Below are 48,421 nucleotides of genomic sequence, written 5' to 3'. Positions count from 1 at the left end.
GCGCTTCGGCCCGCCGTTTGTACTCGCGCACCGTGTTTTTGGACACGCCCAGGCGGGCGGCGGTGGCCTTGATAGAACCCAGCTGGTGCAGGGTCTGGAGAATGCGTCTGATCTGGTCCATGCGCTTGATTGTAGCCACGACGGGAGCGGTTGGTGATCGCTCAAGGTGGCAAAGCGCGCGGCTATCCGCCAGGGGGTCAGACCTCCGGAATGTTTTCCACATTCTGGGGGGTCAAAGCTCCGGAATCAGGGGGTCAAAGGTTTTCGGAATAGGGGGGTCAGACCGATCGGAATATCCACTCGTCGGAGTAAACGATCTTGTATTTAGTGTCGGCAATGAGGGAGCGGGTAGCGGTCTTGAGCCAAAGATCCGGCTTCAGGTTGAAGGCTTTCTCTTCGTCCAGGTAGGTATCGCTTCTCTGGGCTTTGGCGGTGACGCTCTCTAGCTCCAGGTCGATGAATCCGAAGATGAAGTCTTCGAAGACGTACTCCATCGGGAGCAAAAAGGCGAACAGCTTCAGGTCATTTTTGTAGTCAAAGGAGATACAATTGGTCAAGAACAACTGACAGTAATCCCGCACCGTCTCAAATTGCCCGAACATGGGGTTAAAGGAGATTTTTGCACACTGTTCTGCCGTGGCCCGCTCGTCGGAAACCTCGTCCAGCATGAAGAGCAGTTCCCGTAGGTTCTTCTTGTTGTCCTGACTCGTGGTAACGGTAAACAGCAGCGTTGTGACGTACTTGATGATGCGGTTGAACTCATTGTCAAACACAAAGGCATCGTAGGTGCAGTTGAGCTTGTGCCAGCGGCCCCTGCTGATGTTCTCGTTGATGTACTCGTTCATATTCAGCCGCCCCTTAATAAACGACAGCTCACTGTTCACCTCCTCATATTGCTGGTAGATGGATGAGTTAAGCAACTCCCGCGTGTACTTTGAAAACAGGTAGATCAACACCTCAAAGAAGTCGCTCTTCGCACTGCCCAGGGCCGCCTGGTAGTTCGGAAACTTGATCTTGCGGCAATAGCTTAACCACCACAGGATATGGTTTTGAATCTGGTTGACTTCAGTAATGGAGTAATCCTTCTCCGAGTCAAAAAATATTTTTGGCAATAGGTTGATCTTACTCCCCCCGTAGTGAATGACGCCAACGTATTTGTTGGCCTTTACTTGATTAGATTCATGGATGAACTGAAGAAACCTTTGGGATTCTATCTTGCCATTGTTCAGTTCTTGGTAAAAGGAATTCCGTTCCCGACTATTCCAGATTTCGTCCAAGAATCCCTCCAGGCCCTTGAACGATTCCTGAATATCAACCTTGTTCTGATATTCAAAGAGGTTAGTCATTCTTGCCGGATATTTTCAGCGGCCAGGAATTCTCTTCGATGCGCAAACCAGCAGATTGCAGGATTCCCCGTACCTCCTTCTCATCGTTCATATAGTATTCCAGCAGAAGAGGAATTACTTTCTTATTCATCCGCCTCACGAGATCCCTGTTCTCGCCCATGAAATAGGAATGCCCGATCTGGAAATCGTGACCTTTAGATTTGACGATCTGTTTGTTGAGCTCTTCCAGGATCCCGACATCGTATATCTCCCGGCCCGGGATATCATACTGGGGATACATCGCCTCAAATTCAAACCGCCTCCGCAGTGCAATATCAAGTAGCGCAATGGACTTATCGGCCGTATTCATCGTGCCGATAATGTACAGATTGGATGGCACCACAAAGGTATCGCCGGAGGGAAGCTTGGCTTCCATCGGTATGTCACCGTGTGACCGCTTGTCCGGTTCGATAAGCGTGATCAGTTCACCAAAGACCCGGGAAATGTTGGCGCGATTAATCTCATCGATGATGATGACATAGTTTTTCCGCTTAACAATGTCCTTTCTGCCAGTCTGGTCTTTGCCAATTTTAAGCAGTTTATCTAGGAGCGGGGCGTAGTATGACGACAGCCCCTGAATATCCAATACCGATTCTGCATCGTACATCTTTCCCAAGGTCGCAATGCTTAAGGTATGCGCGGTATTACCGTTGCTTTTCCTGAATTCTATTGATTTCGTCGTAATAGCTGTAATAAAGTAAGATACTTTTTTCATCTTCACCTTGACCTCCTCGACTTCTCCTTCTACCAGGGGGTTGACAAACTCATTGAATGCTTCTTGAAAGGTCTTCTTGGGAGTCTGTGGTTGCTCGGAAGCCTTAATATTCTTCAGGGCCCTATCTGCGATCTCCTTAAACACACCATCTTTTCGCTGGAAGGTCAGCTCCTTTTCGTTCTCTGTATCCGGTCGAAGTCCCTGAATGAAGTCCTCGTAACTGTAGTTCTGATGAAATGTGATGAACTCGATCTGGCTATGAAGATTCTCGTTGAACAGCCTAAGCGCCTCGGAGTATTCGCTAATTTTTCTACCCGCAACGATCTCCGCGGCCCGTAGAATGGTATGGTAAGTTTTACCGGTGCCAGGCGGACCGTACAGGATGGTATTCAACGGGAAATCCATGCGCTCGTCACTTTCAACAACTTTAGACTCCATTCCAAAAACATAGCTTTCAAAGTCTGCATTATCGTACTTCTTAAAGCCTGACTTATTGGTTCTGTCCAGCTCATCGCGCATACCGGCAATAACCGAGATAAATTGCCCCTCGTCCAGGCTGAAATCCTGGAAATATGTATAGAATGGTTGTGGTGGCTTCCCATCAAAGGGTTGGCTGTGATCCCATAATTTCTCTTTTGATATAACTCCGAAAACTCCCCGGGGGTCATTGAGATAAAGATTGAAACAGTATCGCTGCCCAATGATAAAGTTTAGCCTTCTGCGTTTAATGCTAAAGACTACCCGGTCATCGGAGGGTTGAAGTTCTAACTCGTCTATGAATCTCCGCAAATAGTCCATGTAAGTCTCTAGGTCGGCAGAGACAAAGCGCTCCTTCAGCTGGAAGAAAGTACTGTCGTTGCTAATCAGCTCCACAATGGCTTCATATTCCGCCTCTGTGGCACTAAAATTAGTGCCCTGATTTCCAACCTTAAGATTCTGTAGCTCTTCATGTGCGACAATGTCCTTCTTCAATACAGGATCATTGACCAGATTATGGGTGATCCGGATATCCACTTTCAACTTACTCTTATCTTGTTGCTTCCACAGGTGATCATCTCCAGAAGGCTCTTTATGGTAGGGTACTGATGACACCTCAGCCAGGGCGTAGCATCCCGCATTCTCTCCGGTGATCCACAATATCGCTTTGTCGCCTGGACTGATTTTATCCTTATGGGCGCTAACCGTCCAGTTCGTCACAAGGTCATCGCGGAGGGCGGATTCAAAATCAAACACATTGGGGTTGCCTTGGAAGATCCAGTGATTGACCTGCTTGCCGTTCTGCGTCCACTTCCAGGCTTCGTAGGAAAGCTGGTAGAACGGCATGTCTACGTGCTCCTTGACTTGATTTATAATCTCCCGGTATTCGCTGTACGTTTTAAAATTTGGATTTATCCCTAGCACCTGTTTAAGGTAGGGCTTTGAGGGTCCATCAATGGGCAGGTTTTTCTCCGGATTAATGTAGAAAAGTGCCTCGGTAAGCTTCGTTCTGCCCGCCCCCCTTATTTTGAGTACATCGGCAAAGTCCGCATCAGTTAACTGATCATTTAATTCCTTCCGGAAAAAGTCCCAAAGTCGGCCTACTTCATTGTTATTCCGCATGTATTTATACGGGAACAACCAAACTTTTTGCGGCTGAGCAGAAGGGAGTCCGCTTTCACCCATCGGCATTTCTATGCCCAGCTTTCCCGCAATCTGTTGGAGTTTTTCAAGCCGTTTCTTGAACCCATATTTATAAATGTAGCAAAAGAAGGTAAAGGGGTCAATTTCTTCTAACTCGATAGTGTGATCACCATCAGCGGCCTTATCGTTAAACGGACTGATGCCCACAGATTTCAATAAATTTATCAGCTCCTGCTGCGAATCTTCTTTTGTTCTAAGGTACTCAACGATTTCTTTGTGGGTCAATACCCAGGAGTAATTGGGGTCGGTCATTAATATGAATTTTATCGTTGATAGTAAGTATTTCAGGGTGTTTACCCTACATTCCAGCACAATGCCCCTGCAAAATTCTCACGATTGTATAGAATTGCATAGGTTTTCGAATCTATTGAGCAGACTGTTCGCCGCTAGGTTGCAAGTATACCTAGTTTCTTTGATTGAATTATTTTGGATGGATAAAGTATACATTTTGTCAGTAGAAGATGGTAGGGACCTATGCATAAGGATGTTGGTTCATGGTTGACCTAAGTACGCAGAACTCGCTTGTCCTGTGCACGCTCAAAGGTTCCTTGCGAATGAACCAGGGGCTATTAATCCAAATGCCGTTATGCCAAACGGAAGCTCATTCTCCAAAGATCAATCCAGGTGACTTATTATATCAGGCGGACATGCAGAGCTAGGATCAACACTTATGTTGCTCTGTGCCGGTTATTACTAGAAAACCCAATTATCGCTTAGCAACCTGGTGCACTACAATTGCAGCAGGTGACGGCATAGGCCGTTTCATGGTCGGACTGGGCAACTATACACTAAAGATACAGAAGGGACAATCTGCATACAAAGCGACCCCAAAACTAGTCCTCATCGGTATCCTGGATATAGCGTGAAATGCTTAGGTTAATGGAGTTGGCGCGGTGTTCGCCGCATTATTTATTATTTCCCTCAAAGCCTCAACATCGCTTGGGTTTTCCGTACGATGAATCATTCGATGACAGTTGGAGCAAAGAACGGAAAAGTCCAATTTTGGATCCAGCAAGACCTTTTCACCCTCTAAATCACTTATTGGAATTAAATGATGAGCTTCTATAAAGTCTGTACCAAGCTCACCATATTTCTCTAAGAAGTCAAAATGACAGGCTTCACATTTGTACCCTTTCACTTTTTTGACTTGCTGAATTAACTTTTGATTCCTTTCAATTCTATAATGGAGCCTCAGATTGCCAGCGTCCTCTGTAAATTTATCCTCCTCTTGATCTGTAGATGTTGGATCGTTATATACTAGGAAATCATACATCTCGATCATCTCAAGCAAATCGATTTTTAGTTCATTTAACGATATTTTGGCGTTTGCATCATAAAATTTTGAGCATATATTGCCATGTTCATAATTCTTTACCGTAGAAGTTTCTCCAAACAATTGTATTTCTGCCGTAGTAAATCCATCAGGTAACTTACCCAGTTGTTGTCTAAAGTCTTGAGCACGCCATCTTAATATGTCGCTAGCATTTAAATTATGGTATGCCATCACATTCGTCACCCCCTGGTTTAAGGATAGATAAAACCCGGACATATCTCTTCTGAATAAGAATACAGGGTAATAACCTTTTTGTGGCGTTTCAGTTATTACCCTATCTAGAATTGCTATCCATGGGCAATGAGTCCAGTTCCCTTTTCCGGATGAGCCTTTGACTATATACCTGTCATTGTAGTCTATCAGCTCATGCAACGCGCTAGGATAGACTGACCGAAATTTCTTTGCTAGCCAGTGCCCTGAAAATCCTTGATTTGCAGACAGCTCATAATTATATAAAATTTCTTCAAAAAAAGGAAGTGTGGCCATGAAATAGCGTAATTACAGGATTAAATGTATCACATACTAGAGTCTAGTCTGGTGGATCGGGGTCGAGTGTAACCTAGTCATGTATGTCGGTTTCGTTCTTATTGCCGGCGAACATTTGTACACACATATTGCGCGTACACAAGCAATAGCGGCGAAGTTACTGCTAGCTTTATACCACCAGCCCACCAATATTACGCAATTTTCGTTTTATCTCCTCATAAAATCGATTTGAAGATAAAATTCTGAGGCTCGTCTACAATCCCCGAATACCAAGCTTACTGGCCCACAATATGAGATAGCTTATCAATCAATAATACGTTCAAACATACATACTGAAAGTGGCCAGTGGTATTTTACCATAGCCTATAGCCCATTTTTCCCCCTTAAAGCCCCAACGCGTCAAGTCGACCCTCATTCCCCGGCGGTTCCACGCCACCAATCCCCGGCACCAGCGCCCCGCCGCCCAAAGTGCAATATTGGATAGGAAGGAGGTACTACTAAGGCAATAACGCCGCTGGATAACTATCCCTAAACCCCTTGCGCAACCCCCAAACCTCCCCCTACCTTAAGGATCAAGGCAGTGGCCAAGAACGTATCTACTACTTCAAACACGGGCCCACAGCAGAAGACGACACCCAAAGCAGCAAGAAATGCAGGATCCGGTACACCCGAATAGAAACAAGGTCAATAATGGTACCCGAAGGCTCTTCCGCGGAAGAGCGTATACGGCCGCACTCTGCCTCCTCCTGGTCAACATCCTAACCTGCCAGCGCCCAGAACCCCTGAAAGGCGACATCCTCATCACCAACGTAAACGTAATTGACGTAGAAAGGGGAGGGGTAGTACCCTCCCAGCAGGTATTACTCCGGGGAGACACCATCCACGCCATCCTGGACGCTGATCAGGACCGGCCGCTGGAGGCCACCACCGTCATCGAAGGGGAGGGGAAGTACCTCATGCCTGGCCTGTGGGACATGCACGTGCACAACACCGGTGACGAGCTGATGCGGACGGCCTTCTTGCCGCTCTACATCGCCCACGGAATCACCGGGATACGGGAGATGTCGGGCATGCCGGAAGATTTTCTGATGAAGGACAGCGTCGACCAGGAGCTCCTCGTGGGGCCCACCATCGTCATGGGCAGCCCCCTGGTGGACGGACTGAGCACCTGGAACGTGGGCGACCACCACCTGACCATCCCCGACGAAGCGGCCGCCCGCGCCATCGTCGACACCATTAAGGCACAGGGCTACGACTTCGTCAAGACCTACTCCTTCCTCTCCCGCGACAATTATCTCGCGATAATGCAGCGCGCCCGCGAGCTGGACATCGAAGTCAACGGCCACATCCCCAATGAGGTGAGCGCCTTCGAAGCGATCGAGGCCGGCCACCGCACGGTGGAGCACATGATCGGCCTGGAGCTGTCCGCCGCCAGTAACGAAGCCGAACTGCGGGAGCGATTGCAGGAAAAGATACGGGCCATCCAACCCGACTCCCCCGCAGACGTAAGCCGGGAAACCTTCCTGGCCATCGAATACGAACCCGTCCCCCACGTGGATCCCGCGAAGGAGGATTCCCTCTTTGCCCTAGTGGCCGACCGCGATACCTGGGTGGTCCCGACCCTGGTCATCCAGAAGATAATTTCTTATCCGGAGGACGAGCGGTTCTGGGACGACGACTTCCAACGGTATATCGACATCCACAACCGGGATACCTTGCTGGAGCGCGACTATCAAGCGCGCGGCCGCCTGAAGCCCACCATCGACTACCGGATGCACTCCCTCAAGCGACTGCACGACCGGGGCGGCAAGATCCTGGCCGGCTCCGACATGAATGGAGGCATACCGCTCCACGTGGAACTTCAGCTGATGGTCGAAAGCGGCCTCACCCCCGCCGCGGCCCTCAGGACCGCTACGCTCAATCCCGCTGAATATCTCGGCCGTACGGCGGAAACGGGGACGGTGGAAGCTGGAAAGCGGGCCAACCTGGTCCTGCTGGAGGAGAATCCACTGGATGACATCCGGAATACCCTCACCATCGCGGCGGTGATCAACCGGGGCCGGGTATACGACCGCGCACAACTGGATGCGCTGAAATCCCGCGCGGTGGCGGTTCTCGACCGGGTGGAAGCTCAGGTGCGTGCCGAAAATGGAGAGTAGATAGGGTAGGGGCTCATTGGAAAAACTCAAGGACGCCTTTTCCCCTCAGGAACCGACCGGCTCCGGACTGTCATCGTCCTCCCCGTCGTTGTTCTCCTCTTCCTCATTGGCGCCGTCGTTCTGCTTGCCGATGACGGAGAAGCCGCCGTCGGATTCCAGGATAACGAGATCGATGTCGCTCAGGTCGCGGTGGCCGTGGGAGCGGGCGACGGCCAAGAGCTCGCGTTTGGTGAGGCGGGCGTCGTGGATGGCCTGGATGAGCATCTCGCCGTGACGCACCAGGAGGACGGGTTCGGAGCGGACCAGTTTAGCGAACCAACGGGAGCGGACGGACAGGAAGGCCAGGGCATACTGCAGAAAGCACAGCAGGGCGATGGCCAGCATGCCTTCGGCCAGGGCCACGTCTTCCGAGAGCAGCATGGAAGCAAAGGTGGAGCCGAAGGCCACGGAGATGGCCAGGTCGAAGGCGTTGAGTTTGGAGAGGGTGCGGTTGCCGGAGATGCGCAGGGAGAAGACGATGAAGATGTACCCCAGCGTCCCCACGATGAGGGTGCGCAGCAGACCGGTCCAGTCCTGGTAGAACATCTCGGAGAAATCCATGGCTAGCGGTTGCTTTGTTGGGCATAACGCCGGTGGGAAATCGATGTTCCCCCCGAAACCGCGCGGCTCCCGTGGCCGTTCTCAGCCTATGGATACGGCCCGCCCCCCTTTACCCTACAACGACCTTTTGGCGCAGCAGCGTTCCCGGGCACCCGCGCTCGCCCGCAGCAGCGTGGACGAACGGAAGGAGAGGCTGGAAAGGATAGCCACCTACCTCGGGAACGACGACCACCGGCAGCGGCTCGTCCGGGCCCTTTCCAGCGACCTCGGCAAGCCGGCGGTGGAGAGCCTCCTCAGCGAGGTCGGTGCCGTACACGGCCACATCAAGTACATCACCCAGCACCTCCAGCGGTGGATGGAGCCCCGCCGCGTGGCTACCCCCCTGAGCATGGTGGGCACGGTAAACTACATCTACTACGAGCCCAAGGGCTGCGTGCTGATCCTTTCGCCCTGGAACTACCCCTTCAACCTCGCCGTGGTACCCCTGCTCTACGCCATGGCGGCGGGCTGCCCGGTGGTGCTGAAGCCTTCGGAGGCCAGTCCGGCCACCACGGACTACCTGAAACGCATGGTGGAGGAACTCTACGACCCCCACGAGGTGACGGTGGTGGAGGGGGAGGCCGATACCGCCGCCGCCCTGACGCGGCTGCCCTTCGACCACATCTTTTTCACCGGCAGTCCGGCCGTGGGCAAGAAAGTGATGGCTGCCGCCGCGGAAAACCTGAGCAGCGTGACCCTGGAGCTCGGCGGCAAATCGCCCTGCGTGGTGGCCCCGGACGTGGACATCCAGAAGTCGGCCCGCAACGTGGCCTGGGGCAAGTTCTTCAACGCCGGACAGACCTGCACGGCCCCCGACTACCTGCTCGTCCACGAAAGCATCGCCGCCGACTACCTAAGGGCACTCACCGAAGCCCTGCACGACTACTACGGCCCCGACCCCCGGGCCTCGGACAGTCTGGCCCGCATCGTGAACCGCAGGCAGCACGACCACCTGAGCGGTCTGCTCGCCGAAGCCCTCACCGACGGCGCTACCACCGCGGCGGGCGGGCAGCACGACGCGGCCGACCGCTACTTTGCCCCCACCATCCTCACCCGGGTGACCCCGGCCATGCGCATCATGCGGGAGGAGATCTTCGGTCCCATCCTTCCCGTTCTCACCTACCGCACCCCGGAGGAGGCCCTGGCGGTGATCCACGGATTGCCGAAGCCGCTGGCCTTTTACCTCCAGGCGAACGACCGCAATTTTATCCGCCGCTTCCTCGCCGAGACCAGCGCCGGGGGCACCATGGTGAATGAATTCTTCCTTTCCCAGGGGAATCCTGCATTACCCTTCGGCGGGGTGAACAACAGTGGCATCGGGAAGAGTTTTGGGTATCATGGCTGGGTTGGTTTTTGCAACGAGCGCTCGGTACTGGAGCGGAAGTTCTTCGACCTCTCCGTAGTCTACCCGCCCTACACCGACCGGGTCCGCCGGCTCGTCGAAAGGCTGCACCGGTGGCTGTGAGTCTGCCGGGCGTCAGATAGTCTGCCCGAAAATTACACCGGCCGTTGCGCCGGGATTACCTTTGTACTATGGATTTCATCTTCACCATCGCCTTGATCTATTTCGCCTACCGCGGTTACCAGTGGTATTCCCGCATGCAGCAGCAGGTCGGCCGCGGGCCCAAGCCCCACGACAAGATCGACATCACCCCCGACGAGGAGCGCGACGATTATATTGATTACGAGGAGGTGAAGTAGGGGGGAGTGGTTTTTTGCTGCTGATTCGGACTTCGGATTTTTGTGGGTTTTCTGCTTGCTTGGCTCTCGGACTTTGGGCTGGGTGAGATTCATCTGCGCCTCAATCTGCGCCCCGATCAGCGGAATCTGCGGTGAGTTTTTAGCGCCTTTGGCGCTTTGGGGGTGAACCGCGGATTCCGCGGATTAAGGCGCAGATTGTGGCGCGGATTTTTTTGCTCGCGCTGCTCGCGGATTATCGCCCCTTCAGTCCCGAGGTAAACCTGTCGCTCGGCCCGCAGGGCCTCGACCTGACATACGAGCGAAGCGAGCTGCCACGCAAATGGTATATTGTAAATGGCCCCTTGTAAATGGTAAATCCCACCCACCGCGATACTCAGAGCCTTACCAGTAGCGGTATCCCTCGGCCCGCAGGGCCTCGACCTGAAGTACGTACCTTTGCAAAAAGCTACCGGCTTTCACAATCCCTACCCATGCCCGCCACTCCCAAGCAACAGTTTCCCGGTCGACCGGGCGATTGGGTCCTATACAAGGACAACCAGCTCATCGCCTTTAACAAGCCCGCCGGACTGGCCGTAGTGCCCGACAAAAAGGGGAGTCCGAACCTGCTGCAGATAGGAGCGGCCTATGCCCACCACGATCTGTACCCTATTCACCGTCTCGATCGGCCGGTATCCGGGGTGGTGCTGTTCGGGAAGAAGGCCAGTGCTCAGGCGAAGGTGTCGGAACAGTTTCAGGAGCGTACCATCAGCAAGACCTACCTGGCCATCGTGGGCGAGCGTCCGAAGGAGGACGAGGCTACCCTGGTCCACTTCATCCGGGAGGCGAAGGGCAACAGCTCCGAGGTTGTCGACTCCTCCGACAAGACCGCCAAGCGGGCCGAACTCAGCTACCGCTACCTGGGCAGTTCCGACCGCTACCACCTTCTCGAGATCCAGCTCCTCACGGGCCGCAAGCACCAGATTCGGGCCCAATTGGGGGCAATCGGCAGTCCGCTGCGGGGCGACGAGAAGTACGGCTTCAAGCGCGGCAATACCGACAAGACCATCGACCTGCACGCCTTCACCCTCGCTTTCGACCATCCCATCAGCGGTTCCCGGGTCGAATTGCAGGCGCCCCTGCCCGATGAGCCCGTGTGGCAGGCCTTCTCCGAAATTATCGCTCAACTACCCGCCGGGGCCTAGCGCGGCCGGCAGCTTCCCGATCTATGTCAGCAGACGTCATTTTTTCCTACTTCCCCGACCTCACCGAGCGGCAACGCGAGCAGTTTGCCGCCCTGGACGGCCTCTACCGCGACTGGAACGCCAAGATCAACGTCATCAGCCGCAAGGACATCGACAATCTGTACGTCCACCACGTGTTGCATTCCCTCGCCATCGCCAAAGTCGTCCAGTTTCGCGCCGGCGCGCGGGTGCTGGATCTGGGTACCGGCGGTGGTTTTCCGGGTATCCCGTTGGCTATCCTGTTTCCGGATGCTGATTTCCACCTTATTGACGGTACCGCCAAGAAAATTCGGGTCTGCCAGGAAGTCATCGCCGCCCTGGGCCTGAAAAATTGCCGGGCCGAACAGAAACGGGCCGAAGAACTCAAGCGCCCGTCCTACGATTTCGTCGTCACCCGCGCCGTAGCCAAGATCGACCAGCTGGCCGCCTGGAGCCTGCGCCTCATCGCCGACAAACAACGCCACGGCCTGCCCAACGGCATCCTGGCTCTGAAGGGTCGCGGCCTCAAACAGGAACTCTCCGCCCTCCCCAAAGGTGCCTACGTCGAGGAATATCCCATCGATAAGTGGTTTTCCGAAGACTTCTTCGCCGAAAAGGAGGTCATGTACCTGCAGTACTGACCCCAATCTTCCAATCACATTACGGGCCCGGCCCTGAAAGGGACGCAGACGAACAGCAATGTCTGAAGCACAAAGCGCGAAGGGCATTGCGAAAAATGAACACCCCTCGGCCTAAAAGGCCTCGACCTTACATATACCCCAGTGCCATCACCAGGAAGGTGAGCATGAAGGGCATGGATACCCAGAACCACTGATTCATGAAGATCAGCATCAGGAGGAAGATGACCAGGGAGATCAGGAAGTAGATCCAGTAGTTCTTACGACTGGTGTGGGGCTGGTCGGTGGCGGAAACGGCCTTTTGGGAGGTCATGGGGTACAAATTTGTGGCGCAAAGGTAGCGCAAACCAAAAAAAGAAAGGGCGGCTACGGACAATATCCGTAACCGCCCGATCGGCGTATTGGTTTTTTGGGGTGGATCACCCCAGCGTAGGGCGGGGGCCTACTTTTTCACCGAGATCTTGCCGCAGGCCACGGGCAGACTGGGGATAAATTCACCGTCGAAGTTGCCGCCGTGGAGAACGATCACGCGCTTTTGCAGCTGACCGAGGTCGCCGGTATATTCAAAGGTGTTGGTGTAATCGATATTACCGTCGGCATCGGCTACGGGGAAGGGGGTCAGGGCCAGGAGGATGCCTCCGTAGAAGGGCACGCCTTCGGCCACTGAGATCATGCCGTCATCGTTGGTGTCGGCGGCGGGGGGCGGACATACGCTGGCGCGGGGGCTATCCGTGTGGCCGTGGATGTGCTGGGCGTGGGCGACGTTAGGGACCATACCCGAAGCCTCGATGTGGACGGTGAGCATACCATCCTCTAGGGTAAGGATAGCCTGGCCCATAACACCGGAATTGTTCAGGCTCATCAGATCGGCAACGTAGCGGTCCTTGGTTTTGTGGGCCTTGGCCAGATCGTTGGTTTTGAACGATTGGGACTCGGGTTCCGAAATCGTGTATTCTTCCTTTTCGCAGGCGGTAAAGGCCAGTAAAAGGGCTAGGAGGGGGAGAAGTAGGAAGTTCTTGTGCATGGGATAGCGTTAGAAAGTTTGGAAACAGTCAGCTGGAACTCCCGGGGGAATCAGCCAACTTTACCTTTACCTACGTGACAGGTACCCCTATTGGTTCGGACCACGGCGGTATTATTGCGCATAAAGTGCCTATAATCCAATAAATATTCCGCGCAATTCGTCTTTTCCGGCAAAAATGCCGAAAATGAGTCCGGGGTATTTTGGCCTACTTCACCTCCGCCGCCGCGGCCGCGTCCAGAAACCAGTGCAGGTTGCCCGTGACGGGACGGATGTGAGCGGCCGGGAACCGATCACCCTCCTTTGTGCGGTTCAGTATCTGCGCTACCCGCTCCGTTTTGGAGTCTCCCGTAACCAGGAAAACCACCTCGTCGGAGGCGTTGATGACGGGTCCGGTAAGCGTGACGCGGAGCTGGCCGCTTTCGGGGTGTTTGGCAACGGCGCAGATGCGCTCGTCGGTCAGCAGGTCCATGCTGTCGGGGAAGATGGAGGCAGTGTGGCCGTCGCCGCCCATACCGAGCATATTGATGTCGAAGATGGGTAAACCATCCGAGTTCTGCGGGAGCAGTTCGGATATCGTGGCCGCGTAGGCTTCGGCGGCTTCCTCGGCGGGCAGGTCCGTTGGTACGGGGTGGATCTGCTCCTCGATCACCGGTACGTGATCGAACAGCAGGCTTTTGACTTCGCCGTAGTTGCTTTCCGGATCGTCGTAGGGTACCATGCGATCGTCGCCCCAGAAGAAGTGCAGCCGCGACCAGTCGATCTTTTCCCCGTACTCCTTCGCCAGCAGCTTGAAGAGCAGTTTGGGAGTCGATCCGCCCGAGAGGGCCCAGTACACGGGACCTTCGGGCTGTTGCTGCAGCTTTTTCACCAGGTGGTCGGCGAAGGCGCGGGCTACCGCGGGTCCGTCGTCGAATACGTGGAGGTGGGGGCGGGGGGTCGTATTATCCATTCTTGATCAGGTCTAGGAGGTCATCAGCGCTCAGGCTGCCGCTTTGTTCGGTGCCGGCCAGCAGGCTATCGGCCAGGTCGCGCTTCTCGGCGTGTAATTTGACGATTTTCTCCTCGATGGTGTTCTCGGAGACGAAGCGGTATACGGTAACCGGCCGCTGCTGCCCGATCCGGTGGGCACGGTCGCTGGCCTGGTCCTCCACGGCGGGGTTCCACCAGGGATCCAGGTGCAGCACGTAATCTGCCGCCGTGAGGGTAAGTCCGGTCCCCCCCGCTTTGAGGCTGATGAGGAAAATGTCGCCCTCCCCGCGCTGGAAGGCCTGCACCGCCTCATCGCGCTTGGGTCCGGGGGTACTGCCGTCCAGGTACTGGTAGGGTACATTATTTTCGATGGCCCAGGCCTCCACGATTTTGAGGTGGCGTACGAACTGACTGAAGATCAGCGCCTTGTGACCATTCTCCCGCAGTTCCTGCACGGTTTCGGCGAGCAGTTCCAGTTTGCTGCTGGAGATGTCCACATCGGGATTGACCAATCGTGGATGGCAGGCCGCCTGCCGCAACTTCATCAGCTCGGCCAGTATCTGGAAGCGGCGGTTCGGTCCATCGCTCTCGTCGATACTTTCCAGGGCGTGCTGCCGCAGGGCCTCGTAGAAGGCGCGTTCGGGCGGTGATAGCTCTACGGTGAGGGTAACTTCCGTTTTCGGCGGCAGTTCTTCCAGGACTTCTTCCTTGCGACGCCGCAGGATAAAGGGCTGTATCAATCGACGCAGCTGCTGTCGCCGCTCGTTATCGTTGTTCCGGGTGATCGGTACGGTATACTTCTCGTTGAAGCGCTGGAAAGGCCCCAGCAGCCCCGGATTCAGGAAGGTGAACAGGTTCCAGAGCTCACCGAGGTGATTCTCTATGGGCGTACCCGTGGTGGCTACCCGGAAGTCGCCTTGAAGTTGCATGGCGATCTGGCTGCGCTTGGTCCCACGGTTCTTGATGGCCTGTGCCTCGTCGAGCACGATGGTACCGAATCGCTTGTTGGCCAGGGCCTCGCCCTCGAAGGGCAGCAGTCCGTAGCTGACCACCAGCAGATCGTAGTGGCCCACGTTGTCGATGATCTCCTGCCGGTCGCTGCCCACGAGCAGGATCGGGTTCAGGGTGGGGGCGAAACGGGCCGCTTCCCGCATCCAGTTGCGCGTCACGGAGGCGGGAGCGATCACGAGGGCCGGGCCTTCCTCGGCACGGGCCTGCATCATGGCCAGGGCCTGAATGGTCTTACCCAGACCCATATCGTCCGCCAGACACGCGCCCACGCCCCAGTCGGCCAGGCGCATCAGCCAGCGGAAGCCGTCCAGCTGGTATGGCCGCAGCTCCGCCCGGAAGGTGGAAGGCACGCGGGCCATGGTATGGTTCACGCTCTGAATGCGCTGCAGGCTCTCCCGCCAGGCAATATCCGCCTCGAAGGAGCCCAGCTGATCGGCGACATCGTCGAGTATGCCGGTGGCGAGGGGGTGCAGCTGCATGCCTTCGCCTTTTTGGTTCATGAGGCCCTCCATCTCCCGCAGCTTTCGCCGCAGTTGCTCGGTGAGGGCCACGTACTGCCCCTCACTGAGTTGGATGAAGTTGCTCTGCTCGTTCTGGCTCACCTTGTCGATGAGTTCGCGGAAGCTGATGACCTGGTTGTCGTCCACGGACAGGGATCCTTCCACGTCAAACCAGCCGGCGCTTTCCTTTACCCCGATGGAGAGGTCTCCGAAGTCCACGCTGCCGATCAGTTTGATCCGTTCGCCGCGGGGATGCTCTAGGATGATGCGGTCTAGTGCTCGCAGGGGTTGCAGCTCCAGCAGGATGTTCAGGCAGTCCTCTACTTCGTCTACCTGCCATTCGTAGTCGCGGTGGACCAGTTTCTGCAGGGTAGGGCAGTCGAGGATCACGCCTTCGGCCCGCTCGATCTCCCGGCTCAGGTCGCGCTCGGCGAGGCGGCGGTGGCCATCGATGTCGCTGATCACCTTGTTGCGGCCGCGGCCCGGCTTGAAGTACTGGTCCTCCTCGATCAGCGGGCGAACGAAGAATTCCACTTTAAAGGTTTCCCCAATGGGCAACAGGTGGACGTAGGTGCGCGAGTCCGCCTTGGTTTCGTCGAGATCGTCGATCACCCCGGTAAGGGTATTCTGAACCTCAGTAAACTTACTCAGATTACGTGCCACCTCGAGCAGGCGGTGGCGGGCCCGCTTGGGGATCTCCAGGCCGTCGCCGATTTGCCGGTGGATGAGGTTGTGGCCGTCGTTGACCTCAATCACCTGGTAGCGCGTCGGGGTTTCCTTCACGACTTGTACGCCGGTGCCCGTGAAATCCTGGGCAAAGCGGAGGTGGAGGCGGTTGCTCGTCTCTTCGATGAGCAGCTGTGGGTTGCGGCGCACCAATTCCACGCCGATGGCCGAGTTCTTGCTGAGGTACAGATTTGGGTGGCCGACCAGGGCCAGCAGCGCCTCCTCGTAGTTGATGGTGTAGCTGCCGTTGGGGTGGTAGCGGCTGTAATCTTCCTCGATCGCCTTGGCGACGGAGACGTCCTGGGGCGTCATTCCCTCCACATCGCCCTGTTTGACCCTTTTCAGGGCCACTTTACGGCCTTTCGACCAGTTTCCGCCCTTGCTGAGCGTCTGTTCGCGGGGTTCCAGTTCCCGCTTTTCAAAATCGACGAACCAGACGAAGCGACTGGTTTTCTTGTTTCGCTTATCCTGGAGTCGGTCCGGGGTACCCATACCCACCAGCACTTCCAGGGCGCGTTCCCAGGGTTCGATGCGCGGCATGGCGTCGGCCAGGGAGTAGATGCGCAGCTGGTCGCTCAATTGCTGGGCCCGGCTGGCGTAGGCTTCCCGGGCCTCGGTGTCCGGATGACGCAGGGAGAGGACGCGGGTAATTTCCATCTCCACCCATTGGTAGCCACTGTCCTGGGCGCGTTCGCGGAAGGATTCGAGTTGCTGCAGGTAGGCCGGGGTGGGCGATTCCGTGCTGCTGTCGGTCCAGAGCCGGAACAGGGCGTGAAAGGTACGGGCGAAGGCATTGGCTTCCATTCGCTCCAGTCCTTGCTGGGCTACTACCTGGGCCTCTTCGTCGTTGCGTAGGTAAGCGTGCAAGGCTTTGAACACGAGGTAGGTGCCGCCGAGGCGCAGGTTCTGTACGGGGTCCAGGTTCTCCAGGTGGTGGCCGATGATCTCGGCACTCTTCACCCCCCCGTTGCGGAGCAGGGAGAGCAGGTAGAGGTAGCCGGCAAGGTGGGCCGGATACTTGTTTTCGTATTCGCGGCGGTAGCCCTTGCGAACTTCCTCAATGAGGTCCTGGGCGATCTCGTCCTCATCGCGGAGGACGTGGTAGATCAGGTGGTTGGCGCTGCTGCGCCACTCCGAAGTCTCCAGGTCGGCCCACAGTTGCAGGCGGCTCCAGGCGCCCTGCAGGACGAAGGCTTCCGCCAGTAGTTCGCGCAGGGGACCGGACTCGGGCTCGCGGATTTTTTCGTGCTGCTCCAGGAATTCAATGAGTGAATCCAGGGGCTCCATGGCGACCAGGGCACGACGGAAAGCGTTGCGCAGGTTGATCTCCTGCCAGGCGGGCAGTAAGTTCTCTACCCAGCGGGGGTCGAACTCGGCGAAAAGCGGATCGATGAAGATGCCGGTGCGGGCCTGATCGGGGTAGAAGTTCTCCGTTTCCCGTTGCAGGCGGTCGAAGCCGGCTTCGTTCTGCAGGTAGAAGGCGATCCTGATCTCCCGCATGAGGGCGTGCGGACTGCTGGGCTGCCAGTACGTTTTGTAGGGCAGTTCACGGCGAATCTCGTTGACCAGTACGCTGAAGTCGGGCCGGCGACTGGCTTGGCGCATAATGGCTTCGCTATACTTCGGGTTGATTCGCCATCCGTGGTCGCTTTGCTTGATCAGGATTTGCTGTTCGTGCAGGCGGTGGACAATCTGTTCGGTATCGGCGTGGGTAAATCGGGACTCACCGGGGGGCGGGGCCATACCGATCTTGTTCAACAGGCGAGACAGGTCGAGCACGGAGCGTTCCTCGTACACTATGCTCATTGCCGTTGCTACGTCGCGGTCGGTGGCACTAAGATTTTTCCAGGCGGCGCGGAGGGCTCCGTTCATTCAGGTTTCGATCAGGGTTAACTTGTTTTAAAGGCTCAAGCGCATTTGTTAGTTGTACGAGGGACCATCTTTTTGGTTTTCTTTCCCATTTGATCTTCTACTTTCGGGAGCTTGATGCTTTGCGGGAATGGGTGAATTTCCCATTGTCGGCCCGGCGAAGCCCGTCAGGTTATTACCTGAGTACCTCACTTCTACTCCTCCTATACCAATAGCGTCTGAACCGGGTCCTCTGCCCGGCAGGTAGAGCACTTGTTTCGCGGCGTTACAAAGGGTCTGGCCCACGCGGCGCGTGGGTGGTCCGGCTGGCTGCGCGCTTGCTAGTGGGGGCGATATTACCGGAACCTCCACCTGCCGGGTAGAGTAACTGTTTGCAGGGTTGGCCCACGCGGCGCGTGGGCTGTCCGGCTTGCCGCGCGTACCCTAGTGACGGCGACATGATCGGATCCTCCACCCGCAGGGTGGAGTAACTGTTTTTATAGGGTCATAATGACTTTGGCCGATGCGTCGCGTGGGCTGGCCGGCTGGCCGCGCGTACCCAAGTGACGGCGACACGGCCGGATCCTCCACCCGCCGGGTGGAATAAGTGCTTGCGGGATTGTAACGGGATTGGCCCACGCGGCGCGTGGGTGGTCCGGCTGACTGCGTGCTTCCCAGTGGGGGCGATATTACCGGATCCTCCACCCGCCGGGTGGAGTAGTAAGTGTTTCGGGTAGTTGTATTGCCATTGGCCCACGCGGCGCGTGGGTTGTCCGGCTGGCCGCGCGTACCCAAGTGACGGCGACATGACCGGAACCTCCACCCGCCGGGTGGAGTAACTATTTACAGCGTTGTAGCAGGGTTGGCCCACGCGGCGCGTGGGTGGTCCGGCTGGCCGCGCGTACCCAAGTGAGGGCGACACGGCCGGTACCTCCACCCGCCGGGTGGAGTAAGTGCTTGCGGGATTGTAACGGGGTTGGCCCACGCGGCGCGTGGGCTGTCCGGCTGACTGCGTGCTTCCGAGTGAGGACGGCCGGAACCTCCACCCGCCGGGTGGAGTAAATGTTTCGGGTAGTTGTACTGCCATTGGCCCACGCGGCGCGTGGGCTGTCCGGCTGGTCGTACGTACCCGAGTGACGGCGACATAACCGGTACCTCCACCCGCTGGGTGGAGTATCTGTTTTATGAGGTTGTAATGACTTAGGCCCACGCGGCGCGTGGGCTGTCCGGCTGGCTGTGTGCTTCCGAGTGAGGACCGCCGGAAACCCCACCCACCAGATAGAATCCGTGTTTCGGTAAGCTGTACGGTCACCGGCACGCAAGGCGTGTCAGTTGTTCGTCACGGATCGTGGCTCCACTTGAGGCGACAGGCACGGGACCCGCGGCCGCGCCTACGAAACCGTGCGGGCGGCCTGCTTCTTTTTTCCCAGGTACTCGACCATGTCGCTGATGAGTTCCCGCAGTTTGGGTTCAACTTCCTGTACCGTGCTGATGACATCATCGACAGTGGTCGGCTGGATGTCGGCGATGGGGAAGCATTTGTTGCTGACCACGGAGGCTACGAAGACGGGCAGGTCGGAGTGGCGCGCTACCAGCACTTCCGGAACGGTAGACATGCCGATCACGTCGGCACCGATGATGTTGGCCATGCGGTATTCGGCCGGAGTTTCCAGATTGGGGCCTGCCAAGGCCAGATACACCCCTTCGTGGGCGGTCAAACCCCGCTTTTCGGCCATTTTCATGGCGGTAGCGTTCAGTTCGCGGTTGTAGGTGTGCACCATGTCGGGGAAACGGGGCCCCAGGCGGTCGTCATTGTGCCCGCGAAGGGGATTGTCGGGCTGCATATTGATGTGGTCCTTGATGAAGACCACGTCGCCGGCGCAGATGTCCGGGTTGACGCTGCCGGAAGCGTTGGAGATCAGCAGGTGCTCGATGCCCAGCGCCTTCAAGACGCGCACGGGGAAGGTGAGCTGCTGCATGCTGTAACCTTCGTAATAGTGCAAACGGCCGGCCATGGCCACGACGGGCACGCCCCGCAACTTACCGAGCACGAGTTTACCCCGGTGGCTCGCAACGGTGGATACCGAGAAAAAGGGGAGCAGGCCGTAGACGAACTCCTGTTCTACCTCGATCTCTTCTACCAGGGTGCTGAGTCCGGTACCCAAAATGATCCCGACGCGCGGTACGGTTCGGGCTCTTTGTTTGATGAAGGCAACACACTCCTGAATTTGTTGGTAAAGCGTCATGGATACGGGACTAATAAACTTTGGTAGCAAGGCTGTCGGGGAAGTAGGTTCCCCATTTCTTATTGTAGGTGTGGATCCGGCGGGTGGGCCCGGCCTGGTCGACGAGCGGGTAACCGGCCAACGCCCACGCATAGATACTACCGTACAGGTTATAGACCCGCCGGAAGCCGCGGCTGCGCAACTCCTCGGCCATGCGCTCACTACGGTAGCCAACGGTGCAGTAGACCACCAGGGGGCGGTCGGGATCCACGCCTGATAGCAATTCGTAGCGGGCATCGTCGTAGCCCAGGTTGCGGGCACCCGGAAGGTGGCTCACGCCATATTCGACGGGTTCGCGGGCATCGAGCAGGAGCGGATCGTCCAGTTGCCGTACTTCGGCAGGACTGAGGCTAAGCGAATCGGCCGTAACCATGCGTGACAGGCGGTCGTCGAGGGGGCCGTAGCCCGTCCGGAGTCGGGGAGGGATTTCCTGGCTGCTCAGGCGGCAGGCGTAGACGCAGCAGACGGCCAGGGCGAGAAGCGTGAAGTTGAGGAAGCGCATTGCTGCTTAAACACGTCTTACACCCCGGACGTTTCGTCGACCTTCAGTTGGTGTGGCCCCTTTCCAACTCGATCGGCCAGGTACTGCCGGTCTTCGCAGAAGTGCAGGAGGTGGTCCTGAATGAACCGGGTCACGTCTTCCGCGATCGCGTCCGGATAGAGCAGGTGGACGTTCGGCCCCGCATCCAGGGTAAAGTGGACGGGGTGCTGGGTTTCCCGCCGATACTGCTGTAATATATTGATTACGTGCAGGGTATTCGGTTCTATGAGGGTGTAGTAAGGCTGGCTGCTCATCATAAGTGCATGGAGGGTAAGTGCCTCACTTTCAAGCACTTGCCCGAACTTTTCCGTATCTCCACGCCGCAAAATGTCCAGCATTTCACGCGTACGCTGGTTGGCCTGTGCGTAGCGGGCGGGTGCGTAGGGGTTCTGCTCCATCAGGCCGTGACCGGCTCGGCTGCTGACCGACTTTTCGGACCGGGAAACCAGCAGGATATCGTCATGGTACGACTGAAAGACCGGATGGATTCGATCGGCAATTCCCACAGCGTACTCCTCACTACTCTCCGGTAAACCGGATACCGTGCCCCACACCGCCGCTGGCCCGTACACCGAACGACAGGCACTGCCCGAGCCCAGTCGGGCCAGGTAACTGGCCTTGCGAAAGAAGGCGTCCGCATTTGGCAGGGGCTCGAAAAGTGCTTCTTCCAGGCTGACCAGGCACAGCGCCAGGGCGCTCATGCCCGACGCCGAACTCGCGATCCCCGCGGAGTGGGGAAAACTGTTCGTGGTATCGATTCGCAGCGACAGTTGCCGCAGGAAAGGGTAGATCGGCAGCAGACCTTCCAGGAACCGCCGGGTACGCTCGGTAAACCCTTCATTCACCTTACCGTGAAAGTAAAGCGTAACATCTACCCCCGCGCCGGTTTCCCGGCGCGGGCGGTAGTGCAGGGTAGTATCGGTAGCGGCCGCGTCCAGCGTCAGACTGACCGAAGCATTCTGGGGCAGTTGGTTTCCGTGCTTGCCCCAGTATTTCACCAGGGCGATGTTGGAAGGGCTGCGCCAGCGCAGGGCACCGGGCGTTACCTCGTCGCTGACGACGGTGAGGGCGGGATTCGTGTAAGTCATACTCGTGCGTAGGCCCGACTAGCGGCGCGTACCGGTTTCCTGTTGCTCGGCCCGGCGGTTGCGCTGCATGGGGTTCTCGCCATTGCCGCGTTCGCGGCTCTGGTAGAGGTCAAAGCGGTTGACGGCGGGCTTGGACGGGTAGTAGTTGTTGCTGGTGTCGGTATCGGCGGTTTCCAGGAAGGGATCGAGTACGATGGCCGTTACTTCCTGCTCGAAGGGGAACACCTTGCTCACCTCCTCGGTACCCATGCGCCAGATCTCGGCGGGGATGCGCTGGACCTCTTTCGTACCGTCGGCGAAGGTGAATTCCAGGATGATCGGCATCACCAATCCGCCGATATTCTTGAAGGTCAGTTCGTAGTAGTACTTGTTGGCTTGCAGTACACTGCGCTCGGCTTCGGTCAGTCCTTCCAGGTAGTGGTGGTACTCATCTTTATCCAGCACGGTAGCCTCCAGGGGATCGTACTCGGTGTAGAAATCGCGCAGGGTGGTGTCGATCTCGTCGTAAGTCTGGGCGATTTCCTGTTCGTTGCGGATACTGCTGATGTTGCGGGGTGCCTGCTCCTCCATTTGACGTTGCCGGGCATTTTCCGCTACGGGGTCCATGCTGTTGATCCGGAATTCCTTCACGTTGGCCAGGGCGATGTCGACATTGTCGGTGGTGAAGAACCAGCCGCGCCAGAACCAGTCGAGGTCAACGGCCGAGGCATCTTCCATAGTCCGGAAAAGGTCGGCGGGGGCGGGGTGCTTGAATTTCCAACGGTTGGCGTAAGTCTTGAAGGCATAGTCGAAGACTTCCCGGCCCATGATCGTCTCCCGGAGAATGTTGAGGGCGGTAGCCGGCTTACCGTAGGCGTTATTGCCGAATTGCCAGATGGATTCCGAGTTGGTCATGATGGGGGAGATGTAACGCTTATCGCCCTTCATGTAATCGACGATCTTGTTGGCGGGTCCGCGGCGGCTGGGGTAGTCGCGCTCCCACTGCTGCTCGGCGAGGTACTGCAGGAAGGTATTGAGCCCTTCGTCCATCCAGGTCCACTGCCGCTCGTCGCTGTTCACGATCATGGGGAAGTAGTTGTGGCCTACCTCGTGGATGATCACGCCGATCATGCCGTACTTCGTACGGTCGCTGTAGGTGCCGTCGGCTTCGGTACGACCGAAGTTGAAGCAGATCATGGGGTATTCCATACCGATGTCGGCCGCGTTGATCGACCAGGCAACGGGGTAGGGGTAGTTGAAGGTGTAATGGGTGTACCATTTCAGGGTGTGCGCTACGGCCTTGGTGGAGAAGCGCTCCCAGAGGGGATTGCCTTCCTTGGGGTACATAGACATAGCCATCACCACGCTACCATCTTCCTGCTCGACGCCCATGGCGTCCCAGATAAACTTCCGGGAGGAGGCGAAGGCGAAGTCACGTACGTTCTCCGCTTTGAAGTGCCAGGTCTTCTCCTGGGTCACTTTGGTCTTTTCCCGCTCGATGGCTTCCTCCTGGGAGGCGATGATGACGGGTTGCTCGCGGGCCTTGCGGGCCTCTTCCAACCGCTGCCGTTGCTGGCGGGTCAGTACTTCGTTGTCGTTCTGCAGGGTACCGGTGGCCGCCACCAGGTGGTCGGCGGGTACGGTGATCTTGACGTCGTAGTCGCCAAAGGTGAGGGTAAACTCTCCGCGGCCGAGAAACTGTTTGTTCTGCCAGCCCACGTTGTCGCTGTACAGGGCCATGCGGGGGTAGAATTGGGCGATGGTGTAGAGAAAGTTGTCGTCCTCTTCAAAGTACTCGGAACCGGACCGGCCGCCGCCGTCGCGCATACGGTCGTTGATGTTGTACCAGTACTTGATCTGGAGCACGGTGCTTTCGCCGGGCTTCAGCGTCTGGGGCAGTTCGACGCGCATCATCGTTTTCTGGATGTAGTACGCCATATCCTTGCCGTTTCCGTCGCGTACCCAGTCGATCTTGAAACCTCCGTCAAAGGTGGGCTCCAGGCGGGAGAGCTGGCTCAGCGACATCCGCTCACCCATTTCACTGGTCGAGGTGCTGTAGGTATCCGAATCCAAAGCCCGCACGTTCTGGTCGAGCTGAACCCATAGGTAGTTTAGGGGATCGGGGGAGTTATTGTGGTAGGTGATTTTCTCAGTACCGTATACCCGTTGGTTCTCATCGTCCAGCCGGATATCCATCACGTAATCGGCCTTCTGCTGCCAGTACATATGTCCGGGGGCACCGGCCGCGTTCCGGTATACATTCGGCGTCGGCAGTTCGTTTTCCAGTTGCTTGAAAGGGTTTTCACCCGGAACCTGAGCCGCCATGGCCGCAGAGACCAGCATGAGGATACTCCAGATAATTCGTGTTTTCATTTGGCTGAGTTTTGATTTTGCTAAGGTATTAATATACCCTGGCAATACTTGCTTCAACAACCACTAAGGACAGGCTTATGGCAGAGCAGGTGCAAAATTAGTCCGTAAATGCGATAAATGTCGGCCCGGAAATTGATGTTCCACGTGGAACATTCAGTCTGGACAAAGGCAATTGTTCCACGTGGAACATTGCATTTACCCCTTTTCTACGCTCCGGGTCAGCAGCCATTCTTTAAACGTAGCAAACCGGGCCGGCATCTGTTGCGCTACTTTCTGCCGATTGGCCAGTTCGGCCAGGCGCTCTGGTACCTCAATCTCATCCTGCAGTATTCGGCGCATATCGGGTAGAAACTTGCTGGGGTGGGCGGTTTCCAGAATCACGCCGCGTGTATCGGGGTGTCCTTTTTGCCATTCCTTAAGGGCCAGGTACCCGACGGCCCCGTGTGGGTCGATAGTGTAGCCGTACTCTTCCTTGACCGTACGTACCGCCGTCTCAGTAGCCGCATCGTCGAAGGCGTAACCGGAGACGTGGCGGGCCAATTCCGCGTGTACGGCTGGCATGGGCTGACCCTTCCCCCAGATTTGTCCGAAGAGGTTAGCCATCCGGGCAAAGTTGCTCGGGGCACCTACATCCATGGCATTGGAAAGGGTAGGTACGGAGGGTGCCGTACGGTATTCCCCGCTGGCGAGGTAGCGCGGCACCACGTCGTTGGCGTTGGTGGCGGCGATAAAGTGGTGTACCGGTAGTCCAAGCCGCTGTGCGATAAGTCCGGCGGTGAGGTTACCAAAGTTGCCGCTGGGTACGCAGAATACCATCGGTACTCCCTCCCCGCCAGATTGGAGCAGTTGCTTATAGGCTTCGAAGTAGTAGAAGGTCTGGGGTATCAGCCGGGATATGTTGATGCTGTTTGCGGAGCTGAGCCGGAGCTTGGATCGCAGTTCACCGTCCAGGAATGCATGCTTCACCATAGCTTGGCAGTCGTCGAAACTGCCATCGATCTCGAGGGCGTGGATATTTTTTCCGAGCGTGGTCAGTTGCTTCTCCTGCAGGTCGCTGACCTTCCCGCTGGGGTAGAGAATGACTACCTGGATACCGGGCGTATCGAAGAATCCCGCGGCTACGGCACCTCCCGTATCACCGGAGGTAGCTACCAGGATGATCAGGTCGCCCTGGCTTTCGTCATTGAAGTGCTGCATCAGCCGCGACATGAACCGCGCCCCGAAATCCTTGAACGCCAACGAAGGGCCGTGAAAGAGCTCAAGGACATACGTCCGCTCGTCAAGCCGAATCACCGGGGCGGGGAAATTGACGGTTTCCGCCACGATCCGGCGGAGGTCATTTTCCGGAATGGTATCCCCGAGCAGTTGTCGACTGATACGATAACCAATCTCGGCAAAGCTCAAGTTGGACAACTCAGCAAAGAAGGCGTCCGGCAGGGGATCGATCCGCTCTGGCATATACAGGCCATTATCGGCGGGGAGGCCACGGAAGATTGCCTCCTGGAGGTCGACGCGGTGGTCGGGATCGTTGGTACTGTAGAATTTCATAGGGATGGGATGCTTGGACCCGGAAAAGTTGGGTTACTCCGTCACCGAGAGTACCTCAACGCCGCGGAGGTTGATGGGCGAAACGTACAGTTGGCTTTCGACTCCATGTTTGGTGAAGGCCGCTTGCATCCCCTGACCAACGGCCTGGGCCAGGTAACCGCTGTCGCAGAGCGCGAACATACTCGGTCCGGCACCACTAATGCTGCAACCCAAGGCACCACGATCGAGCGCCGCCGCCTTGACGTCGTCAAATCCGGTAATCAGTTGCTTACGCTGCGGTTCTACCATGTGGTCGTGCAGGGAGCGACCAAGCAGGGAAATGTCATTGGTGTATAGGGCGGTGATGAAGCTCGCCAAACTGCCCATCTGCCGAATGGCCACGACCAAAGGCACCTGGTCGCTCAGTACGGCCCGGGCGTCACGGGTAAGGATTTCAATTTCGGGATGCACCACTGCAACGTGTAATCCATTCGGTACTGGCAGGTGGTGTACGTCCAGGGAGTCGTTGGACCGGATAAGGGTAATTCCTCCTACCAGGCAGGGGGCAACGTTGTCGGCGTGAAAACTTCCGTCGGCCACCTCTTCACCCTGAACGGTAAAGTAGAGTAAGGCCTCGCGCGTAAGGGGGGAACCGAGCAGTTCGTTTACGGCTACCGCCGCGCCAGCCGCACTGGCGGCGGAGGACCCCAGACCTGAACCAAAGGGCATTTTCTTGTGAATTTCCAGTTCTACCCCGGTTTCCGGTACGCCCAGATGGTGCAGGAGTCGCTTCGCAGCTACCCCGGCAGTGTTCTTTTCAACCTCCAGGGGCAATTGCTTATCGCCGGTCCCGGTAATGGCCGTAATGCGAACGCCGGAAAAGGAGGGATTCAAGCGGGCCACGATCTCATCGCCGGGCCGATTGATGGCAAATCCAAGGATATCAAAGCCTACGGCCACGTTCGCTACCGTCGCCGGTGCAAATACTCTTACTTCTCGCATACTACTAACTTAGGGAAGATCCGATCTGGATGATTTCGGCAAAGACGCCGGCGGCCGTAACTTCGGCTCCCGCACCGGGTCCGCGGACCACAAGGGGGCGTACCCGGTACCGATCGGTGGTGAAGACGATCATGTTGTCACTGCCGCTCAGGGTGTAAAATGGATTGTCGGGGCCGACGGCTTGTACGCCTACGGTTGCTTGATCACTGTCCAGGGTGGCAATCATGCGTAATACCTTGCCCTCCCGGCTGGCCGATTCGTACAATTCGTTGAAGTAGGCAGCCTGGTCTTCGATCACGTTGAAGAAATCCTCCACCGAAGCCGCGGCCATGGCCTCTTCCGGTAAAAATCCATTAACGTGTACGTCCTCAGCGTTGAGCGGCACACCGGTTTCCCGGGCCAGGATGAGAATCTTGCGGGCTACGTCCTTACCAGATAGATCAATCCGGGGATCGGGTTCCGTAAAGCCTTTTTCCCGGGCTTCACGGACGATATCGCTGAAGGGTAGGATTCCATCCAGGGTGTTAAAAATATAGCTAAGGGAGCCGCTGAGCACTCCCTCGATCTTGGTGATGCGGTCGCCGCTGTCAATGAGATCACGCAGGGTGGAGATGACGGGCAGGCCCGCGCCCACGTTCGTTTCGTAGCGGAATTGCACGCCCCGTTTATCAGCAATATTTTTCAGCCGCTGGTACTGCAGGTATCCAGATGAGGTGGCAATCTTGTTCGGGGTAGAGATACTGATGCTCTCGTCGAGGATGGTCTCGTAGAAGGATGCAATCTTGCTGTCGGCGGTATTGTCGACAAAGATGCTGTTGCTCAGGTTGAGGTCGCGCATCCGGCCAACGAATACCGCTAAATCGATGGGAATGGAGGACTGAACCAGCGACTCCTTCCACCGACTGAGATCAATTCCGGACGGAGCGAAAATCATCTTCTTGGAGTTGGCCAGCCCAACCACTTTCAATTCCATCCCGCGCCGCTCGCGCAGGTAGTCGTTCTGTTGGTCGATCTGCTTGAGCAGGGTACCTCCGATCAGTCCGACGCCGACGATAAAGAGGTGCAGGGTCTTGTAGTCGGAAAGGAAGAAGGTCTCGTGCAGGGCATTAAGTGCCTTGGTCTCGTCTTCACGGCTGATCACCACCGATACGTTGAGCTCACTCGAACCCTGGGCGATCGCCACTGCATTGATGCCGTTCTTGCCCAGTGCCCGGAACAGACGTCCGGCAATGCCGGGCTGATACCGCATATTTTCGCCGATGATGGCCACGACGCTCAGGTCGCGCTCCACCTTCACGGCGTTGACGACACCGCGCGCGATCTCGAAAGCGAAGGCCGCTTCCACCGCCTCCCGGGCCCGCTCCGCGTCTGACGGTTGTACCGCGAAACTGATGGCGTGCTCACTCGATCCCTGGGTGATGAGGATGACGTTGATATTAGCTGCCGCCAGTGATCCGAAGATGCGGCCCGCAATGCCCGGGACCCCAAACATACCCGTACCCGATACAGTACAGAGCGCCACGTTGTTGATGGAGCTGATGCCCCGTACAGCTTCGCCGTCGGGGTCGCTTTCCTCGCTAACTTTCGTCCCGGGGAAATCCGGCTGAAAGGTATTCTTGATGTACAGCGGGATGCGATTTTGCAGGGCAGGCATCAGGGTCGGCGGATAGATCACCTTGGCCCCAAAGTGCGACATCTCCATCGCCTCGGCGTAGGTCATTTTCGGGATGGTGAATGCCTTTTCCACCCGTCGCGGATCGGCCGTCAGGACGCCGCTCACGTCGGTCCATATCTCGATCGCCTGCGCCTTCAGACCGGCCGCCAAGAGCGAGGCCGTGTAATCCGATCCGCCCCGCCCCAGGGTGGTGGTGAGCCCTCCTTTGGCGGAGGCAATAAATCCCGTAACTACCTGAACCTTAGGGTGTTCCCGGTAGTGCTCCTTGATCTTGGCGTAGGTTTTTTCGAAGGCTACCTTGGCGTTTCCGAAGGTCTTGTCCGTCTTGATAATGCGGCGGGCATCGAGGAATTCGGCGGGCACCCCGGCCTGTTGCAGGACCTGGGAAATGATGTAGGAAGAGGACCGCTCCCCGAAACTCAGGACGTAATCCATGGTGCGGGGCGAGGCCTCGCGGACAAGGAAGATTCCGTAGAGCAAATTCTTCAGCACTTCGTGGCTGCGGCGCATTTGGTGGGCCGTTTCCTGCTGCAGTTTTTCGTTGGTCAGCAACTCACCGATGGCCAGTTGGTGGCGATCCGCAAACTCCTGGAACAGCTGCCCGTAGCGGTCGTCGCCGCGGGCGGCGAGTTCGCTCATTTCGATCAGGTTGTCCGTGACTCCTCCGAAGGCGGAGAAGACGACCGTGAAGTGGTCGCCGGCGGCGTAGTAATCCTTGAGGATCTCGACGATCCCCCGGATACGGTCCGGCTGGGCAACGGAAGAGCCACCAAATTTTAGAACTTTCATCTGCGGTATACCTGATTCAACCCCAAAGATGCCTCAATTGAGCCGTATCCGGGTGCTGCTACCGCAACATTGAAGGGCCGTTTTACGACGGACGGGGAGCGGGTATCAGCCCAGGAGGGTGGGGGGTCGGAGGGAAAGCGCCCACTGCTCCAGTTCACGCATGGCTGCAGTCTCGGATTCCGATTTATCGCCCTGTCCGCAGAGGTGGAGAATGCCGTGTACCATCACGCGGTGCAGTTCGTCGACGTAGGGCTCCCCGAATTCCCGCGCGTTATCCGCTATACGGTCCGTGGAAATAAACAGGTCGCCGGAGACTTCCGGAAAGTCCGAATAGGGAAAGGTAATGATGTCCGTCAGGGTATCGTGCTGCAGGTATTCCAGGTTCATCTGGTGCAGGTAATCAAAAGATGTAGTTGACCTCGCCTAACTTCCCCCCACGGGCGTCCACTACCGCGCGGATCCAATCGGTCACGGCGTCAAGCGAAGCTGTCGGCAGTTGCCCACCCTCTTCGTGGAAAGCGATGGAGGCGGAAGCGTTCAGAGCCGAAACTGCATTTCCACCGTGGAACCGCCGTCGATGTACCGCATGCGGTCGCACAACTGCGTCATCAGGAAGACCCCGCGGCCGCCGCACTCACAGATGCGTTCGGGGCAGGTAGGGTCGGGCAGGCTGCGGTAATTGAAGCCGTGGCCCTGATCCGACACGCGGATCGAGAGTCTGATCCGGTCCATGCAGATGCTCACCGTTTTGGAACGATCCTGCTTGTTGCCGTGAATGATGGCGTTGTTGACGGCCTCGGTCAGACTGATGAGGAGGTTGTCGTGCTTTTCCTGGTCAAGTTTAAACCGGTTGGCAATTTGGTGAACCAATTGCTCAACCTGATTTATGTTACTGGGATCGGAAGCGAGTGTGAGCATGTACGAGGTTGTTCAGAGATCTTTCAATAGGGGGATAGGTGCAGCCTGCAGTAAAATAACATCATGGACACGGGAAATAGTTCATAACGGTCTGGTAGACAGGGAACGAAAATATTCGTCTACCAATCCCTGGTAATAGGGTTTTAACTCCGGCGTCACCCGTTTGAACTGCTCCACTTCCGCGCGCCGCTGCCGGATATACTCTTCCAGACTGGGGGGTAATTCCCGGCGTTGTTGCTCGGCCGTCTCTGACTTACGTTTTTCATCCATCTTCTGTTCACGCTCCGCCCGTTCGTGTTCGAGCATTCGCGTGAGGATATCCTGTTGACGCATGAGTGACTCGTTGGTCAACCGTTTGTTGACCATATCTTCTTCGGCGGCGTTCATTTGCTCGATCAGTTTTTCGAGTTCGCCATCCTTACCCTGGCCATTCTGCTGCCGTTCGCGCTGTTTTTCCTCGAGGGCACGCCGCAGGGCCGCTTGCCGGGCTGCCATTTCGGCGAATTCCTTGCTGCTGCCGCCCTGCCCTTTCTCCAGTCCCTCCTTCATTTCCCGGAGCTGTTCACCTACTTCTTTCTGTCCCTCGCTGCCGGGATTTTCACTCGGCATTCCGCTTTTTTGTCCCTGCTGCCCGTCGCGGGGGTTCTGGCACTGTTGCTGCCCCTGCATCTGCCCGGCCATTTGCTGCTGCATCTGTTCCATGCTTTCACTCAGCATCAGGGCCAGGTCGTTCAGCCCCGTCATGGCGCGTTGCTGCAGGTTGGCGGCCTGGGGGGTGCGGCGTTCTTCGAGTTCGTCAACCGTTCCGCTCAGGTCGCCGCGGATCTCGGTAACTTTCTCCGTGATGAAGGATTCGATCTGGAAGTTCCGCTTGGCCAGCGCCTGTAAGGAGTCGCGGACGAGTTCAAAGTCGTTGTTGATCTGGAACTGCTGTTGCACCAGCTCCACGTAGCGGGGCGTATTGACGGTGGTCACGTTCAGCTGGTCCATCGTCTCTTCCTGGTCGAAGCTCAGATCAACGAGGTTCTCCAGCAGCTGCCGGATGGCGGCCATGTCTTCCCGGTTGCTCTCCATTTGCATGCTCTCCATGGATTCCTGCATTTGCTGGGCCATCTGCTTCATCTTCTTGGCCGCGTCCTGCTGCTTTTGCGCGCCTTTCTGCTGCTGCTGGGGCTGGTTTTGCTGGGGTTGCTGTTCGGATTGGGGTTGCTGCCCCTCCTGCTTTTCCTGTTCCTGGCTTTGTTGCTGCTCTTGCTGCTCCTGCAGTTGCTGCTCGGCCTCCTGCATGTCCTGCTTCACGGCTTCCTGCTGCTCCTGTTCCGTGTCCAGTTGCATGGGCCGCTGCAGCTCTTCATTCTTCTGCTCGGCCTGTTCCAGTTTCTCCTGGAGTTTCTCGAATTCCTCCCGCAGTTGTTCCTGTTCTTTTTTCAGTTCTTCCGGCGACTTCTCCCCCTCCAGGTTCTCCTGCGCGAGTTCTTCCTGTTCTTTGGCCAGTTCCTCCAGTTGCTCGATGGCGTCCTGCATTTCCTTTTCGACCTCCAGTTGTTTGAAGAGTTCCAGCATCCGGTCGAGTTCGGCCTCCGTTTCCTCGTCGGAGAGTTCGATGTCTTCCATCCGCTCCAGGGTTTCGTCCTTGTTCAGTTCCTCCATCAGGCGCTGGATTTCCTGCATGAGTTCCTGCAGTTCCTCGGAGACGGACTTCTCGAACATCTCCTGCAACTTTTCCTCTTTCTGGCGGATCTGCTCGTTCTCCTGGGGCTGGTTTTCCAGGTTTTCCTCAAAGGCCTGGCGGGCCTCCTCGATCTGTTCCTGCACCTGCTGCTGCCGCTCCGCGAGCTTTTCTACTTCCTTGCGGAGCTTCCAGTCGACCTCTTTTTCCTGTAGCATCTTCTCGCGCACCTTCTTGGTCTCTTCCTGGAGCTCACGCGTAGCTTCCAGGGCCTGCTGCAATTGATCCTTGATCTTGTTGTCGTTGGCTTCGGCCCGGGCGTCCATCTCTTCGCGGGTGGGCACCCGGTAGCTCATCACGGCGGTCTTGGCGCTCTTTCTTCCGTTCACGCCGTCGTTGTCGAATACCTCGAAGTAGTAGGTCAATTCGTCACCCGCTTCGAGGGGGACGTCGGTGCGCAGGTCCAATACGTGGTCGTAGCGCAGCTGCCGCGCGGTGGGGGCGTTATTTACCGGCATCCGGGCCTCCCGGGCTTCTCCCTGGGCGGGCTGTATGCGGTAGACGAAATCGAGTTGAGTGAGTCCGTAGTCGTCCGAGGCCTCCCCCACGAAGAACAGCAGCTGCTCGTCGGTAGTGTCCTGGAACGATTCCACGCTGATGCGGGGGTACTGATCGGGAATGACGGCCAGCGAATAGGTGATGGAATCGGCCATGGGGAGGTAATCGTTGCCGATGTACAGGCTGTAGCGGTCGCTACGCATGGCCCGCTTCTCAAAGCTATAAAGGTCGCGGCCGTCGCGCCGCAGCTGCCCGGTCGTGTCTTCGGAGGCGAAGCGCAGGGCGATAGTTTCCGTGTTTTCCGTATCGAAGGACCATTTCAGGCGGGTGCCCGCGGGTACCGTAAGGTCACCGATATTGGTCGTCACCTCGTCCTGCCGCCCGAGGTAGGCCGGGTAATCAAGGGCCACGGAAAACGCCGCGATGGTTGGTTTCGGCATCACCGTGAGCAGGTACTCCGGAGTGGCCACCGCGCCGGCGGAAATGCGGAAGGGCGTGTCTTCCTGGACGTTGTTGAAGGCGTAGCTGAAGGTGTTTCCGTCTTCGCGGTTGAGGCGGTAACGGTAGCCGTCCACTTCGATGAAGGCTTCGGCGGGCACGACTTCGCCCTCGGCGCGCACCGTCAGGGGGTAGCTGCCGTACTGGATGACCTGCGGGTGTGTTTCCGCCAGTACGAACCGGAAGGGCGCCGGGCGGTCAAAATTTTCGGAATTGCGAATGAGCCGACTGGTGCTGTCGCGGATGAGGCTGGGCGCGGCGACCAAAAGGAACAACAACAGCAGCAGGGGCGGGAGCGCGTACTTGAGGTAGCGGCTGTTCTGGGTGAGGTCGATGGCCGACCGGAAAGGAAGGGGGGAGATTTCCGACGATTTCTGGTCAATGGAGGCCAGCAACAAGGCATCCTGGCCTTTGTCGGCCTGTTGCCGAAGCTGCAAAACGTTGAGCAGTTTGTCCTGCACGTTCCTAAAATGGGCCCCGATAATCAGTGCCGCACGCTCGTGCGAGATGGTCGGGCCCAGGCGAAAATAGCGGGCCAGGGGGGCCGCCACCCAGGAAATGAGGGCCACACCACTGATGATCAGAAACCCGTACCAGAGAGCTTTACGGGTAGCTCCACTGAAGTAAAATTGTGATTCCAGGAGACTTATGGCCAAAAAAAGCAACAAAATCAGCCCCGTACAGTACAAAATGCCGCGGATTGCACTATTTATATAGTACTTACGGATAAATTCATCCAATTTGGTGATCAGCAGTTCATAATTGTTTGTCGGGACCATAGTAGCGTAGACTTACGGGTAGCCAAGGCAGGTGGACGAAACTTAGTTTGGCTTTCCCCAAAGTACAACGTACGAAACGGTAAAAGTATTTATGCCCCCCCAGGCTAGGCAATAAATGTGTGAAAACATATACCTTTGCTTAAGCGCGGGCCCTAACCGGTCAAACTTTGATGCTGACCTGCCGTTTTGTCTTCTGACTTATCTGACCTGCCGGTTAGCAAAAGGCTATAATCAGGGACTCCGAGATGAATGTTTTGCCTTAAATCCCGATTTATGCAGCCCCTCACTCCACCGCAAATAATGGCTCTAGCCAACAAGGTGGTGAGCCATGGAGAATCAGATTTACTTTGCCTTAATCAGGAAGGACGGGTTCGCTATGCGAACAAGAAAGCCTGCACGACCCTGGGGTACTCCTACGAGGACATGGTAGGCAAATCGGCCGGTGACTACACCCCGGACTGGACCCCGGCCTCCTGGAAGGCCCACTTCCAACGCACCATCCAGAACGGTGACGACCACATCTACAGCCACCACCAGAATAACTCCGGAATCAGCTATCCGGTAGAATTACTCAGCGTACCCTACATCGTTAACGAGACCAACGAACAGCTGATCTGTTCCCTGGTCCGTTCCGTTGAACAGAGCGAGCGCTACATCCGGATGATGGGCAACGTGGAGAGCTCATTCTGCATCGGCAGTTTCGACCTCGACGTAGTTAACCAAAGCATGATCGCGAGCCACAACCTCAAAGCGATCATGGGCACCAAGGAAGAGGACGAGTTGCAGCCCCGCAACATCGTTGACCGGCTGCGCAAGGAAGACGTGACCCGCTGGATGGCCCACCTGGAAAACCTGATGAAGGGATTTTACCGGGTGGATGAGAACTTCTTCATCCGCATCGCCGCCGAACGCGAGGTTCTCATGCGCGTGGTGATGTGGTCCAGGCTGGAGCATGGTACAGTGACCGGCATCACCGGCCACTACGAGATCATCGAGGAGTCCGGTAAGGAAAGTATGATCAGCCTCGACGAAAGCCAGCGGCGGCACATCATCCGCGCCCTGCGCTATACCAACGGTCGCGTGACGGGCCCCAACGGCGCCGGACGGCTGCTGAAAATCAACGGCAAGACCCTGTTCGCCCGGATGAAGAAGCTCAACATCCACCGGGAAGACTACACGCAGCGCTAACCACCCAGCCCGGCGTTTAAACGCCGGCCCCGGCACCCGCGCGCCGCGCCCCTACAACAACGATAGCAGAAAAGCGCCCGTCTGGTACACCAGAAAGAGCAGCACGCCGGCGCCTATCAGATTTTGCCACCAGCTGTTCACCTGATCGCCCAGCAGGGATCGGCGGTTGGCCAGCAAGAGGATGACGAGGGCGATGAAGGGCAACAGCAAGCCGTTTATGATCTGGGCCAGCAGGATGACGCCCACGATATCCAGTTTCAGGAGTGCCACCAGCAGCCCCACCCCGAGTACCAGTGCCCAGGTAAGGCGGAAGGCCCGACCGTCGTTCTGCCAGGCGGCATCTCCGCTCAGCAGGCCGCGCCCCGCCATGGCCGCGGCGAAGGGGGCCGTGGTAGCCGAACTGAATCCGGCCGCAAACAGGCCTAGCGCCAGTACCAGACGGCCGTATTCCCCGAGGGTGAGCTGCAAACCGTCCGCGAGGTCACCGAAGGAATGGAAGGCCACCGCCGTGGAGCCGACGATCACGATGGAGGCGGTGATGAGCCAGCCAATGCCGAAAGACAGGAGGAGCCCCCGGCGCATTTCGGGAAGCTCCCCGTCGTGACCGAGGCCGGCGGCCAAAAAGAAATTGTAGGGAACGATCGTGGTGCCCAACAGTCCGAGCAGGACCGTAGCATTGATGGGGGCGTAAACGCGGTCAGTACCGGCCGGCCCCCATAGAATGAGGGCCGCGGCGACTACGAAAAGAATGCCCATGAGGGCCACCACCGCCGCCATCACCTTCCCGATGCGGTCGGCGCTGCCCGTCCACATAAGCGCCACGATCGCCGCAGCGAAAGGCAGCAGCCACCAGCGGCTGAAGGGAAAGAGCAACTGAAGTCCGCCAAGAGCCCCCAGCAGGTTACCGGCCTGGTAGGCCATGCAGCCGAACGCTACGCCGGCGAAGAGCAGGGGGGGCAGCCAACGGGCGGTGCGGGTGAGGTGTACCCCGAGCGGCTGCCGGCTCACGATGGTGACCCGCGCGGCCATCTCCATGAAGACGTATCCCGCCACGGCCGCCAGCAGGACGAACGGCAGATAGGCCATTCCTCCGTCCGTGCCGGCGCGGGTGGCGGTGGCCACCGTCCCGGGACCGATGAAGGCCGCCGCGATCAGGGTCCAAACGACGGCGCGGCCCCAGGAGGATGGTTTGATGGTCAGTTGACTTTAGTAAGCCACAGTTTACGGAGTTCGTGGCGGATTTGCCGTTCCTGGCTCAGGTCAATGTAGCTGTGCAGGGGGTATTCGCATTCGCCACAGCGGTGGTAGATGGCGAAGTCGCCGCAACCGTTGATGTAAATGCGGTAATCGCCATCGGCGGGATCCTCGTTGCGGCAGCGATTACAGCGCGCCATCTTGCGGGCGTAGTGCCAGAGAAAATCATGATGGTCACGCAGGTGGAGGGCCAGCTCGCGCTGGGTGATCCGGATCTCAGTCGTCCGGGTCAGGGGTCGGGTAGAATACATTACGGGGTAAAATAATTTGGGCACCAAAGGGTACGCACGTCAATAACATTATCCACCCACAATAACGCGATAAAAACAGGAGTAATTATCCTGAAACCCAAAATAAAATTGGGCGATTTATTTTTTAGCGGAGTCCCGACAAGCAAGGGTGACCCGGCAACCCCGACGGCAAAATGTGTTGTAAGGGTATGATCCTGTTACTGCACACGCTGATCGAGGCCGTCGTTGCCTTTCTCTTTCTGTTCTATCCCGAGGCCGGGGACCTGGTGCCCGGTTTCGGCACTTCCGAAGGGCCGAGTTTCGAACTGCTGATGAAAATGTACGGGCTCTCCGCCCTGTACCTGTCCGGACTGAGCGCCTGGGCCTTCTTCCGCCGCACCGATACTCCGACCTTCCTGCTGGTGACGCTGAGCCTGAGCCTCTATCATTATTTGATGATCCTCGTCCAGACGGTCTACAACCCCGATTCCCGGGCCGCGCTGCTGCATTTCCTGCTTGCCATCTTCCTCACCGCCCAGTATCTCGGACGGCGCCGGGAGGGCTGGACGGAGCATCAATCGCGGCCGGATTAAACCGCCAAATTTTTTTGTCGATTGTTTTCCACCACTTTCTCCACAGGGTGCAAAGGGCGCCCCGGCTGGAACAGATAGTTGATGTATACCACCAGCGCCACGACCGCAATGGCGGTGAACTGGTGGGCCACGCCGAGGCCTACGGGTACCTGCCCGACGCTGTTCACCACCGTGGCAATCCCCAGTATGGCCTGAGTTATCAACAGGCTTATCAACAGGGTATTGGCCCGCTGCAGGCGGGTATCGGAGATGCGCTTGTAGCAGCGATAAACGAAGTATAACGCAATGACTATCAGTGAGTAAGCCGTCATGCGGTGCAGCAGCTGAAAGAGCGCCGGCTGGAAGAGGCTCGACTCGTAGCGGACGAGGTTTTCCACCGTCCAGGCTCCGGCATCCAGGAGCACCGGCGGAATGAAGCGGCCGTTCATGTCCGGCCAGGTAGGGTAGGGCAGCGCCGCCCGCGCGCCACTCATCACGCCGCCGAGCAGCAGCTGGACCGCGAGGACTCCATTCAGGGCCCAACGCCAACTTTCCACGCCGGAATGTGGAAAACCGGAGATCCGCGGGCGAATGACTTTCAGCGTCACCCAAAGCAGGTAGGAGAACAGCGTGATGCCCAGCGCGAGGTGTAGCGTGAGCTTGTACGCATTGACCCACGGGCGGTCGATGAGCCCGCTGGCGACCATGATCCAGCCGAAGCTGGCGGCCAGCGCGGCGAGGAGCACCACGACGCCCAAACGGCGCATCAGGGGCGGGTCGAGGTAGCCGCGCCGCCAGAAAATGACGAAGCCGACGGCGAAGACCAAGCCCATCGTCCGCGCCCACTGCCGGTGGAACCACTCCCAGAAGTAAATGAACTTGAAGTCGGCGAGGGTGATGTCGGCGAAGATCTGGGCGTACTGGGGCGACTGCTGGTACTTCTCGAACTCCACCTGCCAGTCGGCGGCGTTCAGGGGCGGTACGGCGCCGCTGAGCACCTCCCACTCCGTAATCGAGAGCCCCGATTCGGTCAGGCGGGTGATGCCGCCGATCACGATCTGCCCGACGATCATCACGAGCCCCACGAGCAGCCAGATTTTGACGGACCGGGGGTAGCTGCGCAGCGATTTTCCCATGCTCTTAATAGTTATAAACCTTTAAAAAAATTTAAATCCCTTCATCGTTATTAGGGGTGTGGAAAGCGGGAGAAAGAGGGCGGCGGAAGTTTGGATAATCCGGATTCCACCCCCGGGCCGGCATTCTCCACCGGTAGTACACACCCTAACAAGCCGACTATCAAAGGGATTCACCGTTTGTCCACATTTAGGGAAAGGGGCGCGGCGTCGATAACTTTTATGACACTGCGCTGGGGATTACGCGGACCGCCCGGTGAAAAGTCGGTGCAAAACGAATGTGGAAAGCTGTGGAAATGTGGATAACTGGCCGAAAAAGGCGGACTTTTCTCCTATGCTGTGGATAACTACCCCTTTCTGCACGGTTTTCCACCGTTGGGGTGGGGAAAACCCACCATTGTAATCGGCTGATGGACAGACCGGTTACGGGGGTGTCAATTTGACGTGTGGAAAACCTCCGGGCCTTATTCGCCCACGAGTTCCATCCATTCCAGTTCCTTTTCCTCGATCATTTCGTTGATCTCGGCCAGTTCGCGGCCCAGGTCGGCGATCTTTTCCGGCGTCAGGCCATCCATATTGTTGAACTGGGCGTTGATGGCGGTCTTGCGGGCTTCCAGTTTCCCGATCTGCCCCTCCACCCGGCGGATGGCCTTGCGCTGTTCGTGACTGATGGGGGTTTCGGGAGTGGTGGGCGCGGCCGCGGGTGCCGCGGTCTTCGGAGCGGCCGGGGCCTGTTGGTTCTCCAACCGCAGCTGCTCGCGGTATTCGGTGTAGAGTCCGTTCCAGTCGCGGATCCGTCCTTCTCCTTCGAAGATGAAGAGGTGGTGGGCCAGCTTGTCGAGGAAGAAGCGATCGTGACTTACTATGAGTACGCAGCCGGGGAAGTCCAGAAGGAAATCTTCCAGCACGTTCAGCGTCATGATGTCGAGGTCGTTCGTCGGTTCGTCCAGGATGAGGAAGTTGGGGTTCTTCATCAGGATGGTGAGCAGGTACAGGCGGCGGCGTTCTCCGCCGCTGAGTTGACTCACGTAGACCTGCTGCTGCTTGCTGTTGAACATGAAGCGTTCCAGGAGACCGCGGGCGGTGAGCTTCAGCCCCTTTTCCAGGGGGATGTACTCGGCGATTTCCCGCACCACGTCGATCACCCTCATGTCTTGGGCCAGGTTGATGCCTTCCTGGGTGTAGTAGCCGAAGTGGGTGTTGGAGCCGTGGACCACCTTACCGGTGTCCGGCTCAAGTTCTTTGGTCAGCATGTGCAGGAGGGTGGATTTGCCGGCCCCGTTGCGGCCGACGATGCCTACGCGCTCCCCTTTCTGGAATTTGTAGCTAAAGCCCTTGACCAGTTGGTTGTCGCCGTAGGATTTGCTGATGTTGTGGGCCTCCAGGATCTTGCTTCCGAGGCGCTGTCCCTTGATCTCCAGCGTGAGTTCTTCTTCCTTGCGGAAGCTGCCGACCTTGTTTTTAAGCTCACTGAAGGCGCTCAGGCGGCTTTTCGCCTTGGTACCGCGGCCGCTGGGCATGCGCCGCACCCATTCGAGCTCCTGCTTCATGCGCTTGCGGTCCTTGTCCAGTTCGGCCGATTCGGTTTCCTCGCGAGTGGCTTTCTTGTCCAGGAAGTCGGAATAGTTGCCCGTATAGTGATAGATGTTGCCACCTTCGAGTTCAATGATGCGGTTGCAGACCCGCTCCAGGAAGTAGCGGTCGTGCGTGACCATAAGCAGGGTGAGGTTGGGCGACTGCAGCCACTCTTCCAGCCATTCGATCATGTCCAGGTCAAGGTGGTTGGTCGGCTCATCAAGGATGATCAGGTCGGGTTCGTCGATGATGAGCTTGGCCAAGGCTACCCGCTTGCGCTGGCCACCGGAGAGGGTATCCACGCGCTGGTTGACGTCGTGAATATTCAATTTGCTCAGTACCTCCTTGATGCGGGCCTCGATGTCCCAGGCCTGCAGACGGTCCATGGTGGCCAGGGCATCCTGCAGAAGCTGGGGATGGTCCGTGCGGTAGAGGGCGGATTCGTAATCGCGTACCGCGCGCACCAGCTCACTGTCGCTGTCGAAAACGGCGTCCATCACCGTGGCATTTGCGCCGAAGTCGGGTTCCTGGGGCAGGTAGGCCATGCGGGCCTCCTTGTGCACGTAGACGCTGGAGCCGACGCCCTCGGGCTGGTCGATGCCGGCGGCTACGCGCAGGAGGGTCGACTTGCCGGTGCCGTTCTTGGCCACCAGGGCTACTTTGGTGTTTTGCGCGACCTGCAGGTCGACCTGGTCGAAGAGTACTTTTTCGCCGTAGATCTTAGAGACCCGTTCGAGTTCGAGGTATACCATGGGGTACGATTTTGGGCCGCAAAGATGCGGATAAATGCAGTCGCGGCCGGGGGTTCAGAGGTTGTCGTATACCCAGCCCAGGGTGTTCTCCATCTCCCGGTAGTAATCGGAGGTGCGCCCCATCACGTTATTGTGCAGGAAGCTGAAGGCCAGCCAGCGACCGGAGCGGCAGCGGACCAGACCGCTTACGCAGGTTACCCCGCTGAGGGTTCCGGTTTTGGCCCAGACGAAGGTTTCGGGTCGATTGGTGAAGCGACGTTCGAGCGTGCCGTTCACGCCCCCGGCGGGCAGCAGTTCGCGGAGGCGGTCGCGGCCCACGGCCCGGTCCAGCGCTGTAAGGAGCTGGGTAAGCTGGCGCGGTTTGACAAGGTTGTAGCGACTTAGTCCGCTGCCGTCGGCGAAGCGGACATCCCCCAGTTGCATAGCTACGAAGAGGGTATCCGTGACGTACTCAAAAAAGGTCTCCTCGTCGGGCCAGCCGTAGCGGTGGGTTGCGGCGAGCAGGATCAGCTGTTCGGCGAGGAAGTTATCGCTGCCCTGCAGCATCTTTCTGTACAGGGTGTCGGGCAGGGTTACGCTGACTTGCCGCAGTTCGCTCCGGGGGGGGCGGGGGGCGGTACCGAGCTGTACGTCGAGGTGGGGGAAAGCCTCCCGGAGTTGGCCCACTACGAAGGGCGGCGAAACGCTCAGGGGGCGTTCCAGGGGAAAATTGCCGGGGTGGTAAAAATTGTAACCGACGGTGAACTGGTTACTGCCTTCGCGACGGGAGATCGCCCGGGGCTGGGCGGCATTCTGGATCAGGCCGGCGGCTACGCCGGGCGGGGAGCCGAACAGCCCGGTGGTGGTATCACCGGTGTCGGGACCGCGGTAATCGAGGAACAGCCGGTTGCCGTATACCGGCAGGGAAGATCGTTCGTAGACGTAGCCGTAGTTGTAGTCGTCCCAGCTCCAGCCGGCTCCGTAGCGCGGTACCTCTTCCGCTGCCGGGAGGTTATAGATCAGGGTACCCGACCGGTCGGCCAGCCAACCCCGCAGGGTATCATATGTGTAGAAAGAAGGGTGCAGGAGCAGGGGATAGCCGGTGCCCCATATGTCGGTCGTGTCGCCGCCGCCATCGTGGTAGTACAGGGCCGGTGCCGCGTCGGACAGTTCGCGTTGGGCTACGTAGTAGGTGAGCAACTTGACGTTGCTGGCGGGCACGAAGTAGCGCTCGGAGTTGTAGCCGTAGATCGGCTCGCCGGTGTCGAGGTCGGCGAGGGAAAAACCGGTATGTCCTTCCGAAAAAGAGGAGTTCCACCGGATCAGGTTGTCCAAAGTGGAGGTCAAGAGCCGGGGACTGATGTCCTGGGCGGAGGCAACCGTGAGAAAAGCCGAAAATGAACAGAGAAAAAGAAAGCGCATGGTCTTGGAACAATAAAAAAAGCCGAAGCGCGGAGGCTTCGGCCGATAAAATTATAATCCCAAAAACTAGTTGATAGAACGTCGCCGGAACGTCGCCCATTATCTGTCGGAGGCAATAACCCCACGAGTTGTTCTCATACCGTGACAAAACAACAGTTTGTCACCTGAGGGTATCTGATATTAATGCTTTAACAGTCGCGAAGGGTATTTATCCTTCCTGTTCGTCGCGCACCAGCAATTGAAAGCCGTTACCGTGGATGTTGACGATTTCGATGGAGGAGTCGGGCTTCAGGTACTTGCGCAGTTTGGTGACGAATACGTCCATGGACCGCGCCGTGAAGTAATTGTCTTCGCCCCAGATCTTCGTCAGGGCCTCGCTGCGGCTCAGGATGTCGTTTTTGTTGATGGCGAACAGGCGCAGGAGCTGGGCTTCCTTGGGACTGAGTTTATCCTTGCTCTTCTGGCCGTTTTCGTCGGTAAAGGTGAGGATGCGCAGGGGGAAGTTGAAGTGGAAATTGCCGAACTCGAAATCGGTCTGTTCCTCCTTCGGGTCGGTGGGCGTCTGGCTGCGACGAAGAATAACGTTGATGCGGGCCAGCAATTCCTCGCTGTTGAAGGGCTTGGTGATGTAATCGTCGGCCCCGAGTTCGAAGCCGTTGAGGACGTCGTCCTTCATGGCCTTGGCGGTCAGGAAGATGATGGGGGTCTGGGCGTCGTTCTCCCGGATCTTCTTGGCCAGTTCGAAACCGCTTAGGCGGGGCATCATCACGTCGAAGATGCAGAGGTCCCACTCGCCGCGGCGGTAGGCTTCCAGACCGGCTACGCCATCGGTGGCCAGGGTGACGTCGTAATCGTGGGCTTCCAGGTAAGACCTCAGTACGTCGCCAAAATTGCGGTCGTCCTCTACGAGGAGTAGTTTGGCTTCGATGGGGTTGGAATCGCTCATTGCATGGGTGCTTTAAATACTAATGGTATCGATATGCTTTTAATCGGGCTGTCGGTAAGGAAAGGTGACGATAAAACTGCTGCCCTTTCCGAGCTCGCTCTTTACCTCGATACTTCCGCCGTGTACCTCGGTAATCGTTTTAACGTAAGAAAGGCCCAATCCGAACCCTTTAACATCGTGGCGATCACCCGTATGTACCCGGTAAAAACGGTCGAAAATGTTTTTTCGTGCTTCGCGGGTCATTCCTAAGCCCTGGTCGGCCACCGTTACCTGCACGCCGCGGGCCACATTTGTAGTGGTTACGGTGATGCGCGGGGCGTCCGGGGAATATTTATTCGCATTATCCAGCAGGTTATTAATCAGGCTGGAAAGGTGCGTCAGGTCGCCCTCCACCACGGAGGGGTCGGCGCGCAGATCGGTAGTAACGGTGCCGCCGCGCGGTTCCACCTGAAGGCAGATATATTCCACGGCGCTCTGTACTACTTCGTTAAGGTCCACGGCAGTCAGGTTAAGATTCAGGCGCGATTTATCGAGTTTTGCCATCTGCAGGACCTTTTCTACCTGATCGTTCATCCTTTTGTTCTCCTGTTTGATGATCCGGGCGAAGCGCTGAACCTTCGTAGGGTCGCCGCTGATGCGCGGACTGACGATGCTGTCGGTAGCCAGGGAGATGGTGGCGATGGGCGTTTTGAACTCGTGCGTCATGTTGTTGATGAAGTCGGTCTTCATTTCCGAGACCTTCTTCTGCATCAGGATGACGTAGATCGTATAGATGAAGCAGCCCAGGATGATGAGCACGAAGAGCAGGCTGACGGCGAAGTTGCCGTAGAGCGAACTGTAGATGACACTGTTCTTATCGGGGCTGTAGGCCCTGATCTCACCGGGTACCGTGGCGTCTTCGTCGAAGAGGCTCACGACGTAGTCGCCGTGCATCAGATCCTGATGGCGGGAGGTATCGGACCCGGCCGGCGACAGCAACCGGCCGTTGCGGGAGATGAAGCGTTGCTGGCGGGTATCGTAGATGCCGTATTCCAGGGGGTCGTTGACGCCCGCGTTGCGGAGTTCCTTCATCAACTTCTGGTGGATGGCCTCGCGGTCGATCCTTTCATCCAGGTTACGGTTGGCGAACTGGGCGCGCAGGCGGAAAGAGTTGGGGCTGATGCGGATGGAACGGGTGCTGAGTAATCCTGGTGAGCGGGTGCCGATGAGGAGTTCGCCGTAGAGGCCGTCGGGTACCCCGCCGGCATAGCCGTTGTTCAGGGTGAGGCGGATTTCATCTTCCTCGTCGTCCTCGACCTCGTCGGCCACTTTCTTCAGGGCACTCTGAATGGCTCGGTCGTAGCGTTCCTTGTTCACTTCCAGTCCGGTCTGGATCAGACGCAGCTGAAGGATGATGAGACCTACAATGGCCGTCACGATCAGGCCGATGATGAGGTATATCGATTTCTTACTCATGGGGTGGAAAGGCTGCAGCGGGAAGACGGGCAGAAAATAGTACGCGCGGAGGCCTGGCTAGTATACAGCACGGTAATGCCTTTAAAGGTTTAGTAACTTTGGCGTCATCCAGATGCCGTCCGTCACCATCCATACCACCCAGAATGTCAGCATCGACTGCGAAACGGCGCGCATTGGCACCCGTATCGGGGCCTGGCTGATCGACGCGGTGGTACTATTGGTAGCTTACCTCGTGGTACTCTACACGGCCGAGCAGTTCGGTTCGGGGTTTAACCGCGAGGTGGCCCTTCGCCTGGGGCCGATTTTCTGGGCGGTGCTCTACTTCTTCGTTTCGGAGTGGCTGGGGAGCGGGCGGACGGTCGGCAAACGCCTGCTCCACCTGCGGGTGATCCGGCTGGACGGCGAGGAGCTCACCCCGGCGGACCACCTGACCCGGGCGCTCTTCCTGCTTCCCGACGTACTTTTTACCGCCGGTACGCTGGCCCTACTGTTCATCACCACCGGCGGGCGCAGTCAGCGGCTGGGCGACATCGTGGCCCGCACGGTCGTCATACAGGATGATCCGGCCGCCGACCTCAGTCTGGCCGACGTACTTACCATCCGCAACCGTGAGCAGCACCGGGCCCGCTATCCGGCTGTGCAACGGCTTGCCGAAGCGGATATGCTCACTGTACAGGAATGCCTCCTGCGCTACCGCCGCTACCGCAACGCCGCCCACCGGGAGGCCGTACAGCTGGCCGGAGCGCGGCTGGCCGGTTTGCTGGGCATCGATCCGGAGGAAGCCGCAGCGGACGCCGAGCAGTTTCTGGAGACCCTTTTGCTGGACTATATCGTACTTACCCGTTGATCGTCGACTACCTCATTGCCCTGGTTGGCTCCCTGCTGGCCGGCGGCATCAATACCCTGTCCGGCAACGGAAGCGCCATCACCCTGACCATCCTCATGGAGGTCCTCGGCCTGCCGGCCGACGTGGCCAACGCCACCAACCGCGTCGGCATCGTAACCCAGAGCGCGGCCGGTACCTGGGCCTTCCAGCGGGGCGGGCGACTGTCGCTTTCCGACCAGCACCGCCGCGACATGTGGGGCATCATTCTGGTAGCCACCCTGGGTGCGCTGGTGGGCATTTGGCTGAGTCTGGTCGTCGATAACGCCACTTATCGGTCCATTTTCCGCTACCTGCTGTTCGTGATGCTACTGGTCGTACTGGTGAACCCCAAGCGGTGGCTGCGCACCGAACCGGCCAAGAAACCCCTCTCGCTCTGGATTGCCGTACCGGCCTTTTTCGCTCTTGGTATCTACGGCGGCTTCATCCAGATGGGCATGGGGATCTTTTTCCTGGCCCTGATGGTACTGGTGGCCAAGTACGAGATCATCCAGGCGAATGTGGTCAAGGGCATCGTAGTGCTGATCTATACCGCCGTAGCGGTGGCTATCTTTGCCTGGCGCGGATTGATCGACTGGGAGATCGGGCTGCTTATGGCCATCGGGCAGACGGTGGGCGGGTACCTGACGGCCCGACACGCGGCCAACCACCCGCGGGCCGGTGTCTGGGCCTACCGATTGCTTATCTTAGTGATCGTGGGTGCGCTGGCCAAGGCATTCTGGCCCTTTTGACCCGATACGGCACCCGCGTCCGCGCCCCCTTGATGTTGTATTGATCCACCGGTTGCAACCCAACTTCATTCCGCCGGTTTCCTACCTGTCACCCCGGCCCACCCCAATCCAGCAGTTATGAAAAACAAGACCGTAAGAAACGTACTAAAATTCCTGCTGGGTGCCGGCATCATTGCGCTCGGGTTTTTCGGCATGCGCTACCTATCTTCCCTTAAGGAGGAGGCCCCGCGGCGTCCGGTGGAAAAGCGGGTCCGTACCGTGGAAACCCGCACGGTGAACAACGCCGATATCGCTACCACCCTGGATGTACAGGGGCGCTTGCAGGCCTACAACAAGATTGAACTCTACAGCGAAGTGGGTGGCATGGTGGAAGAAACCGGCCGGCCGCTGAAGGAGGGTACCTACTTTCCCAAGGGGGAGGTGATCCTGCGCATCGACGACACCGAGCCCCGCCTCAACCTGCAGGCCCAGAAGGCCACGCTGTTGAACTCGATCGCCCAGATCATGCCCGACCTGAAGATCGACTACCCCGAAAGCTTTCCGGCCTGGGAGACCTACCTGGACAACTTCAACGTGGACGAGCCCCTGCCTCCGCTGCCCACGGCCGCCGACCAGCGGGAAAAGCTGTTCGTGGCCGGACGTAACCTCTTTACCCAGTACTACAACATCAAGAGCCTGGAGGAACGCCTGAGCAAATACCTGATCCGAGCCCCCTTTGCCGGAGTGCTCACGCAGGTGATGATCGATCGCGGGGCGGTGGTACGGCCCGGTCAGGCGCTCGGCGAACTCATGGCCACGGGCTATTACGAACTGGTGGCCACGGTACCCCTTTCCGACCTGAGCTACCTGCAGACGGGGGGTAAGGTGGACCTCTATAGTGAGGACATCGACGGCCGCTGGACGGGCACCATTCGCCGCATCAGCGACCAGATCGACGAGGGCTCGCAGACGGTGGAAGTCTACATCGGCGTCAGCGGCGAAGGCCTGCGCGAAGGCATGTACATGCGCGGGGAGGCCGCCGCCCGCACCCTGGACAACGTGGTGGAGATCGACCGCACGCTGCTCATCGACGAGCAGCAGGTGTACGTGGTGCGCAACGATTCCCTGCTCTCCCTGCAGCCCGTCACCGTGCGCAAGGCCAACCGCCGCACGGCGATCGTGAGCGGCCTGTCCGACGGCGACCAGCTGCTCACGAGCACGGTACCCGGTGCCTTTGACGGCATGCTGGTACGTATCGCCGAGCCCACGGATACCAGCACCCCCGCCGCCGCGGCCGCCGCCGACGGGGGCTCGGAACTATCCAGCAGCCTTAAGTAAGCCGTAACCATGAGAGGATTTATTCACTACTTCATCAAGTACCCGGTCGCGGCCAACCTCATCATGTTCGGACTGCTCCTCATGGGAGGGGTGAGCCTGCTGCAGATGAAGTCCACTTTCTTTCCGGAATTTGCCAGCCGCACCATTACCATCCAGGTGATCTACCCCGGCGCCAGCCCCGAGGAAGTAGAGGAGGGCATCGTCAACAAAATCGAGGAAAACCTCAAGGGCCTGACCGGCATCGAACGCTACACCAGCGTGAGCTCGGAGAACAGCGGCAACATCACCGTGGAGGTGCTCAAGGGCTACGACACCGACCTGGTGCTGCAGGAAGTGAAGAACGAGGTAGACCGCATCAACAGCTTCCCGGTGGGGATGGAACCCCCGGTAATTTTCAAACAGGAACGGCTCGGGCGGGCCATCACCTTCGCGCTGTCCGGCGAGGGCGTGAGCCTGAGTGCCCTCAAAGCGGCCGCTCGTCAGGTTGAGGACGACCTGCTGGCCATGGAGGGCATCTCCAAGGTAGAGCTTGCGGGCTTCCCCAACGAAGAGATCGAAATCGCCTTCCGGGAGGCGGACCTGCAAGCCTACGGACTCACCTTCCAGGAAGCGGCGGATGCCGTGCGGCGCACCAACGTGGACATCACTGGCGGAACGGTAAAGGGCGTCAAGGAAGAACTCCTGCTGCGCGCCCGCAACAAGGAATACTACGCCGACGGACTTAAAGACATCGTGGTGAAGACCACGCCGGAGGGGGGCACGGTGCGCCTCAGCCAGGTGGCCACCGTGCGCGACCGCTGGGCCGACCAGCCCAACCGCACCTACCTCGACGGAACGCCCAGCGTGAGCATCAACGTGCAGAATACCCTGGAAGAGGATATGCTTACCATCACCGATATGGTGAAGGGGTACATCGAACGCTTCAACGAGGAAAACCTGACCATCCAGGCCACCGTGATCAGCGACGCCAGCGTGACCCTGCGGCAGCGGATGAATACCCTGCAGACCAACGGAATACAGGGGTTCGTGATCGTGGCCCTGCTGCTGGCGGTCTTCCTGCACTGGCGATTGGCCTTCTGGGTAGCGCTGTCGATCCCGATCAGCTTTGCGGGCATGTTCATCATCGCCAACGCCCTTGACGTGACGCTCAACGTCATCTCCCTCTTCGGTATGATCATCGTGATCGGCATCCTGGTCGACGACGGCATCGTGATCGGGGAAAACATCTACAGCTACCACGAGAAGGGACTGCCACGGGTGAAAGCGGCGTTGGACGGCACAATGGACGTA

Annotated in this window: 36 protein-coding genes (1 of these 36 running past the window's edge); 11 read left to right on the top strand and 25 right to left on the bottom strand. The window is 57.8% G+C overall.

Features of this window, described 5'->3' with window-relative positions:
- Positions 1–278 precede the first annotated feature (278 nt).
- The 3 genes from E4021_RS16635 to E4021_RS16625 all read right to left on the bottom strand — a co-directional run bounded on the left by E4021_RS16635 (position 279) and on the right by E4021_RS16625 (position 5,599).
- On the bottom strand, positions 279–1,346 hold the full coding sequence (locus E4021_RS16635; protein ID WP_136460512.1) for an McrC family protein: 1,068 nt from the start codon (positions 1,344–1,346) through the stop codon (positions 279–281).
- The gene (locus tag E4021_RS16630; RefSeq protein ID WP_136460511.1) at positions 1,339–4,032 is read right to left on the bottom strand and encodes an AAA family ATPase; all 2,694 of its coding nucleotides are present in this window, start codon (positions 4,030–4,032) and stop codon (positions 1,339–1,341) included. The genes E4021_RS16635 and E4021_RS16630 overlap by 8 nt, the downstream gene beginning before the upstream one ends.
- A gap of 619 nt (positions 4,033–4,651) precedes the next feature.
- A complete protein-coding gene (locus E4021_RS16625) occupies positions 4,652–5,599 on the bottom strand; it encodes an MrcB family domain-containing protein (RefSeq protein WP_136460510.1) in 948 nt (315 codons plus the stop codon).
- Positions 5,600–6,249: 650 nt separating this feature from the next.
- Here E4021_RS16625 and E4021_RS16620 point away from each other — a divergent pair.
- Entirely contained in the window at positions 6,250–7,758 is a 1,509-nt protein-coding gene (locus tag E4021_RS16620) for an amidohydrolase family protein (protein ID WP_136460509.1), read from the top strand.
- Positions 7,759–7,803: 45 nt separating this feature from the next.
- Here E4021_RS16620 and E4021_RS16615 read toward each other — a convergent pair whose 3' ends face one another.
- Positions 7,804–8,358: a DUF421 domain-containing protein gene (locus E4021_RS16615; RefSeq protein WP_136460508.1), complete on the bottom strand. Its 555-nt coding sequence runs from the start codon at positions 8,356–8,358 to the stop codon at positions 7,804–7,806.
- 88 nt (positions 8,359–8,446) lie between these two features.
- On the opposite strand from E4021_RS16615, the gene E4021_RS16610 reads away from it, so the two are divergent.
- From E4021_RS16610 to rsmG, 4 genes are all read left to right on the top strand, one after another.
- Complete coding sequence (locus tag E4021_RS16610; protein ID WP_136460507.1) at positions 8,447–9,862, top strand: aldehyde dehydrogenase family protein; 1,416 nt, start codon at positions 8,447–8,449, stop codon at positions 9,860–9,862.
- Between the two features lie 68 nt (positions 9,863–9,930).
- Entirely contained in the window at positions 9,931–10,098 is a 168-nt protein-coding gene (locus E4021_RS18205) for a hypothetical protein (RefSeq protein WP_168797663.1), read from the top strand.
- 470 nt (positions 10,099–10,568) lie between these two features.
- On the top strand, positions 10,569–11,279 hold the full coding sequence (locus tag E4021_RS16605; protein ID WP_168797662.1) for an RluA family pseudouridine synthase: 711 nt from the start codon (positions 10,569–10,571) through the stop codon (positions 11,277–11,279).
- A 23-nt stretch (positions 11,280–11,302) separates the two neighbouring features.
- A complete protein-coding gene (rsmG, locus tag E4021_RS16600; RefSeq protein ID WP_136460505.1) occupies positions 11,303–11,938 on the top strand; it encodes a 16S rRNA (guanine(527)-N(7))-methyltransferase RsmG in 636 nt (211 codons plus the stop codon).
- A 127-nt stretch (positions 11,939–12,065) separates the two neighbouring features.
- Here rsmG and E4021_RS16595 read toward each other — a convergent pair whose 3' ends face one another.
- The 14 genes from E4021_RS16595 to E4021_RS16530 all read right to left on the bottom strand — a co-directional run bounded on the left by E4021_RS16595 (position 12,066) and on the right by E4021_RS16530 (position 33,571).
- On the bottom strand, positions 12,066–12,248 hold the full coding sequence (locus E4021_RS16595; protein ID WP_136460504.1) for a hypothetical protein: 183 nt from the start codon (positions 12,246–12,248) through the stop codon (positions 12,066–12,068).
- Positions 12,249–12,377: 129 nt separating this feature from the next.
- Entirely contained in the window at positions 12,378–12,959 is a 582-nt protein-coding gene (locus E4021_RS16590) for a hypothetical protein (protein WP_136460503.1), read from the bottom strand.
- 205 nt (positions 12,960–13,164) lie between these two features.
- Complete coding sequence (gene pgl, locus E4021_RS16585; RefSeq protein ID WP_136460502.1) at positions 13,165–13,908, bottom strand: 6-phosphogluconolactonase; 744 nt, start codon at positions 13,906–13,908, stop codon at positions 13,165–13,167.
- On the bottom strand, positions 13,901–18,037 hold the full coding sequence (locus tag E4021_RS16580) for a DEAD/DEAH box helicase (RefSeq protein ID WP_136460501.1): 4,137 nt from the start codon (positions 18,035–18,037) through the stop codon (positions 13,901–13,903). The genes pgl and E4021_RS16580 overlap by 8 nt, the downstream gene beginning before the upstream one ends.
- Before the next feature lie 1,367 nt (positions 18,038–19,404).
- The gene (locus E4021_RS16575) at positions 19,405–20,259 is read right to left on the bottom strand and encodes a purine-nucleoside phosphorylase (RefSeq protein ID WP_136460500.1); all 855 of its coding nucleotides are present in this window, start codon (positions 20,257–20,259) and stop codon (positions 19,405–19,407) included.
- A gap of 10 nt (positions 20,260–20,269) precedes the next feature.
- Complete coding sequence (locus E4021_RS16570; RefSeq protein ID WP_136460499.1) at positions 20,270–20,800, bottom strand: rhodanese-like domain-containing protein; 531 nt, start codon at positions 20,798–20,800, stop codon at positions 20,270–20,272.
- Positions 20,801–20,817: 17 nt separating this feature from the next.
- Entirely contained in the window at positions 20,818–21,927 is a 1,110-nt protein-coding gene (locus tag E4021_RS16565) for a diphosphomevalonate/mevalonate 3,5-bisphosphate decarboxylase family protein (protein WP_136460498.1), read from the bottom strand.
- Between the two features lie 18 nt (positions 21,928–21,945).
- The gene (locus E4021_RS16560) at positions 21,946–24,279 is read right to left on the bottom strand and encodes a M1 family metallopeptidase (RefSeq protein WP_136460497.1); all 2,334 of its coding nucleotides are present in this window, start codon (positions 24,277–24,279) and stop codon (positions 21,946–21,948) included.
- A 195-nt stretch (positions 24,280–24,474) separates the two neighbouring features.
- The gene (gene thrC, locus E4021_RS16555; protein WP_136460496.1) at positions 24,475–25,827 is read right to left on the bottom strand and encodes a threonine synthase; all 1,353 of its coding nucleotides are present in this window, start codon (positions 25,825–25,827) and stop codon (positions 24,475–24,477) included.
- A 33-nt stretch (positions 25,828–25,860) separates the two neighbouring features.
- Entirely contained in the window at positions 25,861–26,808 is a 948-nt protein-coding gene (locus tag E4021_RS16550; RefSeq protein ID WP_136460495.1) for a homoserine kinase, read from the bottom strand.
- Positions 26,809–26,812: 4 nt separating this feature from the next.
- On the bottom strand, positions 26,813–29,272 hold the full coding sequence (gene thrA, locus E4021_RS16545; RefSeq protein ID WP_136460494.1) for a bifunctional aspartate kinase/homoserine dehydrogenase I: 2,460 nt from the start codon (positions 29,270–29,272) through the stop codon (positions 26,813–26,815).
- A gap of 105 nt (positions 29,273–29,377) precedes the next feature.
- Positions 29,378–29,659, bottom strand: a complete 282-nt coding sequence (ybeY, locus tag E4021_RS16540; protein ID WP_136460493.1) for an rRNA maturation RNase YbeY — start codon at positions 29,657–29,659, stop codon at positions 29,378–29,380.
- A 150-nt stretch (positions 29,660–29,809) separates the two neighbouring features.
- Positions 29,810–30,190: an ATP-binding protein gene (locus tag E4021_RS16535; protein ID WP_136460492.1), complete on the bottom strand. Its 381-nt coding sequence runs from the start codon at positions 30,188–30,190 to the stop codon at positions 29,810–29,812.
- Between the two features lie 81 nt (positions 30,191–30,271).
- Entirely contained in the window at positions 30,272–33,571 is a 3,300-nt protein-coding gene (locus E4021_RS16530) for a coiled-coil domain-containing protein (protein ID WP_136460491.1), read from the bottom strand.
- Positions 33,572–33,967: 396 nt separating this feature from the next.
- Between E4021_RS16530 and E4021_RS16525 the strand changes: the two genes are divergently transcribed.
- Complete coding sequence (locus tag E4021_RS16525) at positions 33,968–34,882, top strand: PAS domain-containing protein (RefSeq protein WP_168797661.1); 915 nt, start codon at positions 33,968–33,970, stop codon at positions 34,880–34,882.
- A 51-nt stretch (positions 34,883–34,933) separates the two neighbouring features.
- Here the strand turns inward: E4021_RS16525 and E4021_RS16520 are convergent, their stop codons facing one another.
- Together E4021_RS16520 and E4021_RS16515 are read right to left on the bottom strand one after the other, a co-directional pair.
- Positions 34,934–36,004 carry an NRAMP family divalent metal transporter gene (locus E4021_RS16520; protein WP_136460489.1) on the bottom strand — a complete coding sequence of 357 codons (1,071 nt, stop codon included), beginning with the start codon at positions 36,002–36,004 and terminating at the stop codon, positions 34,934–34,936.
- A gap of 74 nt (positions 36,005–36,078) precedes the next feature.
- Positions 36,079–36,387, bottom strand: coding sequence for a hypothetical protein (locus E4021_RS16515; protein WP_136460488.1), 309 nt, complete (start codon positions 36,385–36,387; stop codon positions 36,079–36,081).
- A 188-nt stretch (positions 36,388–36,575) separates the two neighbouring features.
- On the opposite strand from E4021_RS16515, the gene E4021_RS16510 reads away from it, so the two are divergent.
- Positions 36,576–36,959 carry a hypothetical protein gene (locus E4021_RS16510; protein ID WP_136460487.1) on the top strand — a complete coding sequence of 128 codons (384 nt, stop codon included), beginning with the start codon at positions 36,576–36,578 and terminating at the stop codon, positions 36,957–36,959.
- Here E4021_RS16510 and E4021_RS16505 read toward each other — a convergent pair.
- The 5 genes from E4021_RS16505 to E4021_RS16485 all read right to left on the bottom strand — a co-directional run bounded on the left by E4021_RS16505 (position 36,956) and on the right by E4021_RS16485 (position 44,200).
- Positions 36,956–38,074, bottom strand: coding sequence for a COX15/CtaA family protein (locus tag E4021_RS16505; protein WP_136460486.1), 1,119 nt, complete (start codon positions 38,072–38,074; stop codon positions 36,956–36,958). The genes E4021_RS16510 and E4021_RS16505 overlap by 4 nt on opposite strands.
- Before the next feature lie 461 nt (positions 38,075–38,535).
- Positions 38,536–40,398, bottom strand: coding sequence for an ABC-F family ATP-binding cassette domain-containing protein (locus E4021_RS16500; protein WP_136460485.1), 1,863 nt, complete (start codon positions 40,396–40,398; stop codon positions 38,536–38,538).
- 54 nt (positions 40,399–40,452) lie between these two features.
- Positions 40,453–41,799 (bottom strand): D-alanyl-D-alanine carboxypeptidase/D-alanyl-D-alanine-endopeptidase, encoded by a 1,347-nt coding sequence (locus E4021_RS16495; protein WP_136460484.1) that lies wholly within the window; start codon positions 41,797–41,799, stop codon positions 40,453–40,455.
- A 208-nt stretch (positions 41,800–42,007) separates the two neighbouring features.
- Complete coding sequence (locus E4021_RS16490; protein WP_136460483.1) at positions 42,008–42,745, bottom strand: response regulator transcription factor; 738 nt, start codon at positions 42,743–42,745, stop codon at positions 42,008–42,010.
- A 39-nt stretch (positions 42,746–42,784) separates the two neighbouring features.
- Positions 42,785–44,200, bottom strand: coding sequence for a sensor histidine kinase (locus tag E4021_RS16485; RefSeq protein ID WP_136460482.1), 1,416 nt, complete (start codon positions 44,198–44,200; stop codon positions 42,785–42,787).
- Between the two features lie 112 nt (positions 44,201–44,312).
- On the opposite strand from E4021_RS16485, the gene E4021_RS18435 reads away from it, so the two are divergent.
- The 4 genes from E4021_RS18435 to E4021_RS16465 all read left to right on the top strand — a co-directional run.
- Positions 44,313–45,047 (top strand): RDD family protein, encoded by a 735-nt coding sequence (locus E4021_RS18435; RefSeq protein WP_136460481.1) that lies wholly within the window; start codon positions 44,313–44,315, stop codon positions 45,045–45,047.
- Complete coding sequence (locus E4021_RS16475) at positions 45,044–45,814, top strand: sulfite exporter TauE/SafE family protein (RefSeq protein ID WP_246050319.1); 771 nt, start codon at positions 45,044–45,046, stop codon at positions 45,812–45,814. The genes E4021_RS18435 and E4021_RS16475 overlap by 4 nt, the downstream gene beginning before the upstream one ends.
- A 117-nt stretch (positions 45,815–45,931) precedes the next feature.
- A complete protein-coding gene (locus tag E4021_RS16470) occupies positions 45,932–47,131 on the top strand; it encodes an efflux RND transporter periplasmic adaptor subunit (protein ID WP_136460479.1) in 1,200 nt (399 codons plus the stop codon).
- Between the two features lie 9 nt (positions 47,132–47,140).
- Positions 47,141–48,421 carry the 5' end (the start) of an efflux RND transporter permease subunit gene (locus E4021_RS16465; RefSeq protein ID WP_136460478.1) on the top strand. 1,908 nt of this gene lie beyond the right edge of the window, so 1,281 of the gene's 3,189 nt are visible here — the first part of the coding sequence; the start codon lies at positions 47,141–47,143; its stop codon lies beyond the right edge, outside the window.

The organism is Neolewinella litorea, from assembly GCF_004803465.1.
GTDB classification, from domain to species: Bacteria; Bacteroidota; Bacteroidia; order Chitinophagales; family Saprospiraceae; genus Neolewinella; species Neolewinella litorea.
This window is presented reverse-complemented; position numbering and strand designations above follow the sequence as displayed.

Coding starts and splice junctions, on each gene's coding strand:
- E4021_RS16635 (WP_136460512.1), bottom strand. CDS start 1,346: ATGACTAACCTCTTTGAATATCAGAACAAGGTTGATATTCAGGAATCG.
- E4021_RS16630 (WP_136460511.1), bottom strand. CDS start 4,032: ATGACCGACCCCAATTACTCCTGGGTATTGACCCACAAAGAAATCGTT.
- E4021_RS16625 (WP_136460510.1), bottom strand. CDS start 5,599: ATGGCCACACTTCCTTTTTTTGAAGAAATTTTATATAATTATGAGCTG.
- E4021_RS16620 (WP_136460509.1), top strand. CDS start 6,250: ATGCAGGATCCGGTACACCCGAATAGAAACAAGGTCAATAATGGTACC.
- E4021_RS16615 (WP_136460508.1), bottom strand. CDS start 8,358: ATGGATTTCTCCGAGATGTTCTACCAGGACTGGACCGGTCTGCTGCGC.
- E4021_RS16610 (WP_136460507.1), top strand. CDS start 8,447: ATGGATACGGCCCGCCCCCCTTTACCCTACAACGACCTTTTGGCGCAG.
- E4021_RS18205 (WP_168797663.1), top strand. CDS start 9,931: ATGGATTTCATCTTCACCATCGCCTTGATCTATTTCGCCTACCGCGGT.
- E4021_RS16605 (WP_168797662.1), top strand. CDS start 10,569: ATGCCCGCCACTCCCAAGCAACAGTTTCCCGGTCGACCGGGCGATTGG.
- rsmG (WP_136460505.1), top strand. CDS start 11,303: ATGTCAGCAGACGTCATTTTTTCCTACTTCCCCGACCTCACCGAGCGG.
- E4021_RS16595 (WP_136460504.1), bottom strand. CDS start 12,248: ATGACCTCCCAAAAGGCCGTTTCCGCCACCGACCAGCCCCACACCAGT.
- E4021_RS16590 (WP_136460503.1), bottom strand. CDS start 12,959: ATGCACAAGAACTTCCTACTTCTCCCCCTCCTAGCCCTTTTACTGGCC.
- pgl (WP_136460502.1), bottom strand. CDS start 13,908: ATGGATAATACGACCCCCCGCCCCCACCTCCACGTATTCGACGACGGA.
- E4021_RS16580 (WP_136460501.1), bottom strand. CDS start 18,037: ATGAACGGAGCCCTCCGCGCCGCCTGGAAAAATCTTAGTGCCACCGAC.
- E4021_RS16575 (WP_136460500.1), bottom strand. CDS start 20,259: ATGACGCTTTACCAACAAATTCAGGAGTGTGTTGCCTTCATCAAACAA.
- E4021_RS16570 (WP_136460499.1), bottom strand. CDS start 20,800: ATGCGCTTCCTCAACTTCACGCTTCTCGCCCTGGCCGTCTGCTGCGTC.
- E4021_RS16565 (WP_136460498.1), bottom strand. CDS start 21,927: ATGACTTACACGAATCCCGCCCTCACCGTCGTCAGCGACGAGGTAACG.
- E4021_RS16560 (WP_136460497.1), bottom strand. CDS start 24,279: ATGAAAACACGAATTATCTGGAGTATCCTCATGCTGGTCTCTGCGGCC.
- thrC (WP_136460496.1), bottom strand. CDS start 25,827: ATGAAATTCTACAGTACCAACGATCCCGACCACCGCGTCGACCTCCAG.
- E4021_RS16550 (WP_136460495.1), bottom strand. CDS start 26,808: ATGCGAGAAGTAAGAGTATTTGCACCGGCGACGGTAGCGAACGTGGCC.
- thrA (WP_136460494.1), bottom strand. CDS start 29,272: ATGAAAGTTCTAAAATTTGGTGGCTCTTCCGTTGCCCAGCCGGACCGT.
- ybeY (WP_136460493.1), bottom strand. CDS start 29,659: ATGAACCTGGAATACCTGCAGCACGATACCCTGACGGACATCATTACC.
- E4021_RS16535 (WP_136460492.1), bottom strand. CDS start 30,190: ATGCTCACACTCGCTTCCGATCCCAGTAACATAAATCAGGTTGAGCAA.
- E4021_RS16525 (WP_168797661.1), top strand. CDS start 33,968: ATGCAGCCCCTCACTCCACCGCAAATAATGGCTCTAGCCAACAAGGTG.
- E4021_RS16515 (WP_136460488.1), bottom strand. CDS start 36,387: ATGTATTCTACCCGACCCCTGACCCGGACGACTGAGATCCGGATCACC.
- E4021_RS16510 (WP_136460487.1), top strand. CDS start 36,576: ATGATCCTGTTACTGCACACGCTGATCGAGGCCGTCGTTGCCTTTCTC.
- E4021_RS16505 (WP_136460486.1), bottom strand. CDS start 38,074: ATGGGAAAATCGCTGCGCAGCTACCCCCGGTCCGTCAAAATCTGGCTG.
- E4021_RS16500 (WP_136460485.1), bottom strand. CDS start 40,398: ATGGTATACCTCGAACTCGAACGGGTCTCTAAGATCTACGGCGAAAAA.
- E4021_RS16495 (WP_136460484.1), bottom strand. CDS start 41,799: ATGCGCTTTCTTTTTCTCTGTTCATTTTCGGCTTTTCTCACGGTTGCC.
- E4021_RS16490 (WP_136460483.1), bottom strand. CDS start 42,745: ATGAGCGATTCCAACCCCATCGAAGCCAAACTACTCCTCGTAGAGGAC.
- E4021_RS16485 (WP_136460482.1), bottom strand. CDS start 44,200: ATGAGTAAGAAATCGATATACCTCATCATCGGCCTGATCGTGACGGCC.
- E4021_RS18435 (WP_136460481.1), top strand. CDS start 44,313: ATGCCGTCCGTCACCATCCATACCACCCAGAATGTCAGCATCGACTGC.
- E4021_RS16470 (WP_136460479.1), top strand. CDS start 45,932: ATGAAAAACAAGACCGTAAGAAACGTACTAAAATTCCTGCTGGGTGCC.